General features: G+C 36.8%; 47 protein-coding genes (1 of these 47 running past the window's edge). 17 read left to right on the top strand and 30 right to left on the bottom strand.

Annotation, left to right across the window (positions count from 1 at the left end; all coding sequences use genetic code 11):
• From PGOND44_RS07405 to PGOND44_RS07290, 24 genes are all read right to left on the bottom strand, one after another.
• Window positions 1-100, bottom strand: the 5' portion of a protein-coding gene (locus tag PGOND44_RS07405) for a cytochrome C oxidase subunit IV family protein (RefSeq protein ID WP_003439234.1). The gene continues 266 nt to the left of window position 1, outside the view; the window shows 100 of its 366 coding nt (coding positions 1-100); its start codon is at window positions 98-100; its stop codon lies off the left edge, out of view.
• Between the two features lie 27 nt (window positions 101-127).
• A complete protein-coding gene (locus PGOND44_RS07400; protein WP_003439232.1) occupies window positions 128-1,114 on the bottom strand; it encodes a cytochrome c oxidase subunit 3 in 987 nt (328 codons plus the stop codon).
• 44 nt (window positions 1,115-1,158) lie between these two features.
• Complete coding sequence (locus PGOND44_RS07395; protein ID WP_003439228.1) at window positions 1,159-1,725, bottom strand: cytochrome c oxidase subunit 3; 567 nt, start codon at window positions 1,723-1,725, stop codon at window positions 1,159-1,161.
• Window positions 1,716-2,618, bottom strand: a complete 903-nt coding sequence (gene cyoE / locus PGOND44_RS07390) for a heme o synthase (protein WP_003439226.1) — start codon at window positions 2,616-2,618, stop codon at window positions 1,716-1,718. The genes PGOND44_RS07395 and cyoE overlap by 10 nt, the downstream gene beginning before the upstream one ends.
• 81 nt (window positions 2,619-2,699) lie before the next feature.
• Entirely contained in the window at window positions 2,700-4,769 is a 2,070-nt protein-coding gene (locus PGOND44_RS07385) for an energy transducer TonB (protein WP_003439220.1), read from the bottom strand.
• Window positions 4,770-4,871: 102 nt separating this feature from the next.
• A complete protein-coding gene (locus PGOND44_RS07380; protein ID WP_003439218.1) occupies window positions 4,872-5,588 on the bottom strand; it encodes an energy transducer TonB in 717 nt (238 codons plus the stop codon).
• A gap of 61 nt (window positions 5,589-5,649) precedes the next feature.
• Window positions 5,650-6,003, bottom strand: coding sequence for a VanZ family protein (locus tag PGOND44_RS07375; RefSeq protein ID WP_040555892.1), 354 nt, complete (start codon window positions 6,001-6,003; stop codon window positions 5,650-5,652).
• A gap of 10 nt (window positions 6,004-6,013) precedes the next feature.
• Window positions 6,014-6,391: a glycine cleavage system protein GcvH gene (gene gcvH / locus PGOND44_RS07370; RefSeq protein WP_003439215.1), complete on the bottom strand. Its 378-nt coding sequence runs from the start codon at window positions 6,389-6,391 to the stop codon at window positions 6,014-6,016.
• 12 nt (window positions 6,392-6,403) lie between these two features.
• A complete protein-coding gene (gene sov / locus PGOND44_RS07365) occupies window positions 6,404-13,639 on the bottom strand; it encodes a T9SS outer membrane translocon Sov/SprA (RefSeq protein ID WP_003439213.1) in 7,236 nt (2,411 codons plus the stop codon).
• 5 nt (window positions 13,640-13,644) lie between these two features.
• A complete protein-coding gene (gene ruvA / locus PGOND44_RS07360) occupies window positions 13,645-14,226 on the bottom strand; it encodes a Holliday junction branch migration protein RuvA (protein ID WP_003439211.1) in 582 nt (193 codons plus the stop codon).
• Between the two features lie 92 nt (window positions 14,227-14,318).
• Entirely contained in the window at window positions 14,319-16,601 is a 2,283-nt protein-coding gene (locus PGOND44_RS07355) for an NADP-dependent malic enzyme (protein ID WP_003439207.1), read from the bottom strand.
• A 64-nt stretch (window positions 16,602-16,665) separates the two neighbouring features.
• On the bottom strand, window positions 16,666-17,604 hold the full coding sequence (locus PGOND44_RS07350; RefSeq protein ID WP_003439205.1) for a carbohydrate kinase family protein: 939 nt from the start codon (window positions 17,602-17,604) through the stop codon (window positions 16,666-16,668).
• A 3-nt stretch (window positions 17,605-17,607) separates the two neighbouring features.
• Window positions 17,608-18,774, bottom strand: a complete 1,167-nt coding sequence (locus PGOND44_RS07345; protein WP_003439202.1) for a glycoside hydrolase 100 family protein — start codon at window positions 18,772-18,774, stop codon at window positions 17,608-17,610.
• A 574-nt stretch (window positions 18,775-19,348) separates the two neighbouring features.
• On the bottom strand, window positions 19,349-20,275 hold the full coding sequence (gene queG / locus PGOND44_RS07340; protein WP_040555890.1) for a tRNA epoxyqueuosine(34) reductase QueG: 927 nt from the start codon (window positions 20,273-20,275) through the stop codon (window positions 19,349-19,351).
• A 4-nt stretch (window positions 20,276-20,279) separates the two neighbouring features.
• Complete coding sequence (locus tag PGOND44_RS07335) at window positions 20,280-21,602, bottom strand: cytochrome P450 (RefSeq protein ID WP_040555888.1); 1,323 nt, start codon at window positions 21,600-21,602, stop codon at window positions 20,280-20,282.
• 10 nt (window positions 21,603-21,612) lie between these two features.
• Window positions 21,613-22,635 carry a Holliday junction branch migration DNA helicase RuvB gene (gene ruvB, locus PGOND44_RS07330; protein ID WP_003439194.1) on the bottom strand — a complete coding sequence of 341 codons (1,023 nt, stop codon included), beginning with the start codon at window positions 22,633-22,635 and terminating at the stop codon, window positions 21,613-21,615.
• A gap of 69 nt (window positions 22,636-22,704) precedes the next feature.
• Window positions 22,705-24,525, bottom strand: a complete 1,821-nt coding sequence (locus tag PGOND44_RS07325; protein WP_003439192.1) for a cytochrome c oxidase subunit I — start codon at window positions 24,523-24,525, stop codon at window positions 22,705-22,707.
• Between the two features lie 22 nt (window positions 24,526-24,547).
• Window positions 24,548-25,594, bottom strand: coding sequence for a cytochrome c oxidase subunit II (locus PGOND44_RS07320; RefSeq protein ID WP_003439191.1), 1,047 nt, complete (start codon window positions 25,592-25,594; stop codon window positions 24,548-24,550).
• Window positions 25,595-25,619: 25 nt separating this feature from the next.
• A complete protein-coding gene (locus tag PGOND44_RS07315; RefSeq protein WP_040555885.1) occupies window positions 25,620-26,921 on the bottom strand; it encodes a hypothetical protein in 1,302 nt (433 codons plus the stop codon).
• 31 nt (window positions 26,922-26,952) lie between these two features.
• Window positions 26,953-27,540 carry a c-type cytochrome gene (locus PGOND44_RS07310; protein WP_003439188.1) on the bottom strand — a complete coding sequence of 196 codons (588 nt, stop codon included), beginning with the start codon at window positions 27,538-27,540 and terminating at the stop codon, window positions 26,953-26,955.
• A gap of 4 nt (window positions 27,541-27,544) precedes the next feature.
• Window positions 27,545-28,072 (bottom strand): DUF3341 domain-containing protein, encoded by a 528-nt coding sequence (locus PGOND44_RS07305; RefSeq protein WP_003439180.1) that lies wholly within the window; start codon window positions 28,070-28,072, stop codon window positions 27,545-27,547.
• On the bottom strand, window positions 28,072-29,538 hold the full coding sequence (gene nrfD / locus PGOND44_RS07300) for an NrfD/PsrC family molybdoenzyme membrane anchor subunit (protein WP_003439178.1): 1,467 nt from the start codon (window positions 29,536-29,538) through the stop codon (window positions 28,072-28,074). The genes PGOND44_RS07305 and nrfD overlap by 1 nt, the downstream gene beginning before the upstream one ends.
• Window positions 29,539-29,570: 32 nt before the next feature.
• A complete protein-coding gene (locus PGOND44_RS07295) occupies window positions 29,571-32,645 on the bottom strand; it encodes a TAT-variant-translocated molybdopterin oxidoreductase (protein WP_003439175.1) in 3,075 nt (1,024 codons plus the stop codon).
• 28 nt (window positions 32,646-32,673) lie between these two features.
• The gene (locus PGOND44_RS07290) at window positions 32,674-34,005 is read right to left on the bottom strand and encodes a c-type cytochrome (RefSeq protein ID WP_003439172.1); all 1,332 of its coding nucleotides are present in this window, start codon (window positions 34,003-34,005) and stop codon (window positions 32,674-32,676) included.
• 200 nt (window positions 34,006-34,205) lie between these two features.
• On the opposite strand from PGOND44_RS07290, the gene PGOND44_RS07285 reads away from it, so the two are divergent.
• From PGOND44_RS07285 to PGOND44_RS07220, 14 genes are all read left to right on the top strand, one after another.
• Window positions 34,206-34,586 carry an SPOR domain-containing protein gene (locus PGOND44_RS07285; protein WP_003439169.1) on the top strand — a complete coding sequence of 127 codons (381 nt, stop codon included), beginning with the start codon at window positions 34,206-34,208 and terminating at the stop codon, window positions 34,584-34,586.
• Window positions 34,587-34,680: 94 nt separating this feature from the next.
• Window positions 34,681-35,355, top strand: a complete 675-nt coding sequence (locus PGOND44_RS07280; RefSeq protein WP_003439165.1) for a DUF2064 domain-containing protein — start codon at window positions 34,681-34,683, stop codon at window positions 35,353-35,355.
• A 42-nt stretch (window positions 35,356-35,397) separates the two neighbouring features.
• Window positions 35,398-38,385 carry a TonB-dependent receptor gene (locus tag PGOND44_RS07275; protein WP_003439160.1) on the top strand — a complete coding sequence of 996 codons (2,988 nt, stop codon included), beginning with the start codon at window positions 35,398-35,400 and terminating at the stop codon, window positions 38,383-38,385.
• Window positions 38,386-38,418: 33 nt separating this feature from the next.
• Window positions 38,419-39,630, top strand: a complete 1,212-nt coding sequence (locus tag PGOND44_RS07270) for an ABC transporter substrate-binding protein (protein WP_003439157.1) — start codon at window positions 38,419-38,421, stop codon at window positions 39,628-39,630.
• A 7-nt stretch (window positions 39,631-39,637) separates the two neighbouring features.
• Window positions 39,638-40,498: an ABC transporter permease subunit gene (locus PGOND44_RS07265; RefSeq protein WP_003439154.1), complete on the top strand. Its 861-nt coding sequence runs from the start codon at window positions 39,638-39,640 to the stop codon at window positions 40,496-40,498.
• Entirely contained in the window at window positions 40,491-41,273 is a 783-nt protein-coding gene (locus PGOND44_RS07260; protein WP_003439151.1) for an ABC transporter permease, read from the top strand. Before PGOND44_RS07265 ends, PGOND44_RS07260 begins: the two co-directional genes overlap by 8 nt.
• Complete coding sequence (locus PGOND44_RS07255) at window positions 41,266-42,012, top strand: ABC transporter ATP-binding protein (RefSeq protein WP_003439148.1); 747 nt, start codon at window positions 41,266-41,268, stop codon at window positions 42,010-42,012. The genes PGOND44_RS07260 and PGOND44_RS07255 overlap by 8 nt, the downstream gene beginning before the upstream one ends.
• Window positions 41,960-42,946: a nucleoside hydrolase gene (locus PGOND44_RS07250; protein WP_003439145.1), complete on the top strand. Its 987-nt coding sequence runs from the start codon at window positions 41,960-41,962 to the stop codon at window positions 42,944-42,946. Before PGOND44_RS07255 ends, PGOND44_RS07250 begins: the two co-directional genes overlap by 53 nt.
• 17 nt (window positions 42,947-42,963) lie before the next feature.
• Complete coding sequence (locus tag PGOND44_RS07245) at window positions 42,964-43,971, top strand: phosphotransferase (protein ID WP_003439142.1); 1,008 nt, start codon at window positions 42,964-42,966, stop codon at window positions 43,969-43,971.
• Between the two features lie 39 nt (window positions 43,972-44,010).
• The gene (locus PGOND44_RS07240) at window positions 44,011-44,517 is read left to right on the top strand and encodes a rhodanese-like domain-containing protein (RefSeq protein ID WP_003439140.1); all 507 of its coding nucleotides are present in this window, start codon (window positions 44,011-44,013) and stop codon (window positions 44,515-44,517) included.
• Entirely contained in the window at window positions 44,517-45,131 is a 615-nt protein-coding gene (locus PGOND44_RS07235) for a TIGR04282 family arsenosugar biosynthesis glycosyltransferase (protein WP_003439137.1), read from the top strand. Before PGOND44_RS07240 ends, PGOND44_RS07235 begins: the two co-directional genes overlap by 1 nt.
• A gap of 14 nt (window positions 45,132-45,145) precedes the next feature.
• Window positions 45,146-45,958 (top strand): purine-nucleoside phosphorylase, encoded by an 813-nt coding sequence (locus PGOND44_RS07230; protein ID WP_003439133.1) that lies wholly within the window; start codon window positions 45,146-45,148, stop codon window positions 45,956-45,958.
• A 199-nt stretch (window positions 45,959-46,157) separates the two neighbouring features.
• Complete coding sequence (locus tag PGOND44_RS07225) at window positions 46,158-47,258, top strand: acyloxyacyl hydrolase (protein ID WP_003439129.1); 1,101 nt, start codon at window positions 46,158-46,160, stop codon at window positions 47,256-47,258.
• Between the two features lie 49 nt (window positions 47,259-47,307).
• A complete protein-coding gene (locus tag PGOND44_RS07220; protein WP_003439127.1) occupies window positions 47,308-48,057 on the top strand; it encodes a GIN domain-containing protein in 750 nt (249 codons plus the stop codon).
• A gap of 12 nt (window positions 48,058-48,069) precedes the next feature.
• Here PGOND44_RS07220 and greA read toward each other — a convergent pair whose 3' ends face one another.
• Window positions 48,070-48,546, bottom strand: a complete 477-nt coding sequence (gene greA, locus PGOND44_RS07215) for a transcription elongation factor GreA (protein WP_003439124.1) — start codon at window positions 48,544-48,546, stop codon at window positions 48,070-48,072.
• A gap of 109 nt (window positions 48,547-48,655) precedes the next feature.
• Here greA and PGOND44_RS07210 point away from each other — a divergent pair, with 109 nt between their 5' ends.
• On the top strand, window positions 48,656-49,081 hold the full coding sequence (locus tag PGOND44_RS07210; RefSeq protein ID WP_003439122.1) for a Rieske (2Fe-2S) protein: 426 nt from the start codon (window positions 48,656-48,658) through the stop codon (window positions 49,079-49,081).
• On the opposite strand, the gene PGOND44_RS07205 is transcribed toward PGOND44_RS07210, so the two are convergent.
• The 5 genes from PGOND44_RS07205 to PGOND44_RS07185 form a co-directional block, all read right to left on the bottom strand.
• Window positions 49,074-50,042: an ABC transporter ATP-binding protein gene (locus PGOND44_RS07205; RefSeq protein WP_003439120.1), complete on the bottom strand. Its 969-nt coding sequence runs from the start codon at window positions 50,040-50,042 to the stop codon at window positions 49,074-49,076. The genes PGOND44_RS07210 and PGOND44_RS07205 overlap by 8 nt on opposite strands.
• Before the next feature lie 86 nt (window positions 50,043-50,128).
• On the bottom strand, window positions 50,129-52,723 hold the full coding sequence (locus PGOND44_RS07200) for a T9SS-dependent M36 family metallopeptidase (protein WP_003439117.1): 2,595 nt from the start codon (window positions 52,721-52,723) through the stop codon (window positions 50,129-50,131).
• 134 nt (window positions 52,724-52,857) lie between these two features.
• Window positions 52,858-53,442, bottom strand: a complete 585-nt coding sequence (locus tag PGOND44_RS07195) for a DUF3332 domain-containing protein (protein ID WP_003439116.1) — start codon at window positions 53,440-53,442, stop codon at window positions 52,858-52,860.
• Between the two features lie 74 nt (window positions 53,443-53,516).
• On the bottom strand, window positions 53,517-54,788 hold the full coding sequence (locus PGOND44_RS07190) for a BaiN/RdsA family NAD(P)/FAD-dependent oxidoreductase (protein ID WP_003439114.1): 1,272 nt from the start codon (window positions 54,786-54,788) through the stop codon (window positions 53,517-53,519).
• Between the two features lie 85 nt (window positions 54,789-54,873).
• A complete protein-coding gene (locus tag PGOND44_RS07185; RefSeq protein WP_003439111.1) occupies window positions 54,874-55,470 on the bottom strand; it encodes an N-acetylmuramoyl-L-alanine amidase family protein in 597 nt (198 codons plus the stop codon).
• 1,038 nt (window positions 55,471-56,508) lie between these two features.
• Between PGOND44_RS07185 and PGOND44_RS15840 the strand changes: the two genes are divergently transcribed.
• Together PGOND44_RS15840 and PGOND44_RS15835 are read left to right on the top strand one after the other, a co-directional pair.
• Window positions 56,509-56,886 carry an IS110 family transposase gene (locus PGOND44_RS15840; RefSeq protein ID WP_236611972.1) on the top strand — a complete coding sequence of 126 codons (378 nt, stop codon included), beginning with the start codon at window positions 56,509-56,511 and terminating at the stop codon, window positions 56,884-56,886.
• A gap of 54 nt (window positions 56,887-56,940) precedes the next feature.
• Window positions 56,941-57,507 (top strand): transposase, encoded by a 567-nt coding sequence (locus PGOND44_RS15835; protein WP_236611971.1) that lies wholly within the window; start codon window positions 56,941-56,943, stop codon window positions 57,505-57,507.
• Window positions 57,508-57,671: the final 164 nt, after the last annotated feature.

Genomic DNA, 57,671 nt, shown 5'->3' with positions numbered 1-57,671 from the left:
AAACCACTTCTACTATAGTTAGTATGGACAAAATGATAAAGACTTGCCATATGCGTTTTTTTGCTCCCGCGTGCTTTGCGTGTGTTGTATCGTGTGCCATTATATTATAAATTCAATGTATTATTAATTAAACCAAGTAGAAGAATGTGAATACAAATACCCAAACTAAATCTACAAAGTGCCAGTAAAGACCAACTTTTTCTACCATTTCATAACTTCCCCTTTTCTCGTAAGTACCCACCAAAACGTTAAAGAAAACGATTATAAGAATAAGTACACCAGACAAGACGTGAAAGCCGTGGAATCCTGTAATAAAGAAGAAAAAACCACCAAATAGCGGTGCTCCATACTCATTTTGACTAAGATTAGCCCCTTCTATAACACCTACACCAGTAGTATTTAATTTCAATAAAGATTCTTCTCTAGTTAAAATTTCTTTTTCTCCTTCGTCTGTGATTTGCATGGTTCTAACCCGAAGAGTCTCATTAGCCTCAAATCCCCTCTTTACATCTTCTAAAGCTAAAGGATTGAAAGAATCTTCAGCTTTATACCAAATGCCATTTTTCTCTAAATGCTGCGTTCTATCTTTAGGTGAAGCCGTAGAAAATTCACCTAAAGCAATACGATCTCCGTCTGCATCTACAAACTGAATGATCTTTCCGCTTCTGGTTTCGACCGCTCCATATTCACCTTGAATAAAGTTTTTCCATTCCCATGCTTGGGATCCTAAAAAAATGACACCCCCTAGAATGGTTAATGCCATGTAGGTCACTACTTTATCTTTTTTCATCTCATGGCCAGCATCTACGGCAAGAACCATTGTGACAGATGAGAATATCAAAATAAACGTCATTAATGCAACATAATACATAGGTGCATCTACGCCATGTAAAAATGGAAAGTGATTAAACACTTCATCAGCTATTGGCCATTCTTCAATAAACTTAAATCTTGAAAAACCATAAGCTGCTAGAAACCCTGAAAAGGTAAGAGCATCTGAAGTGATAAAAAACCACATCATTAATTTTCCGTAACTGGCCTTTAGGGGTTTTTCTTCACCTCCTCCCCAAGCTTGTCCTTCTGTACCTGTTTTTGCAACGGTAGTAGCTTCCATAAAAATCAAATATTAATGTCTTACAAAAATAGACAAATTTCTTATTATCTCAAGAAATATAAAAACAAAAAGAGGTAAAGCCATAGCCCGTCTACAAAGTGCCAGAAGGTAACACCTAAGCGTAACCCTAGCATATTTCCTTTAGAATATTTCTTTTTAAAATGATTATAAATTACGACTAGCAAAACGATAAGACCTGCCAAGACATGGACGACGTGAGCTAAGACTAATACGTAAACGAAAGACATTGTAATACTACTGGCACTTCCCGTAAAATAATACCCTGCCTCTACGATCTCATTAAATCCAACAAACTGCATCACCACGAAAAGAACTCCTAAGATAAAAGTGAAAATTATCATAGTATTAGCCTTTCCTATATCACCTTCAGAAGTAAATTTTTTGGTTAAATGAAATGTAATACTACTTAAAAATATAACCAGCGTACTCCAAATAAAAACGTCTGGTAATTCATATTCTGTAAGCCAATCTGGCCTGTTTTTACTCACAACGTAGGCACTTGTTAATCCTGCAAACATCATCGACATACTTATGATGCCAAACCACATCATCATCATCCTTGCACGTTTGTGTTTTTCGTCTAAAACCATATTCTGATATATTTATCTGATACGTAAATTATTTGTATTAAAGTAATGTAAAACACGCTGGCCAGCATAAGCTGTCTGGCGTATTTAGTCTCTCGTTTTTGAAAAAGCTTGATCGCATAAAAAAGCATAATCAAGCCTAGTATAAACACTAAAACGGCAGAAACTATGGAAAGCTTTAAATCTCCTGTAACACCTAGCGCTGGTATTATCGAAACAATAAGGGTCCATATGGTGTAAAGGATAATTTGTATTGCTGTGCCTTTGTCTCTTTTACCAGTAGGTAGCATAAAAAAGCCTCCTTCCTTATAATCATCATACAGCCACCAACCTAAAGCCCAAAAATGGGGGAATTGCCAGAAAAACTGAATCATAAATAGTGTCCCCGCTTCAATCCCAAAAGAGCCCGTTGCAGCTACCCATCCCAACATAAACGGAATAGCTCCCGGAAACGCTCCTACAAAAACAGAAAGTGGAGTAATCGTTTTCAATGGAGTATAAACACTCACGTAAAGAAAAATAGATATAGCCCCAAACATGGCCGTTATAGGATTGATAATAAAAAGAAAAGACAATCCAATTAGGGTAAGCAGAGTCGCAATAGCAAAGGCTGTACTAGTGGTCATTGTACCCGATGGTAGAGGACGATTTTTGGTCCTTTTCATCTTCGCATCTAAGTTTTTTTCTATGATTTGATTAAAGGCATTGGAAGCCCCTACCATGGCATAGCCTCCTAGCGCTAATAATACGAGATGACCCATATTAAAAGTATCTATCCCTAATAGATAACCAGCAATTGAAGAGAATACAACACTAAGGGCTAATCTAACCTTGGTGAGCTCTTTAAAATCATGTATCCAGGAAGAAACTTGAGTATATGCAATAGAATCTGACAATATTCGAAACTTTTTGCAAAGATACGGCTAAAAAGTTTTTTTTAGGAAGCAGACGTTCGTTAATGTTTACTAAGTATTGGGTCAATAATCGTAATACCAGTTAAATATATCTGTCCTAAAGCCCAAGTTCACCCAAGTCGTATTTCTATCGAAGTTTATAGCATTATCTTGAGCAATATCAAACTTCCGGTGAATTAGATTCAGATAGACCTTTAGGTTTGTAGTTGGGTTCATTATAAATCCTACTTCCAACTCCCCGTAATAAGAGTTTGCCTTATTGCCTTGACCTATCTCGATACCGTCATCACCAATTCTTAGCCGTTCATCTCCAAGTAAATCTGAACCGTAAAAGGGGTCGCTATCCGCATTGGTTTCGAAACCACGTTCTCCAAAGATAAATTTGGCATGGCCATACCATCTGTCTTTCTTGTATCTTGAGATAAGGAGAAGTTCTCTAAAATTCGCTCCCCAAAGGTGAGCCATGGACTGATTATCGTTTGTATAATGAAGATTTAAAGTATTGTGCGAATAGGTATAAGGTCTCACTTGGTTATATTCTAATTGGAAAAAAAGTTTATCCACCTTAAAAGCATCCGCATACTTTACTCCCAATTGAAATCCAAATTTATTTTTCCAACTATTATTACCCGCGGTAACATCGTCTAAAGAAAACTCATCGATTAACCACTGTCCGTAAGTATTGATTTGATCTGTCCATTTGTACTTATAACTTAAACCGATAAGGGATTTACCAGATCTAGAGCCAGTTGTATATTCTACCATATTGTAGAATAGTATTGGATTGATAAAGTTCCAATCGAAACCTCGGTTAGGCTCACTTTCAAATAAAACGGATTCGAAGAGGCCAATATTAAGTCTCTTATTCACATTGTAGCTTAAATAATGTGTTGCCATATATTTGGTGAGAAAAGCACCCCCATCGGTGAGCGTATTTGGGTTTCTTAAAGACGACCATGTGTTGGTATACTTAAATTTCCAAAAGCTTGTATTCATCTTTACATAGGCGTTTGGACTCGCATTATCACTCATGAAAAGGGATCTATAACCATCTCCAATAAAATTATTCCCTCTTCCAAATTGAATATCTAAAAAGTCTGAAGCTTCATAGGTCAAATAGCCCTCCACAACTGGATAGTCGAAACCATCTCTATAAGGCTCGCCTATTCCTCGTCCAGGAATAAGGACTTGGCTGGAACCTTCTCTGCCGAGTTCGTTTGCTAAATCATTGTAATAGCCAGCAAACTTACCTTGACTTTCATAAATTACTGTGTAGAAGTTGAGCCGCTTCCCTAAACCACCCTGAAAAATACCTGCTCTGGTATTGTTGTAAGTAGTCAACGATTCTTCAAAATCTCTTCCTACTTGGAGGTATGCTGCAATGTCGAAAGTGAACCAGTAGTCTTCCCCTTGAATTTGAAATGTATTTTCATTGAATAATTTCTTACCGAACCATGTTTTTTTATCGTAAAACAAGGCCTCATTCTCTTCCTTAAAATCGTAATACGGTTGAACTTCAGTATAGCGATAAGGTTTAGACGCGGTATGGGCATTGGTCCCGATTTTATCCATTCGAGTTGTAAAGCGGTTATAAACTTCATGGGACAAAGGAATATTTAGACCGCTCTCATATTGTGGGTAAGTAAAATCTTTAATGGTAAGATCCTCTAATTCCTTTTGGTAACTCTCTAAAGGGTTTTCCTTTTCAGCTGTTGTATCAACAGGAATTGCTGGAGATAAGGGAATTTGAATCGGCATTCTAAACTGGACATAAGTGGGCTTCCCATTATAAGTCGCTGGAGTGATAGAAGGTAAGTCTTCGAAAACTCGCTCGAGTTCTATATTGAGTTCTTCATAATCTGAGTTGACATACAAAACTTGAAAACCTCCATCTTTATCAACTTCAAAAATAACTGTTGCTATCCCGTTATAGTTTTCCTTGGCAACGACTTCTGGCTCTTTATAATATTTGAAAATAAGGGATTTCAACTGAGTTTTGAAGCAAGATTCTTGGTCTGTTTTTAGGGTATCCTTACATTCTGGAAATGTGGGGTAACTTTCTGTTTGTGAAACAAAACTTTGGCCAAACGTAGAGAAGCCAATAAACAGAAACAGGAACGGGAAGTATTTCATTAATAGTGGATTGGATAGGTTTATAAATTTGATCTAAAAGTAATAATAAAAAAAATCCCGAATGTTGAATTCGGGATTTATTGAATTGTATTTAAATTAAATTTAATCTTGCACTTTAAAAGTTATAGGTAAAGAATATAATACCCCTACGTTTTGTCCACGTTGCTGACCTGGTTTCATTTTAGGCAGTTTTTTGATGACTCGTTCACCTTCAGATTGTAATCTTGGGTGAGGAGCTCGAGCGGCAACATTCACAATGTTACCTTTTTTATCGATTTTAAACTGAACGTATACCCTATTTATTCCACTTAATCCAAGATCTGCAGCTAAGCCAGTGTCAAAGTTTTTATTAACAAACTTGCTAATCTTTTGACTCATACAGTTTTTACGCTCGTCATTGGTATTAAGGCCTTCACATCCAGGAAAAATTGGAACGCTTTCAATAACAGCAAAAGGAACATCTCCAATTTCTTCTTCGACTTCTTCTACTTCTTCAACTTCTACAACTTCGTTTTGATCGGTTTCAGTAGATTCTATAACCACCTCCTCTACATCTTCGTCATCTTCAACCACCTCAATAACTTCTGGTGCAGGTGGCGGTGGTGGTGGTGGTGGTGGGGTCTTTTGGATTTCTGTAATTGGCACGTCTTCCTCATCTAACATGTCAAGATTTACAATACCAGTATCTATAGCATCGTTATCATAAGTTTTCCACTCGATCATGGTTAAAGTAATAGCGAGAACTACTACAAGTCCAATCTGAAAAAACAGAAAGCTTCTTTTAGTCAGATCTTTTTTCGGATTCTTTTTTGGTTCCATATTGTATTTTTAAATAGATTACTAAAGTATAAAAAAAATAAAATTTACTTTGAATTTGATTTTATATTTTCAAAAAACTTTTTTTAACTAGCATAAAGCAGAAAAAACTTACCCCTACAGCTATACTATTCGCTAAAATATCGAATATATCAAAAACTCTGTAGTCTGTAACACTTTCTTGAATTATTTCAATAATGATACCAAAAGCAATAATACCAAGAGAAATCAACAAATGCTTTTTTAACTGATCTCCACCTTTTTGCAACAAAGCAAGTAGCCAAATCGAATTTAAAACAAAGTAAGCTATAAAATGATACAATTTATCCTCATAACTTATTTGTAGTTTGGGAAGGCTACTTATATCTGAAATAGAAAGAATTAAAATACTTGCCGTACATAAAATAGCAGCAGGCAATAGTAATTGACTAGTCAGTATGAGCTTTATAAGCTTTCGCATCCATGAGTTCTTTAACTTCGTCGTGATCTGCTATTTCCATTTTAATCATCCAGCCTTTTTCGTAAGGCTCCTCATTAACCATTTCTGGTTCATCTTCTAGGTCTTCATTAAATTTGATGATTTTACCAGTTAAGGGTAGATACAAATCAGATACAGTTTTAACAGCTTCTACAGTTCCAAAAACCTCATCTTTATCTAAGGTTTCTCCAACAGTTTCGACTTCTACATACACAATGTCTCCTAGTTCACTTTGTGCAAAATCTGTAATTCCAATAGTAGCAGTATCTCCATCAATTTTGATCCACTCGTGATCTTTGGTGTACTTTAGGTTATCGGGTGTGTTCATTGTTAAGTTGTTTTAGTTTCCAAAATTATATCTCAATGTAAATCCTGTTCTAATGGTTGTTTGTGGAAATATCGTTGAGATTGCATTTTGCGAAAATACGTGATCGTAGAAAAATAAAGCGGTTAAATTTTTAGTAAATGCATAATCGGCTACAAAATTTATGGACCAAATGTCTTGACCCGAGGTTACACGGTTACTCAGCACATCCAAATTTCTAATAATTGTTTCATTTCTTCGTAAAGAGAGGTCTGCTTTTAAGTTCAAATCACTACTTAAAACCCTTGTATTTCCTTCAAATTGAGTAACAACAGTAAGGTCTTTAACTCTATACCCAAGTCCTACGATATACTCATCTCCCTTCATTTCAGTTAAAAGATTGTTATTGAAACTCAAAGATAAAGCTCTATCTCTTCTAATTTCAGCGAGAATACTCACTGAATTTTTCATTTCAAAATCCAATTTAACCAAAGGGCTAAATTCTTCTATCAAATTCACATTAGAGATAAAAAGTTCTGTTCTAAAGTTTCCATTTTGATCGGTATTGAAATCTCCAAAAGGATCTCTTCTATTAAATTCTAAATCGGTTTGAAATTGATTGACAGTATAAGAAGATCTATAGCCATGTTGAATAGAGAAGCGATTAAATGTTTCACGGAACCAACTTAACCTCATCAACCCAGTGTATTTTATATTCCATCCAGGAATAGGGATATCTCTAAAAGGACTCAAATCTTCTCCTTGGGGATCGGATCCTGTATATGCAGAAAGGAAGGATGGTAATAGAACGGCTTGGCTTGTTCTTCCAAAACCAATTGGATATCCATTTTCGTCTATATTATTAGGATCGTTTATATTTACCCCAGCTTGTTCTGCAAGTCTGTTGGCAACGATAAACCGATTTTCCCTAAAGGTTTCAAAATTCTCAGAAAATTCTTTGGTACTCGTATTAAAAGAAGTACGAATCATATTGGTCGAAATATTGAAATTCCCATAAGTGTTTGGAATAATAGAATTATACGCCATGGTCTCAGGGTCTACTCTGAAATTTTCTGTATACGTATCAGAATACATTCTATTGGCAATCAAATCTATTGTCATCCCGGGCAATACTTTCAGTCCCGCCTGTACATCCAATAGTTGATTATCTGTTCGTATATATTGTTCGTTGAAATCTTGATACATCGTTAACCATCCTTTTCTCGCAGCCTCTCGACGAATGTCGTTTTGGCTTCCAAAGGTAAATCCCGCAGTAGGTTTTAGGGTTCCTCCAAAACCAATATTATTGGTATAGCCAGGTAAGAAAATCCCTTTTGTATCAGAATAATTCACCTGTACTCGGTCCAAGACTGTCACTAGACCTATGACAGTATTTAATGCTTTATCCCCTACACTAAGTTCCGTTGGAGCGTTTTCTTGGTTATTTTGATTTTGAGGGTCTTGCCCTAAATTTTCAGTACCTCTTCTCCGACTTACATTTCGTTTGATTTGAGATGGATTTTGAGCTCTTTTTTTAGTTAAGCCAAGGTAATTATAAAAGCTAGACATGTTCAAATTGGAATTGATCTGATGTCTTGCAGAGTTTTGAACTGAATTTCCTAGATCTGGAATACCTTCTAGATTCCTTAAAATCTCAGATCCTTTAGTCCATAAGAAATCTCCAGTATAAGAATATTGGGTTTGAATAAATTTAAGAAAAGGGATTTTATTAAAGGGTAAGGTATAATTAAGCTGAAGTTGTTGGTAATGTCTGTTTGGAATTCCGATATCAAAGAAATCATCAAAAACACCTATGCTATTATCTTGAACGTTATTTTCATCGATGTAATTTCTCACAATCCTGTTGGTAGAGGCATTGAAATTGAAATTTAATGACTTCGTCAAATTATAATCAATAGCATATTGCCAATCGAAAAAATAATTTCTTTGAAATAATTTTGGAGTTCCTAAACTTCCTGGAGGAAGGTTAAATTCTCTAAATCTCAATTCGTTGTATTGCCTATTTATGTTTGCACCAGCAGTAATACTGTTAGGGAGCAAATTAATATTAAAATCTTTGAAGATGGCAAAATAAGGACTCTCAAAAAGGCCTATTTTCTCTAGGGGCTTAACTTCCAAAGGCTGAAAATTAAATCCATAAGTTAGGGCAGCATCCACATTCTGGTCTAAGGATTCTCTGATTTCAAAATCCCTATAATCAGTTTGATTGTAACTTGCGGATACTGTAAAGTTTTCGATGTCATAAGGCATTGGTGTTTTTTCTTGATTGGTCCTGTCTTTTCGTAAACCGATCACACTTATCCCCTGTCGCTTCGTATAGGTTTCTGCCTGTTCTGCAAATTCTGCTCTGTCTGCTTCATCTGCTGTATTATCGAGTAAGGTTTCTAGTTCAAGATCTCCGTAAACGGGATCAAATTGAGGAGTGATCAACTCTTCACCTCTATTATAGGTTAGTGGTATTTTTACCCCCCAATTTTCAGGCAAGACTTGGCCAAGGTTAAGGCCAGTCACTAGGTCGTATTGCTGGATATCCTCCCTACTCCTTTGGTTGGGTCCTTGTTCTATAGCCCCAAAGCCTATGGTACTTCTTCGACCACTTGCAGATACATTTGCAAAATCTGCAAAATTTGTATCTAGATTTAAGACTGCAGCCCAGCCGCCTTCGTTTTTAAGTCCTGTAAGTCTCATCTCATTAAACCAGACTTCCCCTGACACATTTTGATTGCTCGAGTTTTTTAACCCCAACATCATGACCCGTATATTTCCAAAGCTGGGATTACCAATAATTCCAACTTTTAATCCCTCATTGAAAGAGCCATCGACAGGATTTAAAGATTCATCGAAATAATTGAGTTCCAAATTACTTAAGTTATCATCACCAAGAACGGTAGATTTAATTTGTTGAAGTAAATCTAGAGGTAAGTTGAGATCATTTTCTAAAGGCCATATCCCCCGAGGAGAAAAATCTTGAGGATCTGTAACTTTAAGCGGAATCTCTATCTGGTAGTAATTATTTGTAAAGTCAATCCCCATCCTTATAAAGGCGGTTAATTGGCCATCTTGAAGCTGATTCTCTGGTGGTGGTAGCGCCTCTGCGTGGAGATACATTTCTAGGTTATCATATTGACGCATGTCAATTTGATAATTTTTGAAAACGGCTCTAGAATCCTCCGCTTCCAGATTTTTCACTCGTAAGGAAAGTGATTTTTCATCCTCTCGGATAGCCACGTTATTATTGACCAACTCTTCTCTTAAAACACCAGGGGGAGTCACATAATTGGACGTAATTTCCTCACTTACTGCTTCTACATTAAATTGAGTATTGCCCGTATTAGGATTTTGGCCGTCTGGAAGTACGGGTAAATCGTATGTGAAGTAATCTCCTCTTATCAACTCTAAAGTTCCAAATCTCAGAATGGTTTCTTGGCTGAAATCAGTCATAAACATTCTCATAAATCGAATAGATCGTAAATCACTTATCCCTCCAACAGCAAATTCTTCACTCGTCCTAAGAGGAACTCTAAATTGTATCCATCTCGCCTCTATTTCCTGTCCGTTTTGAAGTGTTGTGATCACCTCTTTAACGTCGGTGATATAGTCTGAATTGATCCCAGAAACAGAACTTGTATTATTCTCCACACTCATATTAGGAAAGACAGGAACCTCATATTCGTAGTAACTGTCAATAGTATTCATAGTATTATCCAAGTTGATGTCTTCCACATCTGGGAATGCAGAATTACCTCTATTGTTTTCAGTAACCTCTACAGGGCTATTCCCCTCCATTCCATTAAAGTTTCTGTATCGGTTTAAAAGATCTCCGTCGCCGTCAAGATAGTACTGGTAATCGTCATTTGAAGGATCTTCGAAATTGGCAAATGCAGGAAACTTTAGTGCTTCATCGCTATTGAGCAGACCGTCATACCCTACATCTTGATTAATTCGCTCTTGACCTTCCGTATCAAAAGCATAGACTAAAGACTGGTTACTAGGAACTTTCGAAAAATTGGTTGATAACGTATTCGAATTCCCCCCATCTTCTGGAAGACCATTTTCAAATTGTTTCCTTCCATCTTTTGAGACATCTTCTGTAATACTTCCAAAATTAAGAACAACTTTACCTCCGTTATTTCCGGCATTTTCAGGATAAATAAAAGGGTCCATGACCCAAAATTCAACAAACTCTACATTGGACTGCTCAAAATCGGTCGTTTGCAAGCCCCTCATAATACCTCCAAAGTTTTGCTCTGGATTGGAAAGAATATTATCATTTGAAGAAGCAGGGTTATAATTGTACATCCCTCTTTCGCTTGGTCTATATACCAGGTCCAAAGGAAATAAGGTTTGTATCTGACCTGGAACAATATCTACATTAGGAAATATTTCGTTCACAAGAACTCTCCTAGAATAGTATTGTGAAAGATCTTGATCGGTGACATCTGCTGGTCTTTGAGAGCTATAAAAAATAGGATCTATGGTATACCAGTTTAATTTAGCCCTATAATCATTAATACTTAAGTCGTCATTGCTATCAAATGTACCATTAGCATCATTTGGCCCTCGATATCCTACGGGAACACTCGCTAGTTTCCAGGACAAGGGATCAATAACTGAGATACTCGTTTGCGAACCCTCAAAGTCATCCACATAACTAGTGGCTTCCCCCTCAAAATCACTTGCTTTAGGAGTTCCAGGCCTTAAGTAAGCAAACTCTCCTCTCAAAGAAAAATTGGACTCCACATCTGTATCAATATTAGGCAGTTTGTTAACCAACCTAGTAAAAAAGGGAACAGTTGTATTATAATTGAAATTGACTCCGTAAATACTATTATTTATAGGTTCTGTCCCGTAATCTGCCTTTTGGGTAATTGGTCTTTCGTTTAAATTTAAATACGTACCTCCTAGCAATAATTCTTCGCTAAATCTATGTTGAACATCTATCCCGGCAAACCGTTTGGTTTGTCTTCCGAAAAGCGCATTATTTTCTGTAGATACTTGTATGGGTGTATCTGAAGCTAATAAAGCCTCATCTAGAATATTTACTCGGCCTAACTCATAATCAACCGTATAATCGATTCCTTCTTGTAGAGTCCGCCCTCCTGCAGTAACAGATACAGAACCTCTTGGAACGTTAAATGCTCCTATTGGGATGCCTCCTGTGCTAGACGCTTTATACCGACCTGCTAATTGAAATTTGTTCTGTTCTGCTCCGTCTTGTTGAGCTTGGATCTTTGTTGTAGAATATAGAGAGTTGAAAACATATTTAGTTTGATTCTCATTATAGGTTTCAGGATTATCGTAGTTCTCTGGACCAGTTTCTGGAGTCAAATCCAATTTATTAAAAAGATATTCACCAAAAGGTTCCACTTTGGTAAACTTGATAATTCCATTCTCAGGATCTATGGTGATTCCAGGAACAAAATCAAAAAAGCCATCGCCACCGTTCACAGGATCGGTATTGAGGTTTAACCTATCAAGGTCTAAGACTTGCAAAAGATTGGTTTCATCCACATCATCGGGCAACGGAGTTGTACTTCCAGGAGCTTGGGTGATAAAATTGACAGGCTGTGGATCTGCGTATAAAATATTAAATCTAAAACCGTCCTGCTCAAGCCCATTCGCCCCAAGACTGTAGAAATTTTTCATCATCAAGTCCCAGATAGGTTCTTGTACAATCGTAACTGGGCTCTTAAGAAGTTTAACAATTAAGTTTTGATTAAGCGCTATTTGCTCCCCTTGTTCTTCTGGATTCTCTTGAGTCTCTGTCCCAGGAGGTCCTCCGTTTGCAAATTCTCCAACTCTAAACACTCTCCCATCGGTTGTAGTATATTCAAAAGCAACCCCTAAAATCTCGTCATTATTTAAACGTTGGTTTAAAGAAATATAGCCGAGTTGTGTGTTTAGAAAAAACTCATTAGGCTGTAGTTCTCTAGCATTTTCCAGAATGGCATAATCTCGTCCTTCTGAAACAAAAGGGTCGGCAGCCCCAAAACCTTGTTGGATTGTTGCTATATCTCTTATTTGATTGTTCAAAATAGAGTTAGCTCCGCCATTTATTCCTTCTGGATTAAAAGCGTTGTTAGCATTATCAGGTCTTGCATTGGGATTTAATAAAAAGTTTGGAATTGGCGGAGCTATGGGGTTTCCTATATTATCGAAGAAAAGCCCTATTTTATCTGGCTCACTTTCACCCAAATCTTGGAGAGCCACAATATTTCTAGAATCTGAAATGGTCGCTGTATTATTAGTTCTATTGGTGATCCAAACCTGAACCCTAGTAATTTGTATTCTGCTATTGATAAAAGGATAATTTTGCAGAGCCTCATCATATTGGTCTCTAAAAAACTGAGATAAAAAGAAGTGCCTATTTTCATCATAATCCAAAGCGAATTTATCAAATTCTCTTACCGTTGCTCCACCTTGAATATTGACGCTTTGTCGTTCTGAATTCAATTCTGAGAAGACTCCAGTAATGGTTGTTTTTCCAAATTGCAATTGTGTTTTTACCCCAAACAAACTTTGTGACCCTTGGATAAGCGTACTGTTTAAGGGCATATTGACATTACCAACCTCAATTTTTTGAATAATGTCGTCTTCTGTAGGAGTATAATCCATTTTCACTTGATTCTGAAAATCAAATGTTGATTCAGTATCATATTCAGCATTTACCTGTAGTCGTGTCCCTACCGAAGCTTGAAGGCTCATGCTTATTCGCTGGTCAAAATCGAAAGTGAGGTTACTCTGGTTTCTTGGGGACAGTGCTGGGTTATCCTGCTTACTATACAAGATCCCCATATCTACAGCAACAGACCCTCTAGGATTAACTTCTATCTGATTTCCTCCAAATACAGATTGAAAAAAGGAATTGTTGACATAAAAAATTGGAATTAAATTTTTTTGATTTTCTTCATCTCCTTTGCCTAAAGCTGCATCAGATTTTTGTTTAAAATAGGATTTCATCTGTTCCTCTAGAACTAATGCTTCAAATTCTTCAGGTGTCAAAACCAAAGGGAATTTGGTGTTAACAGAGCCGATTTTTTCAGTATAAATATACCTATCCAAATAGGGATCATATTCATATTTAGAAACTATGCTAGAAGGATTAGGCATAGAAATGGTCCCATAAGTTGGACCTTGAGGTATAGAATCCTGTTCATCTTGAGCATAAATTTCTAAAGAAAAAAATACTAGAAATATAAGAAAAAAATAAGATTTAAAATTTATGTTAAGAGGCAATCTTTTTTGGTTCAAAAGTTTTACAGATTTTTTAAGGCTAGCTTTATTATATCTTCAACGTTAGCATCGGGATTATTATTACAAATTTTTGAAATAATTTTACCAGATTGTTTTCTGGTATAACCCAATGTCTCCAATGCAGAAAGAGCTTCTTCTTTATTGGAATTTGAAGGAGAATTTACAATTTCTGAGTATTCTTCAGAAGATCGTATTTTATCTTTAAGATCTAAAATGACTCTCTGAGCTGTTTTTTTACCAATACCTTTCACGCTCTGTATGGTATCCGTATCTTCAGTGGAAATGGCTTCTACCACCTGCTCTGGCGTTAATGAAGATAACATCATTCTAGCAGTATTAGCGCCAATCCCAGAGACTGAAAGCAGTTGACGGAAAACTAAGCGTTCTGCTTTTTCCATAAACCCGTACAAGGTATGTGAGTCTTCTTTGACTTGTAAATGGGTGTAAATGGTTATCTGTTCTTCCCCTTTTAAACGAGAAAAGGTATGAAGTGAAATGTTTACTTCATACCCTATACCATTACAATCTACCACAATGTGTGTTGGATTTTTTTCTAGCAATCTACCTCTAAGCTGAGTAATCATCTTAACTTAATTTTAGGAACCAAATGTAATAAAATTAAGTTAAGATATTGAGCAATCTTCTACGTGTATAAATCAATGAAAACCAACAACTTCTATAGTTTCCGTTTACTTTTTTGCTGAGCATCGACAACAGCAACGGCAGACATATTTACCATCTCATCGACACTAGCTCCCAATTGAAAGACATGGGCAGGCTTGTTCAATCCCATTAATATAGGCCCTATAGAGCCTGCGCTATTTAACTCTTTCATTAGTTTATAAGTCCCATTTGCCGAATCCAAATTTGGATAGATTAGAGTATTTACTTTTTTACCGTTCAATTTAGAAAATGGGAATTTATCTGCTCTCATCTTTTTATTTAAAGCAAAGTCAACTTGCAACTCTCCATCTACAGCGATTTCAGGAAAATTCTTATGTAAATAATCTACAGCTTCTTTTACTTTGACCGCGTTTGGATTTTTGGACGAGCCAAAGTTTGAGTAGGACGTCATCGCAATTACAGGTTCTATGCCAAACATCTTCACCGTTTTGGCTGTCATTTGAGCAATTTTCGCTAAGACTGTAGCATCTGGATTTATGTTGATAGACGTATCACTAATAAAAATAGGCCCTCGCTTAGAGTTCATCAAGTTTGTCGCAGCTACGTTGGTGACACCACTTTCTTTACCGATGAGTTCCAGGATAGGTTTTAATACAGAAGGATAAGCTCTTGAGTATCCAGAAAGCATAGCATCTGCATCTCCTTTTTCTACCATCATAGCAGCAAAATAGTTTCGCTCTCTTATAATCTTTTTAGCATCGTATAAAGTCACTCCTTTTCTACTCCTCTTCTCCCAAAGAGCTTCTGCATATTCATTCCTTTTTTTCTCTTCCTCATCAGATTTTGGATCGATAATAATGATGTCCTCGCCTTCAAATTCAATTTCGCTCATCAGTTCGAGTATCACATCTCTACGACCAAGTAGAATAGGCATCGCAATCTTTTCGTCGTAAACCTGTTGTGCAGCTTTTAAAACGTCTAGATGATCGGCCTCTGCATAAACAATTCTTTTAGGGTTTTGTTTTGCCCGATTAATGAGTAATCTAGTGATTTTATCCTCACTACCCATTCGCTCAAGAAGCTCTTCTTTATAAGCCTCCCAATCTGTAATTGGGTTTTGAGCAACCCCAGATTCTATAGCTGCTTTTGCAACTGCTGGTGGGATTTCTGCGATTAATCTAGGATCGAAGGGCTTTGGAATAATGTAGTCTCTTCCAAAGTTAAGACGCGTTTCCGCATAAGCGATATTAACTTGTTCAGGCACTGGCTCTTTCGCAAGTCTGGCTAAGGCTTTTACAGCAGCCATCTTCATTTCCTCGTTAATTTTGGTAGCCCGGACATCTAAAGCTCCTCTAAATATATAAGGAAAGCCAAGAACATTGTTTACTTGGTTGGGAAAATCTGTTCTCCCCGTTGCCATGATAACATCTTTTCTGGTTTCTAAAGCCAAGTCATAGTCAATCTCAGGGTCTGGATTTGCCATAGCAAACACAATAGGATCCTTTGCCATTGAAGAAAGCATCTCTGGCTTTAAAACACCTCCTATTGAAAGACCTAAAAAAACATCAGCATTTTCTAAAGCCTCTCCTAACGACCTAATCGTTCTTGAGGTCGCGAATTCTATTTGTTTATCTGAAAGATCTTCTCTCTCTTTGCTTAGAGCCCCTTTACTATCGAACATTACAATATTTTCTTTCCGAACGCCCAGTAACACATAGAGTTTTATGCAAGCAATAGCAGCAGAACCTGCGCCAGAAACAACAACTCTTACCTCCTCAATTTTCTTTTCTGCTAGTTCTAGCGCATTCAAAAGTGCCGCAGCAGATATAATTGCAGTTCCATGTTGGTCGTCGTGCATTACGGGAATAGGAAGTTCTGCCTTTAGACGTTCTTCGATTTCAAAAGCTTCTGGAGCTTTTATATCTTCTAGATTAATTCCACCAAAGGTTGGAGCAATATTCTTAACGGTATTTATAAAATCATCTATATTTTTGGTATCCACTTCAATATCGAATACATCTATGTCTGCGAAGATTTTAAACAATAGCGCCTTACCTTCCATGACAGGTTTTGAGGCTTCAGCTCCAATATCTCCTAGGCCTAGCACGGCTGTTCCGTTAGAAATCACGGCAACTAGATTTCCTTTATTGGTATATTTATAAGCGTTTTGTTTATCCTTTTCTATTTCTAGGCAAGGCTCTGCCACTCCTGGGGAGTATGCTAATCCTAAATCCCTTTGAGAAGAATGCTTTTTGGTTGGAACCACTTCAATTTTTCCTGGTCTTGGCTTAGCATGATAAACTAAAGCCTCTCGTCGCTTTCTCGGTGTACTCATAATGGTAGTTTGGCACTAAAGCATGTTTACTTTAGACATTAATTTGAGAAAACAAAGGTAAACCTTATGCGTTATTCTGAAAGAAATCCTCACCAATATTAGGATTAAAACTAGAGCTCCCTTCAGATTGAAGCTTTAAAGAAGCTAACTTCAATCCAAATTTCAAGCAATTGGTATAATTATGATTCCTAATATAAGAATATAAAAAGCCGGACCAAAAGGCATCTCCTGCTCCGGTAGCATCAACCACTTTTTCAATTTTTAGAGCATCCATGTGTATTATTTCTTCTCCTTTTACGGACAGTTTTACACCTTTGCTACCCTTTGTATAACAAATAGTATCAACTCCTAATTTATGAAAGTATTCAAACATTGTGTCGTCGGAAATGTTGCCCAATAAACGACGTTTATCATCTTCACTAATTTTAATTAAGGGGTTAAATGCGCAGAACGTTTCAAGAGTTGAAATTGCTTCCTGTTTGTTTGGCCAAATTATATTAGAGTAATTGATATCTATACTCAACTTACAGTTTAACCTATATGCCTTTTCGGCCATTTTCATTATAGTCTCTCTAGCTGGGTTTTTACTCAAAGCAAAGCAGGTGGTATGAAACACCCTTAGCCCCAAAAAAGAAACATCTTTAAATTGACTCAGAATAATTTCGTGATCTGCTTCCCGGTAGGGAATAAATTCTGGAGTTGCATCTGTCTTCGAAATAAAAATAACACTCGTTGGCTTCAATACTGAAGTCCTAACATTTGAAACATCTATATTTGAAGCTTGGAGTCCTTCTAAGATATAATCGCCCAAACCATCTCTACCTAAAGTTGCTACTAAGGCAACTTTTAATTTTAATTTTGCTAAATTCAAAGAGACATTAGTAGGCGACCCTCCCAGATGTCGCTGATAATTGCCGGTTTTGCTAATACTCCCTATTTCATGGCCAATAAAATCGACTAAGGCTTCTCCTACACAAATAATATCTAGTTGGTTATTCAACATTTTCTAAAGTATTAGGGTATTATGTTTTAAGTTTTGTTCCAAAATGATTTCGGCAGCAGCACTCCAAGCACAAAGAGGAACTCCGTTGGGATTTCCAGTCTTGGAATCAAAGTTTTCATAAAACTTCCAATCTTTCTTAGCATTTAGATCTTTAATAAGCCTTAAAACTGTTTCTGCCGAATCTCTGTAATTAGCTTTTAAAAGTGCTAAACCATAAAATCCGTTTATCATTTGCCACGTCCCCCCATTATGAAATTGATAAGGATAATTCCTAAATTCATAAGCACAATTGTTTTGAAGAAGCTCCCATTCTTTATCTTCCGGAGTGATAACAGGCCAGAATGCTGGTAATAATTTTAGCTTGACTTCTTGTCTTAAATCTTCAGAATAATTGATTAACTCTTTTTGGTCTTTTTCGCTTCCAATCCCTAATAATAGGGCTAAAGCATTACCAAAGGCATCAAATTGTGTTTGGTAACCTGCCGGTTCTAGTGATGCCACCCAGTACTTTGTTTTTTTCAAACTGCTATAAGCCTTAGGGTGGTAAACCTCTTCAGATGTGTCTTCTCTCTTTTTGAAATTAATCTGAATTTGATTCAGAATAGCTTCTTGTTTCTGAGCTAAATCCACATGATGTTCATGATACAAAAACGAACGTAAAGCCCAAACCCTCAATACTTGGTCGTATAGGGTGAATCCTTGGGTAGGGTATTCGTCTGCCCAATTTCCACTTCGCGGAACATACATCAAATGCTTGAAATTGAACTCCCAAGTTTCCATTAACCTAAAAGCTTTTAACATATGTGGTTTAAGACGATCAAAAAACGAAGCGTCATCTTGAGAATAACTGTACTGACAGACACCAATAATAAACCAAGCTAGAGTATCTACACGTGGAGCTAATCCTCCAAAGCTTAATTTTACAATATCGCCTTGAAATTCGATATTGGAAGGTATATTTCCAAACTCATGTTGGTGCTCTGCTAGGTTAAGCAAGGTATGTTTACCAACCTCAATAAGCTGCTTATCTCCACTGGACAAGGCTGCTAAGGTACAAATAACACCATCTCTAGCCCAAATTCGCTTATAGTTGGAAATATCAGATGAGCTTGCTAAAAAACCTTTGTCTGTCGAGACCTTTCTCAATAATCCTAATGCTTTCTCATTCATAAATTTTAGTCAACTGGTAATTATGTTATAACTCAACAAAGAGTTATCAATTTTTGAATTCATCTAAATTACAGATTTTAGGTCAAAGTCAATTATTTACTAGGGTATTTTATAGTTGATTTTCCGAGGTCTACCTTTAGCTTACTTGAGAATTTTGAAGTTTATTTTCTTCTATTTTATCAAAATTTTTTCTTGAATGTGATACCTTTTAATAAATCAATTAGCATTTTCATTAACACCATTTTCTCAGTAGAAAAAAGTAAAGTCATAATAGTATTTCTTAAATGCATTTTGAGTAACTTTTTTGTGTCTAGCTAATTAAGTTAACTCAAGCTATATATTTTAAATGTGTTTTAATAAATGCATCTGTAATCTCGTTGCCTTTTATAAAGTTTTATGAGAGAAGTAGTGACACTAGTCTCTCTACAATCCACCAACCTTGTTTTAAAATGGGAAAAAGGCCTTTAAACTTTTACACAAACAAATTCAGCAGAAAAAAGAGCTCCTCACATCATCCATAGAAGAAGTTGAGATTTCTACAAAACTAATTATCAGAAATTCTTCTGTAAAATAATCACTTCGTTTTAATATAGTTCATATTCCTCTTAAGGCCCTCGTATTTAGTTCGCTTAACGGCCGATTTCCTAAAGATTTCATTAAAAACGTCTTTGGTGATCTCTTCCCATTCCTTTTTATCATACTCCAGTAAATCTGGATGTGGATTAAAAAGGGGTTCGTTATGAGGCTTACTAAAGCGATTCCATGGACAAACATCTTGACAAATGTCACAGCCAAACATCCAGTCTTCAAATTTATCTTGGTAGCCTTTGGGGATATTGTCTTTTAACTCTATCGTAAAATAAGAAATACACTTACTGCCATCCACTTTATAGGGTTCGTAGATTGCCTCTGTGGGGCAAGCATCTATACATTTTGTACAGGTACCACAGTGATCGGTCACTGGTGTGTCATACTCCAGTTCGATATCTAAAATCAATTCAGCAATGAAATAGAAGGAACCTGTTTGTTTAGTCAATAGATTAGAATGTTTACCGACCCAACCCAGACCACTTTTTGCAGCCCAAGCTTTTTCTAAAACAGGCGCAGAATCTACAAAAGCTCTTCCTCCAATCTCTCCAATCCCTTCAGTAAGGCTTTCCATTAACGTTTTTAACTTGGCTTTAATAACGTGATGATAATCTTTGCCGTAAGCATATTTGCTAACCTTGTAAGTAGCGTCCTTTTGTGTTGTCTCAGGAAAATAATTATAGAGTAAAGAGATAACACTTTTAGATCCTTCAACAAGCTTAGTAGGATCTAAGCGTTTATCAAAATGATTTTCCATATACCTCATTTCCCCGTGAGCATTTTGCTTTAGCCATTGCTCCAATCGCGGGGCCTCCTCTTCTAAAAATTCAGCCTTAGAGATGCCACAGGATAAAAAACCGAGCCGCTCAGCTTCAGCTTTTAAAAATTGAGTATGAGTCTGTTTTGAAGTAATAGGATTATCGTTTAGAGAATTTGACTATTGCATTTTTTGGCTTAAGGCTAATAAGAGGTTGAATTTCAATCTCTTTATTGACTTGTTCGATCTTATAGGTTTTTAGCAATCGATGTATGGTTAACATGATTTCGTACATTGCAAAATTATTGCCTATACATTTTCTGGGTCCTGCTCCAAAAGGAAAATAAAAGTTACTTACGCTTCTCGATGCCTGAAACCGTTCTGGCTTAAATTGAGTCGGGTTTTCCCAATTCGAAGCATTTCTATGAATTTGGTGTACAGAAAAAAGTAGAGTGGTTCCTGGTGGTATTTCAAATCCTTTGAAGGAGTCTCGCTCAATATTCTGCCGGTCTATAAAGTAAACTGGTGGGAAAAGACGCATGGATTCCTGTATGACATTGTCAGTATACTTGCTTTCTTTCAGAATATCAAAGAAAGAATGGTCCACAAGTTGATCTATTTCTGAAACTAATTTTTCTTGAACATGTTCCTCTTGACCTATTAGTTGGATCGTAAATGACAAGGCGTTGGAAGTGGTTTCGTGGCCAGCAATAAATAGAATTAAAATCTCATCAATCAATTGTTCTTGATCCATCTTAGAACCATCCTCATAAGTCAAAGCCATGAGCATGTCCAGTAAATCTTTACTTTCAGAGTCAGAATTTTGTCGTCTTTTAATAATACCTATAAGCAAATCTCTAGCCTCTTGGCTTAAGTTCAAGTTTCTTTTTAATTCCCCGCTTAAAACAAACCACCATTTTTTGTAGGGTTGCCTTAATTCCTTAACCAGCATTTTTTGAGTTTCCTCTGTAATATGTTGTAATCGCGAAATTTCTTCAGCATTTATAGCATCACTAAATAGACTTTTTACCACTACTTTAAAAGCAAGATCATTAAATATCGGAAAGATGTCTATAGGAGTGTCGACCTCTATTCGTTCTAGTTCTTTATCTATAGCTTCTACCATGACCTCCAAAAGCGAGTAGAGATTTTTTTTGTGGAAGGCTGGCTGAATCAATTTTCGTTGGGTTTTCCAATTTTCTCCCTCAGAAGTCAATAGCCCGTGACCCACATATTTGGCCAAATCTTTGGTTTGGATATCGGTTTTCTTAAAATTCTTTTGGTTATCCCTTAAAGCATAGATGGCAAATTCAGGATCTCTAGAAAAAACGACTGAATTGCCTAAACCTAGGTTTAATCTAAAGGTGTCTCCTAAGGCTTCGAAGTTCTTTTGATGAAAGGGCAATGGGTTCTTTAGAATATTACCCGCGTGTTTTAAAAAGTCAATTACAGGAACCTCAGGAAAATGGGTGAAAGATGTCATAAGTGTTTTGTTAGAATAATCCCCCTTGTTTACTTTCTCTAAGTTTACCAAGGTGTTTATAGGCGGAGTCGGTTACTTCTCTTCCGCGTGGAGTACGATTGATAAAACCTTTTTGAATTAGGAAGGGTTCGTAAACTTCCTCTATAGTTTCAGCATTTTCGCTAACTGCTGTCGCTAATGTAGTTAAGCCAACAGGGCCCCCTTTAAATTTATCAATTATGGTCAATAGAATTTTATTATCCATATCATCCAAACCAAAAGCATCTACATTTAAAGCCTTGAGACTATACTTCGAAATTTCCATATCGATTTTGCCGTTACCTTTAATTTGAGCAAAATCTCGAACTCGTCTCAGTAAAGCATTAGCGATTCTGGGTGTTCCCCGACTCCTGCCAGCTATTTCGATTGCAGAATCAGTGGTTATCGAAACCCCTAAGATGGAAGCACTTCTCAAAATAATACCGCTTAGTAATTCCGTAGAATAATATTCTAATCGACTTGAAATCCCAAATCTTGCTCGCATTGGAGCTGTAAGCAATCCTGAACGTGTTGTAGCTCCAACTAATGTAAAGGGATTCAGATTGATCTCAACACTTCTAGCATTAGGGCCAGACTCAATCATAATATCGATTTTGAAGTCTTCCATAGCAGAATATAGATACTCCTCAACTACTGAGCTTAATCTATGAATTTCATCTATAAATAGAACATCACGAGGTTCCAGATTAGTTAGCAAACCGGCTAAATCTCCTGGTTTATCGATGACTGGGCCTGAGGTAATTTTGATTCCAGTTTGAAGTTCATTAGCAAGAATATGAGCTAAAGTGGTTTTACCCAAACCTGGAGGACCATGAAAAAGAGTATGATCTAAAGCTTCGCCTCTTAAGTTAGCAGCTTTTACAAAGACTTGAAGGTTCTCCAATACATGAGATTGACCGGCAAAATCATCAAAAGAAAGCGGTCTCAACGCTCGTTCTACCTCTTGGTCTTGATTATCGAAATTGCTGCCAGTAGCGTCTAAATTTTCATTCATGTTACAAAGATAAATAAAAAAGCCTCCAAGAAATTTGTCTTGGAGGCTTCTCTCTATTTTAAAGAATAATTAATCGTCCATTTCTTCCTCATGCTCCTGTAAGGGTACGTTTTGAGGTACAAAATCTTGACCAGGAATCACATAATCTGTTTCCTCTTTATTCAATTTACTATAATCGTAAGACCATCTGTGAACTTGGGGAATTTCTCCAGGCCAGTTACCGTGGATGTGCTTAACGGGGGTAGTCCACTCTAAGGTATTGGACTTCCATGGATTTTGCTCTGCTTTCTTCCCGTAGAAAATTGAGTGAATAAAATTGTAGACAAAAAATAATTGGGCTCCTGCTGTGACGAATGCGAATACGGAAATAAGAATATTAGTATCAGCTAGATCGTCAAAGTAAGGAAACTCGGTAAATTTATAATAACGTCTTGGTAATCCGGCCATACCAATAAAGTGCATTGGGAAGAAAATACCATATGCTCCAACAGCAGTAATCCAGAAGTGAACATAACCAAGATTTTTGTTCATCATTCTACCAAACATTTTTGGAAACCAATGATAAACTCCAGCAAATAATCCATATAATGCTGAAATACCCATCACCAAATGAAAGTGAGCAATAACAAAATACGTGTCATGTACATTTATATCCAATGTACTATCCCCTAAAATAATCCCTGTAAGACCACCAGTGATAAAGGTGGAAACTAAACCAATAGCAAATAACATAGCTGGATTTAATTGGAGATTACCTTTCCAGAGGGTTGTAATAAAGTTGAAGGCTTTTACACCTGAAGGTATGGCAATTAAAAGGGTTGTAAAGGTAAAGACAGAACCTAGGAAAGGATTCATACCCGATACGAACATATGGTGACCCCACACCACCGTAGATAGGAAAGCAATAGCTAAAATGGAAGCAATCATCGCTCTGTAACCAAAAATTGGCTTTCTGGAATTGGTCGCAATAACTTCTGAAGCGATTCCTAAAGCAGGTAGTAAAACAATATAGACCTCGGGATGGCCTAAGAACCAAAATAAGTGTTCATATAAGACGGGAGATCCCCCTTGATAGGACAAAACTTCACCTTGTATATAAATATCACTAAGGAAAAATGAAGTCCCGAAGCTACGATCCATCAAAAGAAGAAGACCAGCAGCTAATAAAACTGGGAATGAAACCACACCAATAATTGCAGTAACAAAAAACGCCCAAATCGTTAAGGGCAATCTTGTCATCGTCATCCCTTGAGTTCTTAAGTTAAGAACTGTTACGATGTAATTAAGTGATCCTAATAGAGAAGAAGCAACAAATATAGTGATAGCAACTAACCAAAGTGTCATCCCCAATCCTGAACCACCTATAGCTTGTGGTAATGCACTAAGTGGAGGGTAGACTGTCCATCCAGCAGATGCAGGACCAGCTTCTACAAAAAAGGAGGAGACAATAACAACACAAGAAATAAAGAACAACCAATAGGATATCATGTTCATAAATCCTGATGCCATATCTCTAGCCCCAATTTGCAAGGGTATAAGTAAATTACTAAACGTACCACTTAAACCTGCAGTAAGGACATAAAAAACCATAATAGTTCCGTGGATTGTAGAAAGAGCCAAATAGATACTTGGATCCATTACTCCATCTTCTCCAAAACGTCCAAGTAAAACTTCGTAAATCCAAAACGTTTCATTTGGCCATGCCAGTTGTAGTCTCATTAACATAGACATTGCTATACCAATGAAGCCCATGATAAGGCCAGAAATTAAATATTGTTTAGCGATCATTTTATGATCTGTACTAAATATGTACTTCTCTATGAAAGTGGGCTCGTGATGTCCTTCCTCATGTGCATGATCGTTCGCTAGTGGTTGTGCAGCTACTGACATATATTCTTATTTATTTTTATAATTAATTTTTTGCTGTTAATTCACCAAATGTTTGTTGCTCCGATATCCATTTTTGATATTCTTCCTCAGTTTCAACAACAATTTTCATTTGCATATTATAGTGGGACACTCCACAAATCTTATTACACAACAAGTAATACTCAAACTCATAATTTTTTTCATCTGGCCCTAGATTGTCATTGTTTTCACGAATTTCGTTAATATTTCGTACTTTATCTACCATATAATCGCTATTTCGGATTTCTTTAGAAGTTATTGAAGGTGTGAAACCAAACTGTGTGGTCATCCCCGGAACAACATTCATTTGTGATCTGAAAAATGGAAAATAAGCTGAGTGTAAAACGTCCTGAGATCTAAATTTGAATAATACAGGTCGATTTACTGGTAAATGTAGTTCTGTTGTTATAATATCATCTTTGGCATAGGGATCAGTTTCACTTACACCCAATTGATTGATGCCTTCTATAAATCTTACGTTCGCCTCACCAAGGGTGCGATCTTCACCAGAATATCTCGCTCTCCAGGCAAATTGATAAGCATAGATTTCAACGACAAGAGTGTCATCAGTTTCTTCGACATTCATGATTTCTGACCAACTAAATAACCCGTAAATAATAAGAGCAGATAACGTGATAACGGGAATAATAGTCCATACAAATTCAAGTTTATCATTATCGGCATAAAAAAGGGCTTTCCTTCCTTTTTGACCTCTATATTTATAGGCAAACCAGTAAAGTATAAATTGGATGATTACCTGAACAAACATAATAAGTCCAATAGAGATAAAAAATAATTGATCATAATCTTCAGCATGGTCTGACGCCGCTGGAACGTAAAATTTGCTTAGACTCCAAAAGGAATAAAACATAAGACCATAAAGAAATACAATGAAAACTAAAAATAATTTTCCTTGCTTTTCATTGTCTTTATTGGTGGCAATTTGTGAATCGTCACTTTCGATAGGCTGAGATAATTTGAAGATCTTTGAAATCTGCCAAATCGTAATTCCTAAAAGGGCTGCAACAATTATTATAAGTAATGCGATCATCGTCTATCTTTCTTTTAATAGGTTTCTAGTATTGAAAATGTTTACTTTCTTCGAGGAAAGCACTGTGTTTTACAGTAAGAGGTGCTTTTGCTAGCGCACTAAATACTGTAAAAATAAATATACCTGAAATCAACAAAATGGAGCTTATTTCTGGAATACCAATAAACCAAGATTCACCAACTGTGCCTGGCATAATAAGAACAAAAAAGTTCATATAGTTACCTACTAAGATAATAATACCTGCAAAAATAACTATCCAATTGACTCTCTTGAAATCAGAATTTATCAAAATCAACATTGGGAGAAGCCAATTCATAATTACGGTTCCAAAGAATAACACGGGATAATCCTCAAGCCTTGAAACGTAATATGTCACTTCTTCTGGTATGTTGGCATACCAGATCAATAAAAATTGAGAAAACCACAAATAAGCCCAGAATATAGAAAATCCCATCATAAACTTAGCTAAATCGTGGATATGACTGTTATTTACATGCTCTAAATAGCCTTTCCCTTTCAGGTAAATCGTTACCAGAGCAATAGTAGTCACTGCGGAAACCAAAATACTTGCTAAAACAAACCATCCGAATAAAGTACTAAACCAGTGCGTATCGATACTCATAATCCAGTCCCACGACATCATAGACTCTGTTACAATAAAGAAGACTAGGAACATAGCGGATAATTTGAAATTACGCTTATGTAAAGTAAGGCTAAACTCATCATCAAGTTTTCTCGAGTTCTTGATAATCAATTTGGAGAAAAGAATCCAACCGATCATATAGATAGCAGCTCTTATTAAGAAAAATGGTGTATTTAAATAGGCTGTTTTATTTTGAATAATTACATCGTTTGCAACAACTTCAGGATCCATCCAAATGAATAAATGATTGAGGTGTAAAGTCGATAATAAAAGAATTATGTATACTATAATTCCGCCAGGGACTAAGTATGAAGTGATACCCTCCATGACTCTAAATAAGACAGGGGACCATCCTGCTTGTGCAACATTTTGAAGCGCATAGAATACAAAAACACCAAGAGAAATTAAAAATATAAATAAAGCTGGAACGTAGATAGCTGCCCAAGGTTTGTTTTGCAGTTGATGAAATACATGCTCAGCATGTTCATCTGCATGGGCTGCTTCGTCAGCTCCACTAGATCCCATAGCTACTTCACCGCTATGCGCAGCATCCTCTGCGTGAAGCATTTCTTTGACGTCTTCAACAGATGATGGGGCATCGATGAATCCGTAAATTAAACCTATGGCTCCAACAATAATGAGGGCCAAAGAGAATAATTTTAACTTACTTGACATTGTATACATAATATCTCAGCTTGGTATTATAATTAATTTTTTATTCTGACTCTGATTCAAATTCTCTTGGTTCTTGACCTTCCAACTCAGCCTTAAGCTTCATAACATAATGGTCAACAAGCCAAAGTTCTTCGCTATCCATTTGAGATGCGTAAGAACCCATGGTATTAATTCCATGCCACATCACGTGGTAAACACTTCCTTCTGTAATAGCTCTACCTTGGTCGTCATAACTAGGCACCCCAAGAATTTTTTCGCGTTCTACCAGATATCCCTTTCCTTTTCCATTATCACCATGACATGTTGCACAGTATATAGCATAAAGCTCTTTACCCTTAGCTAAATTTTCTTCAGTATAAGGAACTTCATTTTTCAGCTCAGCTTTAGCCAATGCGTATCCGTCTGGATCGTCGTCGTATTCATAAGGTGTAAACCCTCTAGATATACTCCCTTCCTCAGGTATTTTCGCCTCCTGCTCGTCCTGAAATATATCATAAGCTCCATAGGTATCATAAGGGACAGATTCATACATATCAGGAAAGTACTGATAGTTACGCTCTCTTTTGTCTGAACAAGAGACAACGATCATACAAAAAGCTATAAGTAATATGGTAAATAAACTTTTCATGAACTTATTTATTATCTATTAATTTAATTTCTGAGGCTCCATTTTCGTGCAAGACTTCAGCAATGGCTTGAACGTTATTTTCATTGACAGAGATCTCCATTAAAAATTTATCATCTGTCGTCCTTACATCTGGATTTTCAGCTTTCTTGAATGGCCACAACTTACTTCTCAAGTAGAAGGTAATCACCATTAAATGCGCTGCGAAAAACACAGTCATCTCGAACATAATAGGCACAAAGGCTGGCATATTCTGAAGATAACTAAAGCTTGGTTTACCCCCTATGTTTTGAGGCCAGTCTTCTATCATAATGAAATTCATCATCCAAGTAGACACTGCCAAACCAACCAAACCGTATAGAAAGGAGGTAATGGCTAAACGAGTACCAGGTAATCCCAAAGCTTTATCCAAACCATGAACTGGGAAAGGACAAAAAACTTCGTTAATGCTATATTTTTTTTCGCGCAATGCTTTTACCGCCTGCATCAAAATATCATCATCTGTAAAAATCGCATGTAAAACTTTCGATGCCATTATGAGTTAGATTTAGAATTAAACTGTTCTGTAAAATTTGGTAAAGGTTCTTGCACTGGCTCATCATAAAGTTTAGCATGCTCTCCTTTTTCAGCTCTTATCTTTTTATACTTTTCCCCAGAGGTTTTCAAGATGGATTTCACCTCAGCTTGAGCAATCACAGGAAATGTTCTAGCATACAATAAGAATAACACAAAGAAAAATCCAATCGTTCCTACAAAAATTCCAATATCCACAAACGTTGGAGAGAACATAGTCCAAGCGGATGGCATATAATCTCGGTGTAGTGAAGTTACAATAATGACAAAACGCTCAAACCACATTCCTATATTTACGACAATGGATATAAAAAATGAGAACATAATACTTCGTCTTAACTTTGGAAACCACATAAATTGAGGCGAGACTACGTTGCAAGTCATCATTAACAAGTAAGCCCACCAGTAAGGCCCAGTCGCCCTATTAAGAAAAGCATATTGTTCGTATTCAACACCAGAATACCACGCCATAAACAGCTCGGTAATATAGGCGACACCAACAATAGAACCTGTAATCATAATGACTATGTTCATCAATTCTATATGTTGAATAGTAATATAGTTTTCTAGGTTAGACACTTTTCTCATAATAATAAGAAGAGTATTAACCATTGCGAAACCAGAAAACACAGCCCCAGCTACAAAGTAAGGTGGGAAAATAGTGGTGTGCCAACCTGGTATAACCGATGTAGCAAAGTCAAAAGATACAATAGTGTGAACCGAAAGAACCAAAGGAGTTGCTAAACCTGCAAGAACTAAAGACACTTCTTCGAATCTTTGCCAGTCTTTTGCTCTACCACTCCACCCAAAAGATAAGATGCCGTAGATATGTTTCTGAAAAGGCTTTACAGCTCGATCTCTAATCATGGCAAAATCAGGCAATAAACCTGTCCACCAGAATACTAGAGATACGGAAAGATAAGTTGATATAGCAAATACATCCCAAAGAAGAGGAGAGTTAAAGTTGACCCACAGAGATCCAAATTGGTTAGGAATAGGAAGAACCCAATAAGCTAACCATGGACGACCCATGTGAATAATTGGGAAAAGACCCGCTTGAATAACTGAGAAAATAGTCATGGCCTCAGCAGATCTGTTAATAGCCATTCTCCATTTTTGTCTGAAAAGTAAAAGCACTGCTGAAATTAATGTTCCTGCATGGCCAATACCTACCCACCAAACAAAATTGGTGATATCCCAGGCCCAACCAATGGTTTTGTTAAGACCCCAGGTACCAATCCCTTCGGATACGGTGTAGACAATACAACCTAAACCCCATAAAAAGGCAATGAGTGCTATAGAGAAAACCACCCACCATGATTTATTTGCCTTTCCCTCTACAGGTCTTACCACATCGAGTGTAACGTCGTGGTAAGATTTATCCCCCGTAACTAAGGGTTTTCTAATAGGCGATTCGTAATGAGACATAATTTATTATAAATTTATTCCTAGTTAGTTGATTATGCTTCTGTTGTGTTTCTGACTTTAGTGTGGTACATCACATTAGGCTTAGTTCCTAAGTACTCTAAGAGGTGATACATTCTATCGTCTTGTGCTTTCTTATAGACTACACTTTCTTTGTCATTAATATCTCCAAAAAGCATAGCACCATTATCACAAGCTGCAGAACATGCCGTATGGAATTCTCCGTCCTCAATCACTCTCCCGTCGCGTTTAGCATCTAGGATAGTTTTTTGAGTTTTTTGAATACACATAGAACATTTTTCCATCACTCCACGTGACCTTACAGTTACATCTGGGTTTAGAACCATACGGCCTAAATCATTATTCATATGATAATCGAATTCATCATTTTGGTTGTATAAGAACCAGTTGAATCGTCTTACTTTATAAGGACAGTTATTAGCACAGTATCTAGTTCCAACGCATCTGTTGTAAGTCATGTGGTTTTGACCTTGGCGACCGTGGGCAGAAGCTGCAACAGGACAAACCGTTTCACAAGGCGCATGATTACAGTGCTGACACATTACAGGCTGAAAAATCACTTGCACATCTTCTTCTGAAGCAACTTCGAGTTCTCCATAAGTATTTATAGCACTAAATAATCCAGATATATTATTTTTCTTATCGTAATCCTCCACGATTGTTTCTTCCGAAGAATAGTAACGGTCAATTCTCAACCAGTGCATGTCTCTACTCTTACGTATTTCAGATTTACCAACTACAGGAACATTATTTTCACTGTGGCAAGCTATCACACAAGCTCCACAGCCTGTACACGCATTTAAATCTATTGAAAGATTAAAGTGGTGACCTATAGAACGGTCAAATTCCTCCCAAAGATCCACGTCAGGGCTTGTCACCTTAACCTCTTGGTGGTTCAAGGAAACCTCTGGAACGGCGTTCCAATGGTGTCTGTCTTTGGTATTAAAAATTTCTAAAGTAGTTTCTTTTACAATATCACGTCTGCCCATCATCGTATGGTGAAGTTGGACACAAGCAAACTCATGGATACCATCCACCGCATCTACTGTGACATTTTGATTGACATCAAAGTCTTGGTAAAGTGGGAAAGCATTTACACCTACCTGCATTTCTTCTTGGATAGACTCTGTCTTTCCGTAACCTAAAGCAATACCAATAGATCCAGGTGCTTGGCCTGGCTGGATGATAACAGGTAATTTTGAAATTTTCTTATCCCCTAGTGAAACAGTGACGTAATTACCGTTTAAAGCACCATTAGCAACATTTGTATTAGTAAGACCCAAAGCTTCAGCATCTGCCTTAGACATGGTCACGTAATTGTCCCATGATGTTCTCGTGATGGGATCGGGCATTTCCTGCAACCAAGGGTTGTTGGCTTGACGACCGTCTCCGAGTGAAGTTTTAGTGTATAAAGTTAATTCAAATCCTTCAGCATTACTTTCAGAAATAAGCTTTCTGGCACCTGAAGAAAAATCAACTGTAGAGGTTTCTGTAGTTTTTGGAAGTTCCACATTAGAAGAGAAACTACCATCATGTAAAGATTGATTCCAAGAAATTCCATCAAAAGTAGACTTGAAATTAGTTTTTACATATTCATAATACTTGCTTGAATTACCTGTCAATTTCAATAAGCAATCTTCAAATTGTTTAGTATTGAAAAGCGGCTGAATTGTAGGTTGTATTAAACTGAAATCTTTTTTTGTAAATCTCACATCTCCCCAAGACTCCAAGTAATGAGGGGTTGCAGCAATATATTTACAACGTGAAGCCGTTTCGTCTTTCTTCATAGAAAAACCAACTGTTGTATTGATGTTTCCCAAAGCAGCAATAAATTCATCTGCATTTGGAAGAGAGTAAGCTGGGTTGACTCCGGCAATCATTAAAGCACCAACATTACCAGCCTTCGCTTCCGAAATTAAAGTTTTAATTTTAGAGTTTTGACCTTGACGAATAAGCCTTGGGTTTTCAATATTCAAAACCTCACTACTCAAGGTTTCATTGATTTCTAAAGCCATGGCTTGAGCTTCCAAAGATTGTAATCCCGTTACAAAAATGGATTTGGAAGATTTCGATTTAAGTTGAGTTATAGCGTTATTCACATGGTTTTGTAAGGCATCACTCAAATTTGTTGAAGCAACTTTACCAACGATTTGGTTATATATCTCTACAACAATTTTCTTTTGCAAAGAAGGCTTAACAGGCACACGCTTATCAGCATTGGCTCCGGTAAGAGACATATTTGCTTCAAATTGAACGTGGCGAGACATTTTTCCATCTTTAGGCACTCTACTCTTGCTGTAACCAGAATCAAAAGCACCACCTTGCCAGTCTCCTAAGAAATCAGCACCAACAGAAACGATCATTTCTGATTTAGAAAAATCATAATTAGGTAAAGCTCTATAACCGTATTTAGCTTCAAAAGCATCTAAAGCAGCCTCATCAGAAACGGTATCATAAACAACGCGAACAACGTTAGGATACTGTTCTTGAAACTCTTTTATAAGCTTATCTGTTGAAGGAGAAGCGAAAGTTTGCGTTAATAGATAAGTTTTCTTTTCAGCATTAGATTTCAAATCTGTTTCTAAAGATGAAAAGAATTCCGTCCATGTTACATCTCTATTTTCAATTTGAGGATTCTGTAAACGCTGGATATCATACAAGTCTAAGACCGAAGCATGAACCCTCGCTTTTCCAGCAGAAAGCCCGTTGGATACAGTATTATTGTCAATTTTTATTGGTCGCCCTTCTCTGGTCTTAACAAGAACACTTGCGAAGTCAAACCCGTCTGCAATTGTTGTAGCATAAAAGTCTGCAACACCAGGGATTATACGCTCAGGCTGAACAACGTAAGGGATAGATTTAACTACAGGGCCCTCACAAGCTGCTAAAGAAGCTGCTGCTGTACTAAATCCTACATACTTCAGGAAATCTCTTCTAGAAGTTTGCGAACCCTCAAGCTTTTCTTTATCACCCAAAAACTCATCTGCAGGAATATGATCTGCAAATTCATTTTGTTCAAGAGCTTCAACTAATGGACTATTCTCCTCTAGCTGTTCTGCACTTTTCCAATATTTCTTTTCTGATGACATATTGAATTCTAATTTTTCTAAATTAATATTAGTAATGACACTTTCCACATTCCAAACCGCCCATTTCTGCGACGGATAATTCTTCTACACCATACTTTTCGGAAAGCTCTTCATGTATTTTTTCGTAGTACGCGTTACCTTCAACCTTAATGTTGCTTTCTCGGTGACAATTGATACACCAGCCCATGGTTAAAGGAGCATATTGTTTTTGAATCTCGTATGTTTCAACAGGACCGTGACAGGTTTGACATTCAATTCCACCAACGGTTACGTGCTGAGAGTGATTGAAGTAAACAAAATCTGGTAAGTTATGAATACGGACCCATTTAACGGGTTTGGTCTCTCCAGTATAAGACTGTGAAGAGGTATCCCAGCCAGTAGCTTCGTATAATTTTTGAATCTCATTATCGTAAAATTCTTTTGAATACTCTTCAGTAGCAGTTTCAGGTGCTACTTCAGCTATTTGCTTATGACAATTCATACACACATTTAACGAAGGTATTCCCGAGTGCTTAGATACTCTAGCGGAAGAGTGGCAATACTTACACTCAATTTGATTTTCCCCTGCATGTATTCTATGCGAATAATGTATCGGCTGTATGGGTTCATAACCTTGGTCAACACCAACCTGCATTAAGAAACCATAACCACCCCAAGCAACTGCCAGAAGCAAGAAAACAACAGACACTAAAACCAAAAATTGATTTTCAGCAAAAGCAACCCAAATCGGCTTACCTTTTGGCTTGTCTGCTTTAACAGGAATTCCATTAGCTGCAGCAAACCGGTTTAAGGTTTTGTTGACTAAAATTAGTATCACAGATAATATCAAAAGAACAACGGCAAGAAGCCCTAAGACAATTTCAGTAGAAATCCCAGAACCACCCTGTCCTTCAGCTCCAGCAGCAACTTGCGTTTCTGCCACTATAGGCTCTGGCTTAGGCTCTTCTACATAAGCTAAAATGTTGTCTATATCTTGGTTGTCCAATTGTGGGAAAGCGTTCATGGCCACTTTGTTCCACTCCTCATACAACTGAACTGCTTGAGCATCTCCAGATTTTATTAACTCTTGACTGTTTTTAATCCATTTGTACAACCAGTCCATGTCTCTGCGCTCAGTAACCCCGTGTAATAGAGGCCCTACTGCATTTTTATAACGTTTGTGACATGCTGCACAAAGAGAGTTGAACAATTCTTTCCCTTTTGCAGAGTCTGCACCAGGAATAATTTCTTCAGTGCTTGCTTCATCAGCATTAGATTCGGCCTCTACTTCATCCTGACCAAATGTTGCGAGCGTGAAAAGCAAAAGAAACACCAAGAAGAGGTGTCTCAAATTTAATGGGCGTTCCATCGTCTTTTTCATATAATATTTATTAACCTATTTTAATGTGACGCCCATAAATACGTAGGATTGAGCATCAAAAAAATCGTCTACAAAAGTAACACTAAATGAGCGTTTCTGGAATACCTACATGTGTTAAATGGCAATTTATAATCTTTCTAAATAGGGTATGAAAGCACTTGCTTTGCTATAAAGTGTACCTTTGTTTAAAATTATATTTCATGACTAAATATTCATTTGCAAATGTTGTTTTAATCTGTTCGTTTCTGACCTTCAATAGTATAGAAGCTCAAAGTAAGTTAAACTCCTCTGAGTTAAGGACAGTTTCAGACCTGCTAAACAAGAAGCATTCCTTAGAATCTAACAATGAATTGAAGAGTACATATAAGCTCCAAATATTTTCTGGTTCTCTTGAAAAGGCCAAAGAAACTCAAAGTGAATTTGAATCTTTAGAATTAAATATCGAATCGAGAATATTATACCAAACCCCAAATTATAAAGTTTGGATTGGTAATTATAGAAATAGAATTCAAGCGGATAGAGCTTTTGAGAAAGTTAAGTCTGAGCATCCCAATACACTTATTATTAGACCTGGAAAATAAATCTTGCTAAACCTTAGCTTACTTATTTTCGTAACTATTTATAATTGAAGCAAAGAATACATATGATTCTGGCTTAAGAACAACAAGATTTATTTTGAAAACAAAAACAGCCATATTAATTTTTGCAAACTCTGCTCCTCTTGATGCAAAGCGGAAATGCATCAAAAATGGTAAGGAATTTTTTAATTTTCAACATAGAAACTTACTGGAGCTTGTAAAAGAAAGTGAAATTCCTTACTTCTGGATAGATGAAAATCGGCAGGTTGGCGAAGATTTTGAAAATCGCTACTTGAACGCTATTCAACATATTTTTGATCAAGGGTATCAACAAGTCATTTCTATAGGAAACGATACTCCAGGATTAAAATTAAATCATATTCTCAAGGCTTCAGAGCTTCTCGAGAATAACAGCATGTGCTTTGGTCCCTCTAAAGATGGTGGCTTTTACCTTTGGGGTCTTAGGAAAGAAGCTTTTGAAAAGAAATCTTTTTTGAATTTTAAATGGAACACCAAAGATCTACTTCCTGAAATACTTAGCGAATTAATTTACAACACTATCCAATTCGCCTGCATCGAAACCTTGATTGATTTAGATTGTAATGAAGATGCTTTTTTCTTACTTCAGAATAAATCTATTGATTTTCAACTCAAGTATATTCTACTTAAAATAGTAAGAAAATCGAATAATCCTTCTGCACTTTTTCAATTTATTATAGAGACGCAACTCACAAGTCTTTACTACAACAAGGGCTCCCCTTTATCTGCCTAACTCCCGGCTAGCAACCCTTATTTAAACTCTATAATTACACTTATGAAATATACAATATTTGTATTTTTTTGGGCATGTTTATTTGCAAATGCACAAGAAAATATAAAAGTTAATTTACTGGATTTAGAAACCAATCTTCCAGTTGAAAATGCAACATTAATTCTGAAAAATCTCGATCAAGGCATCGATAAACCACTAACCACAAATTCAAATGGTGCAGTAACTTTTAGATCTGTTCCGACCGTCAACGGCTATCAAATTTTATTTGAAGGAAATGAGGCTTATGAAGCGTCTAAGAGTCAACTATTTAATCTGCGTTCTAACGAAAGTCCAGCGATTAAAATGTTTGCTTATAAAAAATCAAGTCAGGCTGAGAATCTAGAAGAAGTCATCATCACTAGCAACACCAAGCTGAAAATCAATCGTCGAAATGCAGAAGTTTCCTTTGAAATTGATGCCAAAGATATTGAGCAAACTCCAGTAGAAGGTCGAGATATTACAAGGATATTGTTTCGCTTACCCAATGTGACACAAGCTACTGGATTTTTCCCTGAAGCTCCTACGGTGAGCATCAATGGTGCCAACCCTTTATTCACAAATTACACCATTGATGGAATGGATAATAACGAACGTTTTCTTGGTGGAATGCGTTTCAATATTCCAGTGGGAGCTGTAAAAGATATTACAGTACTCACTAGTAATTATTCTGCTGAATATGGACTAACCAGCAATGGCGTCATAGATGTCACAACCAAATCGGGAACCAATACGCTTAAAGGAGAAACTTATTTTATCACCCGCCCTGGTCCGAGCTTGGATGCTTCTAGTCAATTTGCTCAACGCGATTTATCTGGAAATCAAGTAAAGGATGGTTTTGCACGTTACCAAACAGGCCTTGCTATTGGAGGGCCTATTGCTAAGGACAAAACCTTTTTCTTTTTCAACTACGAACACACAACCGATATAAAAGACAATTTATTAAATGTCCCAGACCTTGGAGTAAGCGAGACTGTTCGTGGCAACAATGCATTTAATTATTTCACCGCAAAAATAGATCACCTTTGGTCCAATCAGTTTAGAAGTTCGCTTAGGGCAAATGTGGGTAGGATTGAGATTGAAAACCAAGGAGGTGGTCTAGACGGTGGCGTCATATTCCCCTCTGCGGGAGCTGCTCAAGAAAGAAACAGTATCAATCTGGCATTCAAAAACAATTATCAAATTGGAAATCTCGATGGAGAAACCAACATCCAGTACAGCCGCTTTAGGTGGAATTACTCCAATCCTAAAAACGTTGGACCTCAAGTTACTCTTCGCAATCCTCAACAATTCACCATTGGAGTTTTAGGGAATTCTGGGTTTATTTTTGATGAAATTGAAAACACCCTACAGCTGCAACAAAAATTGAAATATTACTTAAATAACCATACTATAAAAGCTGGTCTTCAATATATTTCTGGAGATCATGAGTTATTTGGAGGCGGTAATCCAGATGGGAATTATTTAGTAGATCTTACTCAAAATCAAATTGATAATATTCGCAATAGCGATCTTGGCAGTGGTTTAAACATCAATGATATTCCTTCGAATGCAAATGTGGTCAATTATGGCGTGGAACTCCGCCCTAACTCCTTTGGAACCACGCAAAATATTTATAGCTTTTATCTCGAAGACCAATGGCTAGTTAATCCTAAACTGAATTTGGTGTACGGATTACGTTACGACTACGATGATTTGTCTAAAGGCGGCGGGACTTCTGGTGACACAGATAACCTTGCACCGCGAATTAATTTCAATTATGAAATTGGAGAAAATTCGGTAATTAGAGGAGGTTATGGCATGGCTTACGATAAAATCTCATATGCGATTCATAGTGATGCTTTACAGCAGAATACGACTTCAGCAGATTATCAATTGCAAATACAAGAATTTATTAATCAAGGTATATTGCCACAAAACACAGATGTAAATCGTGTCACTTTTAATGGAAATCTTACAGCCAATCTAAGTGATGTAGACTATTTGCAAGGACCTAGTCCAAGTGATCTGCAAGACCAGCGAGAGTCTGTTTTTTCTAATGAGCGTAGAATTTTAAATCCGAATGGATATGATAATCCATTCAGCCATCAATTTTCTTTAGGGTACCAAACCCAACTTGAAGATGATAAATTATTTTTTATCGATGTATTTCATAACCGAGGCCATAATTTATTTCGTCTTCGTAATTTGAATGCTGCAGAGGAGTTTCCAATAGGGGCAGGCTTTCAAACAGGGGAAATCCGATCTATAGAAGAGGCCGATGCAACTCGACCTATACCTATCATCAATGGCCAGGGCATCATCAACGGAGAGGCCGTTTCTGGTGTCGCAAGAAATGTGGTGATGACAGAATCTAAAGGCCGTTCTGAATATTGGGCAGCTAGTTTTAATCTTCAAAAAACAAGAGGGACCGATAATTACGATTACCGTCTTAATTATACATTGTCCAGACTAGAAAACAACACAGAGGACATCAACTTTAGAGCACAAGATGCTAATAACTATGGACGTGAATGGGGACCCTCCATTAACGACAGAACCCATAATATAAATGGTATTTTTAATTATTATCCATTGAAAAATTCTGTGGTGACTTTGGCAGGACTTCTTCAAAGCGGCCAACCTATCAATAGAATTCCAGATGCAAGCATTTTTGGAACTACAGATTTAAACGGTGATGGCTCTGCTTTCGGAGATGCTTATGTAGGTAACAGTGACCGTTCTCCCGGCGAATCTAGAAACAACGATCGTTTACCTTGGTCTTTTAATTTTGATATTGGTATACAACACCAATTTTTGATGGGTGAGACGCATCGCTTAGAAGTAAGAGCTGATATCTTTAATGTGTTCAACATTGAAAATCTAAGTGGATACAGCAACAATGCAACCCAAAGTAACCAAATACAAGCAGGGCCAGCCTCTTCTGGTAGATTCGTGCAGAGAAATGCAGGGCCTCCTAGACAATTTCAGTTTGGGGTTAGGTATCTGTTTTAAAACAAAATCATGAAAAACTAATTTTTTTAAATAATGAAGAATTTACTTGTACTATTTGCCTCTAGCCTATTATTCATCTCTTGCCAATCCTCTTCGGAAACAAAGCCACTTAATTTGGATGATTACACTTGGAAAGATATTAAAGCAGAAGGACAAGCTCAGGAAATGACAATGATGATGTGGAAAGGAGATCCAAAAATCAATGTCTACATGCAGGAATATATAAAACCCAAATTACTTAAAAAGCACAATATCGATTTGACGATTGTAGATGGACAGGGTAACTATATTGTACAAATGCTAATGGCAGAACTACAGGCTGGTGCAAACACTAGTGAAATTGATCTGATGTGGATTAATGGCGAAACCTTTTATCAACTGCGACAGATCGACGCCTTGTTTGGACCTTGGACGAGTAAGCTTCCTAATGCTAGTAATATCGATTTTGAAAATCCTTTTATTGGTAAAGATTTCCAGCAAGCTATTGATGGTTACGAAATGCCTTGGGGAAATGTACAAATGACACTTATTTACAATCAAGATAAAATTCAACAGCCGCCACAAACTAGAGCAGAACTCTTAAGCTTTGTGAAAGAGCATCCAGGGAAATTTACATGGAATAATCATTTTACTGGGCTAACGTTTATGAAGGCTCTATTAATGGATATTGCTGGAGGGGCCGAAGTATTAAAAGGCGAATTCAATGAAGACTTATATGCGAAATACAGTGACGAATTATGGATATACCTCAACCAACTAAAACCCTATTTATGGCGACAGGGTGAAGTTTTTCCTGAAAATGTGGCCCAGATGCATCAATTGTTTGCCAATGGCGAATTGTTATTTACCATGAGCAATAACGATGCTGAAGTTGATAATAAGGTAGAAGAAGGTTTATTTAAGAAAAGCTCAAGAGCCTATGTCCCTGAATTTGGCAGTATTCAAAATTCTCATTACTTAGGAATCAGTAAGCTTTCAAAGAAAAAGCTTTCTGCTATGCTAGTGGTTAATGAATTAATTTCAGAAGAAAATCAGCTTGAGAAAATGAAACCAAGTGTGTGGGGGGATGGAACCGTTTTACAAGTCTCAAAACTGGATTCTGTTTTTCAAAAGAAATTCAATTCGATTGCTCAACGTCATTATGCTCCACCTAGAGAGGATATTCAGAAGAAAGCTTTACCAGAATTAGCGCCAGAATATATGATTCGTTTAGCAGAAGACTTCAAGAAAAACCTTATTGACTAGATAATTTATGATCAGCATTAAACAAATAATATCCTGGAAAACAGCCTTATTCATCTTGATGTTGCTTCCTATGATGTTAGGTTTAGGTTATGGTTTACTGTATAGCTTTGGGGTCATTGGCTTACTCAATACTGGTTTTACGACAGAGCACTGGAGCGATGTTCTCTTGAATTTTAACTTTTGGAAAAGCCTTTTGTTCAGCTTTGGTATTGGGCTTATAAGTGTTGGGATAAGCCTAGTCATCGCGCTTTGGATGGTCGTCAACTGGCATCACGATCTTAGGAAAGGAAAATTAAGTACTCTCATTTATTTGCCATTAGCCTTCCCAGCGACGGTAGTTGGCTTTTTCATTTTCCAAAGTTTTTCTAAAACAGGATTCTGGTCTAGACTCCTCTACCAGACAGGTGTCATTTCAGAAATTGAGGATTTCCCAAGCTTAGTCAATGATGCGTATGGAATAGGGATTATTCTTGCTTCCACCTTTATCATCACACCCTTTTTGAGCCTAATACTAAAAGGGATTTTTGAAAATGAAGATGTGACTAGATTTCAACACATCGCAAAAAGTTTGGGTGCGAGTCAACGGCAGGTTTTAGTAAAAATAACACTGCCTATCTTACTTCAAAAGGCAAAGACAAGTCTGCTTTTATTTTTAATTTTTGTAATCGGTAGTTATGAGATTCCATTGTTGTTGGGACGCCAAAACCCTAAAATGATAACTGTAGCTATTGTAGATAAAGCCCAACGCTTCAACCTAGATGATATTCCACAAGCATATGCTATGGCCATTGTCTATGTCTTGTTCTTGCTCTTTCTCTTTTTTGGATTTCAAAGATTAGCAAAGCTAAAAACGAAAGCTTATGCGTAAACAGATCGGTCAAAGCATAGTAGGTTTCATCATTTTATTTCCTATTGTATTCCTTTTAATTTTATCGTTTGGTAAACAATGGTTCTATCCACATATCCTGCCCAATCTATGGCAAACGTCGCAATGGGAATCTCTTTTTAGCCCGAGTTTTCAACTTACAAAAAGTTTAGGATTGTCATTGCTTTTGTCAATTTCGGTAGGTTTAGTTTCGACAGTGACTGCCTTTTATTTTTCCAAAAAAATAGCCTACTCTTATAACAAAACGACTTGGCTATCTTTAGCTTATGTACCTTATCTGCTCTCTCCCATTATTTTTGCAGTACTCATTCATTTTTACTTTTTAAAAACGGGGCTCTCAGGTTCGCTTTTAGGCGTTATTATCGCTCAATTTTTAATCTGTTTCCCCTTTGGTATTATTATTTGTTCGACCTTTTGGACTGCCCAAATTCAGTCTTTAGAAAACTTGAGTTCCACTTTAGGTGGGTCATCTACTCAAACTTTAAAACGTGTCCTCTTGCCTTTAGCTAAATCGACACTTCTACTCTGCTTTTTTCAATGTTTTTTAATCTCTTGGTTCGAATATGGCCTTACGCATTTCATAGGAGCAGGAAAAGTAAAAACACTTACTGTGAGCGTTTTTTCTTACGTGAATGAAGCAAATCCCTTCTTGGCAGCCTTAGCTGGATTTTTATTGATTTTACCTTCTGTTTTACTTTTGTTAGCGAACAAAAAACTTATTTTCAAAACTTCTAATAAGCGTCCCGATTATGAGTGAATTCTTGAACATAGACGATTTATCAAAAACATTCCAAGGTCAAACGATTTTGAATGGCATTCATTTGAATTTAAAATCCAATACCGTCTTGAGTATTCTCGGTAAGTCTGGAAGTGGAAAAACCACCTTATTAAAAATAATTGCCGGCCTAGAGGATGCAGACCAAGGACATATTTCCCTAGAAGGAAAACCGGTAATGACAATAAAACCTCAAGAGAGAAATATCGTATACCTATATCAAGAGTCCTTACTATTTCCACATTTAAATATTTTTGAAAACATTGCCTTTGGTTTACGACTACAGAAAAAAGGTAAAGCTGAAATTGAAGAAAGGGTAATACAGATGTTAGGAACCATTGGATTAGAACATATGAAATACAAATCCCCAAACCAATTATCTGGGGGTGAAAAACAAAGAGTAGCTTTTGGAAGAGCCATCGTTGTGGAGCCTAAATTATTGCTTTTGGACGAGCCTTTTGGAGCTTTGGATGTGGAAACAAGACACGGTATGCAACAGCTCTTTAAAGACTTGGCAAAACAGCTGTCTATTTCTGCTTTGTTTGTGACTCACGATTTGAAAGAGGCTATTATTATGGGGGACGATATTGGCAAAATTGAAAATGGAAATTACAAAGCTTACACCTCTAAAAAAGAGTTTTATGAGGATGCCAAATCCGGAGTAACAGATGAAATTGATTTTTGGAGCAATCTACAACTTGATGAGTTTTCCAAATCATAAAATAGAAGCCATGGAAAAGAAAAAAGTATGGATAGACACCGATTTGTCTGTAGGAATGAGAAACTATGAGGGCGGAGGCTATAGTGACGTTGATGATGGCTATGCTGTTTTACAACTTTTTAAAGCCGAAAACATAAAGATCACCGGTTTAAGTGCCGTTTTTGGCAATACAAAAATTGAGGATGCCAACAGGCTTTCTCAAATTATGGTTGATGAATTTGCGCCTTATAACATTCCAGTTTATAAGGGTGCAGGAACAAAACTAAATCTTGATAACGTAGAAACCAATGAAGCTGTAGAAGCCCTTTCTGAACGCTTAAAAAAAACGCCCCTGCATATACTCGCTATAGGACCGGCTACAAATATTAGCACACTGCTTTTGCTCTATCCGGAATTAAAATCACAAATAAAAGAAGTGGTGCTTGTTGCTGGGAGACGGAAGCCAACATCTTATTTTAAGATCGGAAAAACTGAAATAGAGCATGCGCCTGACCTTAATTTTGATCTGGATAATGATGCCTTTAGAGTCTTATTTGAAAGCGGAGTGAAAGTCGTTCTCTGTCCATTTGAAATCTCAAATAAAGTGTGGATCACTGAAAAGGATTTAAACCATTTAAAAAATAGTAATGCAGCTGGTGAATGGCTTTCCGAAAAATCCCAGCCCTGGTTGCAACAATGGGTAGATAGTGGTGAAAAGGGTTTTAATCCATTCGATGTGTTGGCAAGTCATTACCTCATGGAACCCGAAGATTTAATAAAAGAAGACCTAAAGGCACACCTGGAAATTCATCCTAATGACATGTTACTAAGCACGCCTAAACATCATTTTAAACACTATCTTATTTGTGATCAAACTGAAGGTTTCCCAGTGACCTATTGCCATGATGTCATTGAGAATTATCATCATAAATTGATGGAAAGCCTTTTAAAATAAACTGAAAAAGAAAGATTTTGAAAAAAGTAGAGCAGTTAACAGCAGATAAGACTAGCCTTGAAAGTTATCTTAAAGGACAGGCTTGGTTGCTACTGAATGAAAAGATAACAGCAATAGAAATTCCGGGTGCAGGAAATATGAATTTCGTAATTCGAGTAAAAACCAGGGAGCGTAGTTTTATCATAAAACAAAGCCGTGAGTATGTAGAGAAATACCCCCAAGTAGCAGCTCCTGTTGAACGTGCGCTTCGAGAGGCAGAATTTTATCAACTCATTTCTAAAAAAGAAAGTATAAAAAACAAGATGCCAAAACTCATTGGCGTCGATAAGAAAAACCATGTCTTAAATCTTGAAGATTTAGGAAATGGTGTAGATTATACGTTTTTATATCAAAAAAATATGCATCTAGACGTCGCTGAACTTGAGGAAATAATGACTTTTGTTGCCAAGCTGCATAAAACCATCAACACCAAAACAAATAAAGCTAGGCTACCCAACAGAGAGATGCGCAAACTCAATCATGAGCATATATTTATTTATCCCTATCTCAGTGACAATGGACTACATCTAGACGACATCCTTCCCGGTTTACAAGAGGTTGGACTAGCATTTAAAGAGGACATGTCTTTAAAACATGCTGTAAAAAAATTGGGCGATCGGTATTTAGAGGATGGAAAAACTTTACTCCACGGAGATTATTACCCCGGGAGTTGGTTGAAGACCGAGGACGGTATTAAAATTATTGATCCGGAATTCTGCTTTTTCGGAGATGTGGAATTTGAAATAGGGGTCACTCTCGCTCATTTAAAAATGGCAAATCAACCTGATGCCCTAGTTGAAAAAGCACTTAAAATTTATAAGGATTTGAATGCCATCGATGATTTACTCTGTAAACAATTCATGGCTATAGAAATCTTAAGACGTATTCTTGGTTTAGCACAATTACCACTAAGCTTTGATCTTGAAGAGAGAAAGGCTTTATTGAATGAAGCACGAGAAATTCTGGTAACAAAGGGAATATCTTAAAAAAACTGATTTAAAGATTTAAACAAAAAAAACAGAGAGGTGAATTACAAAATTTTTATTTTAATTGGCATATTGGGAGGGGTTCCCTTTTTTGGACTTTCTCAGAACTCTATAGAAGAAGCTATAGACAAGTACAATTCCAACACAGTTGACTACATATCAGTAGAGGAATTAGCAAGTCTTTTGAAGACGAATAAAAACGTAAAACTCTTAGATGCCAGAGAACCTTCAGAATATGCAATAAGTCATCTACAAAATGCGATTTTTGTAGGCTACGACAACTTCGAAATGAGCTCTATTCAAGATCAAATCCAGCTCCAAGACACTCTTGTGGTCTATTGCTCTATTGGCGTCCGGTCCGAAAAAATTGGTGAAAAGCTAAAAAAAGCAGGTTACAAAAACATATATAACCTTTACGGGGGGATGTTCGAATGGTTCAATAAAGGCTACCAAATTTATGACCACGAAAACAAGAAGACTCAGAAAATTCATGCCTACGATAGGTTTTGGGGGAAGTTTCTAGACCGAGGACAAAAGGTATATTAATGGATAGATTAGTCATCGTTTTTGCGAAGAATCCAGAACTCGGCAAGTGTAAAACTCGCCTAGCTGCTGGTATTGGTGATGAAAATGCTTTAGTTGTTTACAAAGCTCTAATTCGACATACCGCTCAAGTCCTAAGCAAGGGTAAGGAAGATTGTGTTGTCTTTTATTCAGAAGACCTTCAAACTAATGATTTATGGGAAGATGCCAATTTTCAAAAGCAAGTTCAGTCCCAAGGCCACTTAGGTGAAAAGATGAAAGCCGCCTTTGATTGGGGATTTCATAAAGGCTATAAACAAGTATGCATTGTAGGGAGCGATTTGTTAGAACTTGAGGTTTCCGATATTCATAATGCTTTCCAAGCTTTAGAAACCCATGATTTAGTCTTTGGTCCAGCTGAAGACGGCGGGTATTATTTAATGGGCATGTCTGCTATTTACCCTGAAGCTTTTAAGAATAAGGCTTGGAGCACAGAACTAGTTTTAAAAGAAACCTTACAAGATTTAAAGGGCAAATCTTTTCAACTCCTCAAAGAAAAAAACGACATTGATACCGTTGATGATTTAAAAAAACATAAAGAATTTCATCACTTCATTCCCCATAAGTTTTTGAAATAAAAATACAATGATAAATGAAAAATAGATTAGAGAAAACAGTAAATTACCTTAAAGACAAGGGCTTCGAGTCTCCACAAGTAGGAATCATTTTGGGCACAGGCTTAGGTAAACTTGTAGAACACATAGATATAGAAGTCGAAATTAGTTATAACCATATCCCTCATTTTCCTACTGCTACAGTAGAATTTCACCAAGGTAAATTCATTTACGGTACGCTAAGCGGGAAAAAAGTAGTCGTGATGCAAGGCCGCTTTCATTTTTACGAGGGCTACTCTTTACAAGATATCACGTATCCCGTCCGCATCATGAAAGAATTAGGAATAGAAAAGCTATTGGTTTCCAATGCTGCTGGCGCCATCAACAAAACCTTTAAGAAGGGAGAATTGATGCTGATCGATGACCATATTAACCTTCAAGGAGGATCTCCATTAGCCTTTAAAGGCGTTTCCAAGCTAGGTGAACGCTTTGTAGACATGCTAGCTCCATATGATAAAGATATGAATGCAGGCTTTCTAAAAGCAGCTAGAGCCTTAGATATCACCTTGCATAAAGGCGTATATGCTTCTGTGGTGGGACCTCAATTAGAAACCCGAGCAGAATACAGGTATCTTGGTCTCATTGGAGCAGATGCAGTGGGCATGAGCACGGTACCCGAAGTTATTGTGGCTAACCACTTAAAGCTTCCTGTTTCGGCCATTTCAGTTTTGACAGACGAGTGTGACCCAGACGATTTACAACCCGTCAACATAGAAGAAATCATTGCCACGGCTAATAAGGCAGAACCTCATCTCATAGCTTTATTTCAAACCATTTTAAAAGAGTTTTAGGGCGTTTATAGGGCTTTCCATTCCAAGTGCGCAGAGTTTATTGCACAGCAGCAGCTTCCACAATGAGCTTCCTAAGGTCGCTATTGTGTCAGGCTGCTATTGCAAAAACTGCTTTACGCGCTTTTCATTTCAATCCCTAACGCAGATCCGTTCACCTCATCAAAAAAGTTTAAGTTTGCGGTAATCAGTTATCTTATAAATGAATTCAAAGTCTGGCTTAACCTTTTGCTTCCTAGTATTCTTAACCATTGGTTTTGCCCAAGAGAAAAAGAACTCAGATATATTCCATGTGGATTATTTGTACGGAAAAATCATGAGGCATAGTCCACAAATTTTGCATCTTATCCAGGGGCCAACTCAAGGTGTCTTACTTTCTTGGGAACGGGAAACCTTTGGAGAAAAAGATTGGCAACAGCTCTTTAATTACCCCAGTTATGGGGCCTCTTTACTCATCCAAGACATGGGTTCGCCAGAACTCGGTAAGGTCTACAGCCTTTATGGAGAGTATAAATTCTTTTTTTGGCATAGAAAACTCAGCCTGAAAGCTGGACTTGGGGCAGGCTATATTCCCAACTCATACGATCCTTTGACCAACCCAAGAAATACAGCTTATGGCTCTATGTTTACAGGTTCTGTTTTATTTGGTTTAGAGTATCGCTTTCAAAATATTTTCAATTCACCCGTTGACTTTAAGTTTGGGACATTTCTTGTTCACTACTCCAATGGGAAAACTAAATCGCCAAATACCAGCACCAATAACTATGGCTTACAAGTTGGACTGAGTTACGACTTCCATCAAACTGAAAAGGAATACAAAACCACTGTTTTAGAACCTGTTTCAAAACGATGGTCCTGGGATTTTTTGGTGGCAACAGGAGCAAATGATAGTGGAATTTGGGGAGAACCCAATGAAGCTTTTCTAACGTTAACTACTTCCGTAAATAAAAGACTATCTCACCGCAGTGGAATACGATTTGGATTAGATGCATTCTTCACCCCTTCAGTGAAAACATTTATTAACTATAGGGCAGTCGCATTTCAAGAAGAAAATAACTTCCAAGGTGACGAAGATTGGAGGAGAGTTGGATTATTTTTAGGTCACGAACTTTATTTAGGGCCATGGAGTGTACTTTCTCAAGTGGGTTACTATATTTATTATCCAGTTGATTACCTGGATAGAGAATATATAAAAGTAGGTTTAAGACGCTATATTACAGAGAATTTTTATATGTCCCTTTTACTCAAGTCGCATTATTCAAAAGCAGAAGCTATAGAATATGGAATAGGAATACGCTTATAAAAACCCGTCATTGGAATTTAAAATGAATGCATAACACCAACAGGCTTACATGAAAAAATATATCGCTATATTAATTTCTACTTTCTTTCTCAATTCTTGTGATGCAGATTCTACAAAGGATTGTCTTCGGGGAAGTGGTAAAACTGAAACGCGAGTCTTAGACATTTCTGGATTGGAACAACTTACCATCAGAGAAAATATAAGCCTGGAAATCACCTTTAGTACAGAGGAAAGTTTGGAAATTACCGGAGGGAAATACCATTTAGATCAATTAGAAATTGTTCAAAACGGTAATGAGTTTGAATTCAAAGTCGATGGACTTTGTAGTACTGGTTTTTCTGAAGCGCCCATTGTTATAAAGCTAAAAAGCTCAAGACTGAAATACGTCAGAAATTCTTCTCAATTTGATGTGATAAGTACAAATACGTTGGAGTTTGAAGAGCTCTCGTTGGTATCTGAAGATTTCAATGACACTGAAGCCTTAAGCTTGGGTAACTTCAACATTGAGGTTGATAATGCTTTAGTAAACATAACAGGCTCAGGAATATCGGACTTTGAATTAAGTGGGAAAACTAAACGCCTCAACTTTGGTACGTTTTCTGGTTCGGGCACTGTTTTAGCTCGCCAACTAGAAGCTGAAGTTGTTACTTTTTTCCATCGGTCTTTTAGAAATGCAGTAGTCACTCCAATCCAGCGTTTGGAAGGGGAAATTCGCTCATCCGGTAATCTCATCAGCACAAAAAAACCTCCACAAGTTGACGTGGAGGCGTTTTATACAGGTGAGCTTATTTTTGAATAAGCCTATTATTTATTAATCTCTTGAGACCTCAAGAATTTCAAAAGTAATCTTCCCATTTGGCACTTCAATCTCAGCGATATCTCCCGCCTCTTTTCCAAGTAAACCTTTACCAATTGGGGAGTCAACAGAAATTCTACCCGCTTTTAAGTCGGCTTCGCTTTGAGCCACTAGTTTATAGGTCATTTCTTGATTCATCTTCACATTTTTCAACCTCACTTTGCTATGAATCAACACCTTTGAAGTATCCAATTGAGACTCATCAATCACCCTTGCATTAGACACAACTTGTTCAAGCTTTGCTATTCTCATTTCAAGCATGCCCTGAGCTTCTTTTGCAGCGTCATATTCAGCATTTTCACTTAGATCCCCTTTATCTCTAGCATCTGCAATATCTTGTGAAGCTTTTGGACGCTCAACATCTCTAAGTTGGTCCAACTCAGCTCTCAACTTTTTCAATCCTTCTTCTGTATAGTACGATACTTTACTCATAATTCCTACGTTTATATATAACAAAAAAAGAATCCCGAATATTTCGAGATTCTATACTACAAATATAATATTTTTGAACAATCAAAGCCATAAGGCACTAAAAATTAATATGAAAGCTATCTTATTCTTGATAGGATTTACTCTTTTAGTAAGTTGCGAAAGTGACGATAACCAAAGACGAAATCCCAATTTACTCAACATAAATGTGAATTACGAAGTCAATTTAAGTCTTCCTCAATTTAACAATCTCAAATTTAGTGGTAATTCAGTTTATATTCCGGGACAAGGTAATTTAGGACTTATCGTTGTTAATTCAGGAAGTAGTTATTTGGCTTGGGATGCAGCAGACCCAAACTTAATACCCGAAGATTGCTCAAGGCTTATCATCGACGGTCTAAACGCCTCTTCAAGATGCAACGATCCTGGCAATAGTTATAGCCTAGTGACAGGTCAACCTCTTGAAGGGGATTTAAGATATCCACTGTTTGCCTATAGAATTACAGAAAGCGGTGGAGTCTTAAGGATTTTCAATTAAGCCGACTATAAATGCGTTTTTGACTAAATTGAAAGTTAACTTTTGATCCTTTTTCTAAATTCACTTCAGAAATAGCAAAGATACTTTTAGATTGATACTTCATCTCTACTAAATAATTTGAGCCTTTAAAATACCTCGATTTTACTTCAGCCTGAAAATCTCCTTCTTGGATAATTTCAATCTCATGAGGATAAATGATAATCTCTGGTGTCTTAGAATCAAGTCCAAACTCCTTTGGGTCTAGTAGGTTCACATCCCCAAAGAGCGAAGCGCAATAAAAGTTCTTAGGCTTGGAATACACTTCAGTTGTCGGGCGAAAGTCCAAGGGTTTCCCGTTTTTAAGAACCATGGTATAATCTGAAAATGGCAAGACATCATCTGCATCATGGGTCGCAAAAATACAAATGATCTTTTCTTTCTTTAAAAATTGAAATAAACGCCGTCTCAATTGATGTTTCAAAAATTGATCAATATGGCTAAAAGGCTCATCTAACAAGACAACTCCTGGTGGTTTAGCCAAAACCTGGGCAATTGCTACTCTTTGTTTTTGCCCACCACTCAGCGTTTTTACTTTCTGGTCTTTGACATCTTCTAGGTCAAAAAGAGCAACAAGTTCATCGCTTCTTTTCTTATTTTCTTGTGGAGTTTCTCTCGATAAGTATTTTTGAATATTCTCTTCTGAAGTTGTAAACGGCATTAAATCGAACTCTTGTGACAGATGTTTGAAACTTGGAAACCCGGGTACCAAATTATGAGCCGGGCCTAAAACTCGATCATTTTTCCAATGGATTGAACCTTCATCTAAATCAAAAAGCCCGTAAATGGCTTTAATAAGGGTACTCTTACCACAACCACTTTCTCCAATTAAAGCTAGGTGATCGCCTGTCTTCAATTCAAAGTTGATTTCTGAAATACCTTGACCATTCTCGTGGAAATAACTCAGGTCATTGACTTTAAGCATGAAAAACTATTTTTTGCAAATGTAAACAAAGCAAAAAGACCAAAGTCTTCTGACTTTGGTCTTAGAGTTGTAATTTTTAAAATCTATTACTGAACTAGAAGTTTTTGAGTAAAGGTTTTACTTCCAGATTCAACTAAAACAATATACATTCCAGAATTCAGCTGCTCAACACCCACACGTTGATTGCTATCTGACATTTTTGATAGAATCAATTTACCATTTAAGTCGTAGATATCAACTTTAGAATTTGAAAGGTCAGTATTCGTCAAACTTAAGTTGAAATAATCTTGAGCTGGATTTGGATAGATTCCAAAGGTTTGTGTTTCAAAACCATCGTTAGAAAGCGCACAGTTTAATACGTCACTTGGTGGAAGATCAAAAGCCTCAACTTGATCGGATCTACTACCAGAACTTCCCTGTTCAGCACTCCATCCTAAACCTCTTTTAGCAAAAACTTCCCAAATTAAGCATTGATTAACCCCGTCATTAGCCAAAATATCAGCTTGTAAAATGGCATCTCGACCATCTATAAATCCAGGAGAACAGCCTTGTAATTTCATTCCGTCGATAACAAGTTGCATATTTATATTATTACCACCAGTTCCATTATATAAATCAGAATCAAAACCATATTGATCAATTAAAGCCCAATTCAAATCCCAAAGCATCGTAGCCCAAACAAAACCAATACCATGAGGTCTACTCAAGCTTGGGTTATTGGTAAGATCGTAAGTAGACGGGTTAACAGAAAAGTCTGTACTGTATCTAAAGGGTCTGATTCCTGAACCAGTTACTTCTTGATTGGTTGCGTAAGTTCCAATTCCTCTTCCTTCGGTAGCAATATCATCTGCTGAAATGGTCATCATTAAACCTAACCAATCGCTCCAACCTTCACCCATTTGCTCATCGTTGCCTAAACAACCTGCATTTTGTGCTCCAGCGGTTAAACGGTTAGAAACACCGTGACCATACTCATGTGCTATAATACCATTGTCAAAATCACCGTCTATCTGATATGGTCCGTTATTAACCAAAAAGCCTGAGACATTTTCTTCTGCAATTAAAGCGGCTATAATAGCCTCTCCGTCGGCTTGACTTACCATTATAGAGGGAATCACTATATCTCCTGCACCTTCGCCACCCATTGTTATAGGTGCTCCAGGAACATTATTTACCATGATAACCGCTAAAGCACCTGCTTCTTGAGCTTTTAAAATTTTACTTACGAAAGTACAATCCCCTCTTCTTATGAGTACAATTTTTTGATCTAACTCATCAGGGTTGGTTATAGGTTGACAAATATCATTTTCATCTGGGTCTATTTCCTCGTCTTTAGCCAATGCAAAATTGGCTATGATCGCTTCTGAAGTTAATGCGGGACCAAAACCGGCTGGTATACCGTCATAATCCCCTGCAAGGTTTTCTGGAGTTTCTATTGTAAGCGGTGCCTCCGGCGGTCCAGAAGCTGACCATAAAAACATTTGCATTCTTGGTCTAGACCCATCTGGCGGTGTCCCAAAATTAGCATTATTAAGTCCTGCTCCATCCTGAGCTTCAGCTCTTACGAAATCGTTTCCAAAAGCTTGACCCGTGTAGTTCGTTTGTTGAAAATTTCCAGAAGCTTCATCAAATCCATAATAGGACCACATATCATGAATAATGTTATTCCAGTAAAATAAGTTTGTTATAGCTGCGTCCTCATTAAGTTGAGGAGGCTGATTGAAATCTAAAGGAAAATCAAAATTTAAATCTTCCCCACCATCAGGCGAATATCCTGCAACGTTTGCAGCGCCTCTATCTTCATAAGCATATACATTATTACCCCTAGTAATGGTAAAATCTGGTCCTACTTCTCCATTTATATCATGCCATCCAAAGGGTGAGAACTCACTGTCTGAAGGGTCTGTTACTATCGCTCTATCCCCGTGAATAGGAGATTCAATAGGATAAGGATATACATTGTAAACGGCGCCGTCTTGTAAAAGATTTGCACCTGTAGTCTCTTGGATTTGGAAAGGTGGTCTGAATGTTCTGCCCACAATAGTAGAATGGTCGAAATTACAATTGACAATCCAATCCATTTTATCTAGTATTCTACCATTTGATGCATCCACTCTAACGCTCCACCAATGTGAACCGTCTATCATGTGAATTGATAAATCCCAAGCTAAATTTAATACGCCACTTTCAGATTTGTAATAAACAAGCTGAACAGGAATGTCATCAATCGAAACTCCAGATTTAGATAAAATTAAGTTGTTTGAAGACTTAGTCTCTAGAATTGAAATATTGGTAGGATTACCAATACCTAATTGAGTAGAAGCAGCATTTACGGCTTGTTCTGGAGTTAGTGCCGGGGTTTGAGTTGATATTCTTGAAGCTAAATCAACCTCATAATCGTGCTTAGCATATTTCACCAAGCTATTTCTTATTGCAAAATTTCCTATTGCATTATGAACAGGAATTCCAAAATAGGTTTGCTGAACATAAATAATATCAGCATTTGTACTTTTAGAAAAGTGTTGTGAAGCGACAATTAAATTAGAGAAATCTTCTGTAAGCAAGAAATTCTCAGATTGCTTTTGTTCTAAATAATTCTTTACGATATCAATTTCAGACTGAGCGCTCATTAAGGATACCGAACTGAATACCAATAAGAATAGGAGTAATTTTAGTTTCATGTTATTATATAATTATATCTAAAGCAACTTAATTAAAAACTTTCTTAAACAAGACTAACACTTGTTAATTTTTATCAATAAAAAAGCTGACTTCTAAGAAGCCAGCTTTAAAGAATAATTTATTGGACTGAATTTTATTTAGCTTCGGCCCACATTGAGCTTTCATACTCTGCGACTTTCCCTTGAAGCAAAGCTAAGTTTTGTTCTCTGGAAGCATTTGGATCTATTTGTATTGTTTCACCATTTGGAGTATGCACCATATAGAATCCATCTTTCATAGACGCTAATTTAATCAGCTCTCCCTCTTCATTTATTGAGTTCCAAGATTTATTTTCTGGGGTATACACCATTTCTAAAGTTTCACCTTTATTTTCTCCAGAAAGCACTTCAATGGAAAAGTGATTTTGAGTGGCTGTCATTTTTACATCTTGTCCATTAACTTTAGCATATTGTATTTCTTTTTCACCTTTTGCCATAGCAATAGGATTATCTCCTGTCCAGAATTCTAGAACGTTAAAGAATAAAACATCCCCAGCGATGAATAATCCGTAAACAGGTACAATGTTGAGAGCCCAAAAAATTAAATTGTCCAGAAATTTATTGTCGGTGACACCGTCGTTCCAATCTCTTAAAGAATTAAACGCACTAAACGAGCCTAAGCAACTTGTGCTTAATAAAGTCATGGATAAAGCTCCACAAATAAAAATTTTCTTTTTCATTATGTTAGGTTTTTATGGTTTGAACCTACAATATAACTTGAAATATCTAAAATTGATTTGGACTAAACAGTAATTTAACAGTCTAATGATCTGCTCACTTCTTGAGAACAGATATAGGCGCTAGTCCAAGCACTTTGAAAATTGAAACCTCCTGTTACAGCATCTATGTTTAAAACTTCTCCTGCAAAGAAGAGATGATCGTGGAGTTTGCTCCGAAAAGTTTTAAAATCAATTTCTTTTAAGTCTACTCCTCCAGCAGTGACAAACTCGTCTTTAAATGTACTCTTTCCGTTGACGTGCAATTCGCTTTTACACACTACTTCAGCAAGACTTTGAAGCTGAGCTTTGTTAATATCGGACCAATTTAAATCTTTATCTATATTAATATACTTTAGCAAACTCTGCCAAAGTCGCTTAGGCAAACTCTCTATAACGGCAGAATAAATAAGTTGCTTGGGATGCAAGGTTTTGAGGTCTTCAAAATAAAATTTCAAAGACTCTACGTTATGATCTGGAAGCCAATTTACTTTCAATTGAAATTGATGGCTCAATTCGTTAAATATTCTAGCACCTCTTGAAGAGAGCTTTAAAATGCAGGGACCACTCATCCCCCAATGAGTAATTAAAAGCGGACCAGAAGAGTGTAATGTTTTCAGTTTCTGTTTAGATATTCCCCTGTCTTTGGTTGTAAACACTTCAACCTCGGCATTTACACTTATTCCGGACAAACCCTCTATTCGTGAATCTTTACTATTAAATGTGAATAAAGAGGGAACAGGATCTATAATCTTATGCCCTAAAGTTTGGACGAGTTTCCACATTTTTGGACTACTCCCCGAAGCGATAATGAGTTGTTTTGTATGAAAAATTGCTTGAGAACTCTTTAGCTCCCAAAAGTAATCTTGGTTCTCGATTGGATTGATCTCATCTATTCCTGTTTGCGTTTTGACTTCGATACCAAAGGTGTCCACTTCTTTTTGAAAGCAATCTATAATCGTTTGGGAAGAATCTGAAGTGGGAAAAACTCTGTTGTCGCTTTCAATCTTTAAGCGCACTCCCTTTTCCTCCAACCAAGCCATCATATCCCCAGTCATGAATTGATGAAAAGGACCTAGCAATTCTTTATGTCCTCGAGGATAATTTTTAGATAATTCTTTAGGGTCAAATTCTGCATGGGTCACATTGCAACGACCTCCTCCAGAAATCTTGACTTTATTCAGAACATTCTTACTTTTTTCTAAAATGATGATATTTAACGCTGGATTTAATTCAGCACTATTAATGGCAGCAAAGAAACCTGCGGCACCTCCACCAATTATAGCAACGTCTGTTTCTATTATAGTCAATCGATTTATTTTCTTGCAAAAATAGACTAAAACTTAAACTTCGCTAAAAGAATGATGACTCTATTTGTATTGGGCCTAAGGGCTATTAATTTAAAGAAGAAACAATTTGTTTGGCTAAGAATTTCTGGCCAAATTCTGAATTTAGATATTTCATATCCTCTGCATTGGATAGAAAGCCAAGTTCAATCGTCACCGCAGGGCAGTCTACATTTTTTAATAAATAAAAATTTGCAGATTGAAGCGCTGATGTCTGAAAGTCTTTCTTTTTGAAGGATTCTAAAATCTTAGCCCCAAAATAGGAAGACTTGACTGTAAAGTCATTGTTCGCTACAAAAACCTCTACGCCATTTCGATCCCTGTCTTGAGAATAATTAGCGTGTAAAGAAATAACTAAGTCTGGAGATAAGGTTTTGATCCGTGACACTCTATCCTGAAGGGAAATGAACTCATCTTCAGTTCTCAGTAAAATAATTTCAATATTTTTATCAGAACATAAAGCTTTAAGTTGTGAGGAAACATCCGCAACAATTTGCTTTTCTAAAATAGAATTGAGTTGAGCACCTCCATCTTTTCCACCGTGTCCAGCGTCGATGACTACTTTAATTTTTTTGGGATTCGTTGGGTCAGCGATAGCTTGACTAAAAGTAAAACACAAGCACATCAAAACACAAATTAGTTTCATAACGAAATCATTTAAAAATTGAATGTAAGAATTTTTTTTTATAAATTATGCTTTTTTTATGAAAAAAATAAACTTTGAGTCTCATAATGAATAAGTTAAATCCTTGTGTGATTTGGTAATTAATATTTGTATGCAGATATCGGTCTTCAGGATTAGAAAATAAGTTTTTGTATTGCTCTGCGAACTTATAAAGCCTGTCAATTAGATAAAGACTATTGGAGGTTTCCAAATAAAAGGAGTCCAATTGTTTTCTTGCCAGTTAGTCGTAAAGCAATTCACGATTCTCAATTGAAATCTGAAGATCTTCAATCTCTTGTCCGTCTTGACCATAAGTATAGAAAGAAATGAAATCAGCTGATAAAGAAGTCTTTTTGTCAAAATTTTAAAAACAGATTTAGTGCGGCGGGATAATAAATTTTTAAAACCTTACACAAAAAAAGAGAACTCAAAAGGCTAGCTCTTCATCAAAGCTCGAAAACTTCCACCTTTCTAGGCATAAACTCCAAGACTTGCTCCTCCACTGCGTTTGGCAAATTAACTCCTTGCCTGCCATCCTGAAAGTGCTGACAAACGACTGAGGAATCTTTTTATCCAAAAACTAAAGATTTGTCGTAAAGACAAAAGATTCCTCGTCAAAGCAAAGGGCTTCTCTGTCGGAATAACAGCTGAGAATTCCCCGTTAGAAAAGCGAGATCAGCTTCAGCTCTCATCTTTTTGCAACTAAATATTGGAAATAAAAAAGCTCCTCGGGTAAGAGAAGCTTTTCTTTAAGTACGGGCGGAGTTCCGATAGCTCCTATGTTTGTATTACTATGAAAAATTAGCTTTGTAAATATAAGTGAAAGGGAATAAAAGTCAACCGATGGCTAGGTAATCTTCAAGATATATCGACCGATAGAAATGACCTTATTCCCTTATATTTCTTGGAGTCTGAACAGAATGTAAGGAGCCACTGAGTAATTTGGTATCCAGAATATCCAACTAGGAGAAAAGACGTGAAGAGATATTTCACTTTATTATTTAATTTAACTAACTTAAAATGAAACAATTGGAAAAGGTTTTAAAAGAAGTCGCGGGTATTGATGTTGCCCAAAAGGAATTAGTGGTGTCATTAGGTAGGCTGTTGGAGAGCTTAAGTATTGAAATCTTTGCATACAAAGTATTTGTAAATAGTGACAAAGGGATTCAATCGATGATCGAATGGGTATCCTCCTGTTGTGAGAATGCCGCTCAGATGCGATATGTAATGGAAGCGACCGGAGTGTACCACGAGAGATTGGCATACGCATTAGAAAGTATGAACATTGACTTAAGCGTTATACTTCCCAATAAGATCAGCAACTATGCAAGGTCTCTTGATATTAAAACTGTAACAGATAAGACAGCTTCTCAAGCCATTGCGCAGTTTGGTTTATAGCGTAAACTGGATAATTGGGTTCGGCCTAAGGATATTTACAGAGAATTAAAACAGTTGACCAGAGAGCGTGATCAGATTGTTGAAGAAAGGGCTATGGTGAAAAATCAGAGACACGCAGAAAAGTCAGAAGCTATGCCTAATCAAAAGAGCCTTGTTCGAATCGAAGATAGAATCAAATTCTTAAATCGACAGGAAAAAGAAATCAAATTGGACATAGCAACATTACTTAAAAGTCACCCAGAGTTAAAGCAAAGAGTAAATAATATTTGTACTATACCTGGGGTAGGAGAACTGACTGCTGTAACAGTACTGGCAGAGACTAATGGATTCGAACTCATTAGAAACAAAAAGCAACTGACCAGTTACGCAGGCTTTGATGTAAAGGAAAAACAGTCGGGAACATCAATAAAAGGTAAACCTCGAATATCAAAGAGAGGCAACAGGCATCTAAGAAAATCAATGCATCTTCCATCTCTATCCTCTGTAAAATATAACCAATCGCATAAAGACTTATATGTTAGACTCGTATCAAAAAGTGGAATCAAAATGAAAGCGCTGATTGCTGTGCAGAGAAAAATGCTTGAACTTATTTTTGTGATAGATAAAAACCAGAATCCCTAAGAAAATGACTATCATCAAAAAAGGGTACACCACACGAATGCGGAGGTACCCTTGCAGGCTAACTTATAGTTGCCTTCAGATATCAATATTAAATAAATAAATTGAAATATCACTTGATTATTAACACAGAATCTATCGGAACGAACTCCACTTTTCTATTTGTT

The organism is Psychroflexus gondwanensis ACAM 44 (assembly GCF_000355905.1).
Lineage (GTDB): Bacteria > Bacteroidota > Bacteroidia > Flavobacteriales > Flavobacteriaceae > Psychroflexus > Psychroflexus gondwanensis.
Note: the sequence above shows the minus strand (reverse complement) of the source record. Positions and strands in the feature narration are given on the sequence as shown.

Bases quoted from the DNA above. Each gene is read 5' to 3' on its own strand.
- PGOND44_RS07400 (WP_003439232.1), bottom strand. From the start codon at position 1,114: ATGGAAGCTACTACCGTTGCAAAAACAGGTACAGAAGGACAAGCTTGG.
- PGOND44_RS07395 (WP_003439228.1), bottom strand. From the start codon at position 1,725: ATGGTTTTAGACGAAAAACACAAACGTGCAAGGATGATGATGATGTGG.
- PGOND44_RS07385 (WP_003439220.1), bottom strand. From the start codon at position 4,769: ATGAAATACTTCCCGTTCCTGTTTCTGTTTATTGGCTTCTCTACGTTT.
- PGOND44_RS07380 (WP_003439218.1), bottom strand. From the start codon at position 5,588: ATGGAACCAAAAAAGAATCCGAAAAAAGATCTGACTAAAAGAAGCTTT.
- gcvH (WP_003439215.1), bottom strand. From the start codon at position 6,391: ATGAACACACCCGATAACCTAAAGTACACCAAAGATCACGAGTGGATC.
- ruvA (WP_003439211.1), bottom strand. From the start codon at position 14,226: ATGATTACTCAGCTTAGAGGTAGATTGCTAGAAAAAAATCCAACACAC.
- PGOND44_RS07355 (WP_003439207.1), bottom strand. From the start codon at position 16,601: ATGAGTACACCGAGAAAGCGACGAGAGGCTTTAGTTTATCATGCTAAG.
- PGOND44_RS07350 (WP_003439205.1), bottom strand. From the start codon at position 17,604: ATGTTGAATAACCAACTAGATATTATTTGTGTAGGAGAAGCCTTAGTC.
- PGOND44_RS07345 (WP_003439202.1), bottom strand. From the start codon at position 18,774: ATGAATGAGAAAGCATTAGGATTATTGAGAAAGGTCTCGACAGACAAA.
- PGOND44_RS07335 (WP_040555888.1), bottom strand. From the start codon at position 21,602: ATGACATCTTTCACCCATTTTCCTGAGGTTCCTGTAATTGACTTTTTA.
- ruvB (WP_003439194.1), bottom strand. From the start codon at position 22,635: ATGAATGAAAATTTAGACGCTACTGGCAGCAATTTCGATAATCAAGAC.
- PGOND44_RS07325 (WP_003439192.1), bottom strand. From the start codon at position 24,525: ATGTCAGTAGCTGCACAACCACTAGCGAACGATCATGCACATGAGGAA.
- PGOND44_RS07320 (WP_003439191.1), bottom strand. From the start codon at position 25,594: ATGATCGCATTACTTATAATAATTGTTGCAGCCCTTTTAGGAATTACG.
- PGOND44_RS07315 (WP_040555885.1), bottom strand. From the start codon at position 26,921: ATGTATACAATGTCAAGTAAGTTAAAATTATTCTCTTTGGCCCTCATT.
- PGOND44_RS07310 (WP_003439188.1), bottom strand. From the start codon at position 27,540: ATGAAAAGTTTATTTACCATATTACTTATAGCTTTTTGTATGATCGTT.
- PGOND44_RS07305 (WP_003439180.1), bottom strand. From the start codon at position 28,072: ATGGCATCGAAAGTTTTACATGCGATTTTTACAGATGATGATATTTTG.
- nrfD (WP_003439178.1), bottom strand. From the start codon at position 29,538: ATGTCTCATTACGAATCGCCTATTAGAAAACCCTTAGTTACGGGGGAT.
- PGOND44_RS07295 (WP_003439175.1), bottom strand. From the start codon at position 32,645: ATGTCATCAGAAAAGAAATATTGGAAAAGTGCAGAACAGCTAGAGGAG.
- PGOND44_RS07290 (WP_003439172.1), bottom strand. From the start codon at position 34,005: ATGAAAAAGACGATGGAACGCCCATTAAATTTGAGACACCTCTTCTTG.
- PGOND44_RS07285 (WP_003439169.1), top strand. From the start codon at position 34,206: ATGACTAAATATTCATTTGCAAATGTTGTTTTAATCTGTTCGTTTCTG.
- PGOND44_RS07275 (WP_003439160.1), top strand. From the start codon at position 35,398: ATGAAATATACAATATTTGTATTTTTTTGGGCATGTTTATTTGCAAAT.
- PGOND44_RS07270 (WP_003439157.1), top strand. From the start codon at position 38,419: ATGAAGAATTTACTTGTACTATTTGCCTCTAGCCTATTATTCATCTCT.
- PGOND44_RS07265 (WP_003439154.1), top strand. From the start codon at position 39,638: ATGATCAGCATTAAACAAATAATATCCTGGAAAACAGCCTTATTCATC.
- PGOND44_RS07260 (WP_003439151.1), top strand. From the start codon at position 40,491: ATGCGTAAACAGATCGGTCAAAGCATAGTAGGTTTCATCATTTTATTT.
- PGOND44_RS07255 (WP_003439148.1), top strand. From the start codon at position 41,266: ATGAGTGAATTCTTGAACATAGACGATTTATCAAAAACATTCCAAGGT.
- PGOND44_RS07250 (WP_003439145.1), top strand. From the start codon at position 41,960: ATGAAATTGATTTTTGGAGCAATCTACAACTTGATGAGTTTTCCAAAT.
- PGOND44_RS07235 (WP_003439137.1), top strand. From the start codon at position 44,517: ATGGATAGATTAGTCATCGTTTTTGCGAAGAATCCAGAACTCGGCAAG.
- PGOND44_RS07230 (WP_003439133.1), top strand. From the start codon at position 45,146: ATGAAAAATAGATTAGAGAAAACAGTAAATTACCTTAAAGACAAGGGC.
- PGOND44_RS07225 (WP_003439129.1), top strand. From the start codon at position 46,158: ATGAATTCAAAGTCTGGCTTAACCTTTTGCTTCCTAGTATTCTTAACC.
- PGOND44_RS07220 (WP_003439127.1), top strand. From the start codon at position 47,308: ATGAAAAAATATATCGCTATATTAATTTCTACTTTCTTTCTCAATTCT.
- greA (WP_003439124.1), bottom strand. From the start codon at position 48,546: ATGAGTAAAGTATCGTACTATACAGAAGAAGGATTGAAAAAGTTGAGA.
- PGOND44_RS07210 (WP_003439122.1), top strand. From the start codon at position 48,656: ATGAAAGCTATCTTATTCTTGATAGGATTTACTCTTTTAGTAAGTTGC.
- PGOND44_RS07205 (WP_003439120.1), bottom strand. From the start codon at position 50,042: ATGCTTAAAGTCAATGACCTGAGTTATTTCCACGAGAATGGTCAAGGT.
- PGOND44_RS07200 (WP_003439117.1), bottom strand. From the start codon at position 52,723: ATGAAACTAAAATTACTCCTATTCTTATTGGTATTCAGTTCGGTATCC.
- PGOND44_RS07195 (WP_003439116.1), bottom strand. From the start codon at position 53,442: ATGAAAAAGAAAATTTTTATTTGTGGAGCTTTATCCATGACTTTATTA.
- PGOND44_RS07185 (WP_003439111.1), bottom strand. From the start codon at position 55,470: ATGAAACTAATTTGTGTTTTGATGTGCTTGTGTTTTACTTTTAGTCAA.
- PGOND44_RS15840 (WP_236611972.1), top strand. From the start codon at position 56,509: ATGAAACAATTGGAAAAGGTTTTAAAAGAAGTCGCGGGTATTGATGTT.